General features: G+C 37.6%; 64 protein-coding genes and 3 riboswitches (2 of these 67 cut by a window edge). Of the genes, 23 read left to right on the forward strand and 41 right to left on the reverse strand.

What is annotated here, in order from left to right:
* Positions 1-194, forward strand: partial view of an NAD(P)-dependent oxidoreductase gene (locus MMB69_RS24455; protein ID WP_277448556.1) — the end only. The gene continues 427 nt to the left of window position 1, outside the view; the window shows 194 of its 621 coding nt (coding positions 428-621); its start codon lies beyond the left edge, outside the window; its stop codon occupies positions 192-194.
* Between the two features lie 38 nt (positions 195-232).
* On the opposite strand, the gene MMB69_RS24460 is transcribed toward MMB69_RS24455, so the two are convergent.
* A complete protein-coding gene (locus MMB69_RS24460) occupies positions 233-430 on the reverse strand; it encodes a hypothetical protein (RefSeq protein WP_014461693.1) in 198 nt (65 codons plus the stop codon).
* A 180-nt stretch (positions 431-610) separates the two neighbouring features.
* Here MMB69_RS24460 and gpmA point away from each other — a divergent pair, with 180 nt between their 5' ends.
* Positions 611-1,336: a 2,3-diphosphoglycerate-dependent phosphoglycerate mutase gene (gpmA, locus tag MMB69_RS24465; RefSeq protein ID WP_025752970.1), complete on the forward strand. Its 726-nt coding sequence runs from the start codon at positions 611-613 to the stop codon at positions 1,334-1,336.
* A 31-nt stretch (positions 1,337-1,367) separates the two neighbouring features.
* Here gpmA and thiD read toward each other — a convergent pair whose 3' ends face one another.
* The 9 genes from thiD to MMB69_RS24510 form a co-directional block, all read right to left on the reverse strand.
* Complete coding sequence (gene thiD, locus MMB69_RS24470) at positions 1,368-2,177, reverse strand: bifunctional hydroxymethylpyrimidine kinase/phosphomethylpyrimidine kinase (RefSeq protein ID WP_277448557.1); 810 nt, start codon at positions 2,175-2,177, stop codon at positions 1,368-1,370.
* A 22-nt stretch (positions 2,178-2,199) separates the two neighbouring features.
* Positions 2,200-3,219, reverse strand: coding sequence for a thiazole biosynthesis adenylyltransferase ThiF (locus tag MMB69_RS24475; RefSeq protein WP_060745392.1), 1,020 nt, complete (start codon positions 3,217-3,219; stop codon positions 2,200-2,202).
* Positions 3,216-3,983, reverse strand: a complete 768-nt coding sequence (locus MMB69_RS24480; RefSeq protein WP_013055283.1) for a thiazole synthase — start codon at positions 3,981-3,983, stop codon at positions 3,216-3,218. Before MMB69_RS24480 ends, MMB69_RS24475 begins: the two co-directional genes overlap by 4 nt.
* Positions 3,984-3,988: 5 nt before the next feature.
* On the reverse strand, positions 3,989-4,192 hold the full coding sequence (gene thiS, locus MMB69_RS24485) for a sulfur carrier protein ThiS (protein WP_028410259.1): 204 nt from the start codon (positions 4,190-4,192) through the stop codon (positions 3,989-3,991).
* The gene (gene thiO / locus MMB69_RS24490; RefSeq protein ID WP_277448558.1) at positions 4,189-5,316 is read right to left on the reverse strand and encodes a glycine oxidase ThiO; all 1,128 of its coding nucleotides are present in this window, start codon (positions 5,314-5,316) and stop codon (positions 4,189-4,191) included. Before thiO ends, thiS begins: the two co-directional genes overlap by 4 nt.
* Complete coding sequence (locus MMB69_RS24495; protein WP_221785207.1) at positions 5,300-5,923, reverse strand: thiamine phosphate synthase; 624 nt, start codon at positions 5,921-5,923, stop codon at positions 5,300-5,302. Before MMB69_RS24495 ends, thiO begins: the two co-directional genes overlap by 17 nt.
* Positions 5,924-6,044: 121 nt before the next feature.
* A riboswitch (TPP riboswitch) is annotated at positions 6,045-6,146 on the reverse strand.
* A gap of 158 nt (positions 6,147-6,304) precedes the next feature.
* On the reverse strand, positions 6,305-6,520 hold the full coding sequence (locus tag MMB69_RS24500) for a hypothetical protein (RefSeq protein WP_013055279.1): 216 nt from the start codon (positions 6,518-6,520) through the stop codon (positions 6,305-6,307).
* A 47-nt stretch (positions 6,521-6,567) separates the two neighbouring features.
* Positions 6,568-6,957 (reverse strand): fluoride efflux transporter CrcB, encoded by a 390-nt coding sequence (crcB, locus tag MMB69_RS24505; RefSeq protein ID WP_264408860.1) that lies wholly within the window; start codon positions 6,955-6,957, stop codon positions 6,568-6,570.
* The gene (locus MMB69_RS24510) at positions 6,958-7,356 is read right to left on the reverse strand and encodes a fluoride efflux transporter FluC (RefSeq protein WP_221785208.1); all 399 of its coding nucleotides are present in this window, start codon (positions 7,354-7,356) and stop codon (positions 6,958-6,960) included.
* 341 nt (positions 7,357-7,697) lie between these two features.
* Here MMB69_RS24510 and MMB69_RS24515 point away from each other — a divergent pair, with 341 nt between their 5' ends.
* Genes MMB69_RS24515 through MMB69_RS24525 form a run of 3 tightly spaced genes read left to right on the forward strand, consistent with a single transcriptional unit; the run spans position 7,698 to position 9,972 of the window.
* Positions 7,698-8,519 (forward strand): amino acid ABC transporter substrate-binding protein, encoded by an 822-nt coding sequence (locus tag MMB69_RS24515; protein ID WP_013081647.1) that lies wholly within the window; start codon positions 7,698-7,700, stop codon positions 8,517-8,519.
* Complete coding sequence (locus tag MMB69_RS24520) at positions 8,503-9,207, forward strand: amino acid ABC transporter permease (protein ID WP_013055275.1); 705 nt, start codon at positions 8,503-8,505, stop codon at positions 9,205-9,207. The genes MMB69_RS24515 and MMB69_RS24520 overlap by 17 nt, the downstream gene beginning before the upstream one ends.
* A gap of 30 nt (positions 9,208-9,237) precedes the next feature.
* A complete protein-coding gene (locus MMB69_RS24525) occupies positions 9,238-9,972 on the forward strand; it encodes an amino acid ABC transporter ATP-binding protein (protein ID WP_221785164.1) in 735 nt (244 codons plus the stop codon).
* Positions 9,973-10,005: 33 nt separating this feature from the next.
* Here MMB69_RS24525 and MMB69_RS24530 read toward each other — a convergent pair whose 3' ends face one another.
* Positions 10,006-10,950, reverse strand: coding sequence for a nucleoside hydrolase (locus MMB69_RS24530; RefSeq protein ID WP_221785165.1), 945 nt, complete (start codon positions 10,948-10,950; stop codon positions 10,006-10,008).
* 179 nt (positions 10,951-11,129) lie between these two features.
* On the opposite strand from MMB69_RS24530, the gene MMB69_RS24535 reads away from it, so the two are divergent.
* Positions 11,130-12,125: an NADPH:quinone oxidoreductase family protein gene (locus tag MMB69_RS24535; RefSeq protein WP_221785166.1), complete on the forward strand. Its 996-nt coding sequence runs from the start codon at positions 11,130-11,132 to the stop codon at positions 12,123-12,125.
* Between the two features lie 52 nt (positions 12,126-12,177).
* On the opposite strand, the gene MMB69_RS24540 is transcribed toward MMB69_RS24535, so the two are convergent.
* The 3 genes from MMB69_RS24540 to MMB69_RS24550 all read right to left on the reverse strand — a co-directional run bounded on the left by MMB69_RS24540 (position 12,178) and on the right by MMB69_RS24550 (position 14,541).
* Positions 12,178-12,609, reverse strand: coding sequence for an Rrf2 family transcriptional regulator (locus tag MMB69_RS24540; RefSeq protein ID WP_047931544.1), 432 nt, complete (start codon positions 12,607-12,609; stop codon positions 12,178-12,180).
* Between the two features lie 66 nt (positions 12,610-12,675).
* Positions 12,676-13,005, reverse strand: a complete 330-nt coding sequence (locus tag MMB69_RS24545; protein WP_277448560.1) for an antibiotic biosynthesis monooxygenase family protein — start codon at positions 13,003-13,005, stop codon at positions 12,676-12,678.
* 126 nt (positions 13,006-13,131) lie between these two features.
* Positions 13,132-14,541: a SpoVR family protein gene (locus tag MMB69_RS24550; protein ID WP_013055269.1), complete on the reverse strand. Its 1,410-nt coding sequence runs from the start codon at positions 14,539-14,541 to the stop codon at positions 13,132-13,134.
* A gap of 321 nt (positions 14,542-14,862) precedes the next feature.
* Between MMB69_RS24550 and MMB69_RS24555 the strand changes: the two genes are divergently transcribed.
* Together MMB69_RS24555 and MMB69_RS24560 are read left to right on the forward strand one after the other, a co-directional pair.
* On the forward strand, positions 14,863-15,114 hold the full coding sequence (locus MMB69_RS24555) for a YhdB family protein (protein ID WP_013055267.1): 252 nt from the start codon (positions 14,863-14,865) through the stop codon (positions 15,112-15,114).
* A 210-nt stretch (positions 15,115-15,324) separates the two neighbouring features.
* A complete protein-coding gene (locus tag MMB69_RS24560; RefSeq protein ID WP_221785170.1) occupies positions 15,325-15,933 on the forward strand; it encodes a biotin transporter BioY in 609 nt (202 codons plus the stop codon).
* A 34-nt stretch (positions 15,934-15,967) separates the two neighbouring features.
* On the opposite strand, the gene MMB69_RS24565 is transcribed toward MMB69_RS24560, so the two are convergent.
* The 9 genes from MMB69_RS24565 to MMB69_RS24605 all read right to left on the reverse strand — a co-directional run bounded on the left by MMB69_RS24565 (position 15,968) and on the right by MMB69_RS24605 (position 27,432).
* Positions 15,968-17,722, reverse strand: coding sequence for a phospho-sugar mutase (locus MMB69_RS24565; RefSeq protein WP_221785171.1), 1,755 nt, complete (start codon positions 17,720-17,722; stop codon positions 15,968-15,970).
* 165 nt (positions 17,723-17,887) lie between these two features.
* A complete protein-coding gene (locus tag MMB69_RS24570) occupies positions 17,888-19,567 on the reverse strand; it encodes a glycerol-3-phosphate dehydrogenase/oxidase (RefSeq protein WP_221785172.1) in 1,680 nt (559 codons plus the stop codon).
* A 186-nt stretch (positions 19,568-19,753) separates the two neighbouring features.
* The gene (gene glpK, locus MMB69_RS24575) at positions 19,754-21,244 is read right to left on the reverse strand and encodes a glycerol kinase GlpK (protein WP_195695466.1); all 1,491 of its coding nucleotides are present in this window, start codon (positions 21,242-21,244) and stop codon (positions 19,754-19,756) included.
* A gap of 67 nt (positions 21,245-21,311) precedes the next feature.
* Positions 21,312-22,139, reverse strand: coding sequence for an MIP/aquaporin family protein (locus MMB69_RS24580; protein WP_028412592.1), 828 nt, complete (start codon positions 22,137-22,139; stop codon positions 21,312-21,314).
* A 178-nt stretch (positions 22,140-22,317) separates the two neighbouring features.
* Positions 22,318-22,872, reverse strand: a complete 555-nt coding sequence (locus MMB69_RS24585; RefSeq protein ID WP_028412593.1) for a glycerol-3-phosphate responsive antiterminator — start codon at positions 22,870-22,872, stop codon at positions 22,318-22,320.
* Positions 22,873-22,984: 112 nt separating this feature from the next.
* Positions 22,985-24,523 (reverse strand): carbon-nitrogen hydrolase family protein, encoded by a 1,539-nt coding sequence (locus MMB69_RS24590; RefSeq protein ID WP_013055260.1) that lies wholly within the window; start codon positions 24,521-24,523, stop codon positions 22,985-22,987.
* Positions 24,524-24,881: 358 nt separating this feature from the next.
* Positions 24,882-25,652, reverse strand: coding sequence for a L,D-transpeptidase (locus tag MMB69_RS24595; protein ID WP_098433062.1), 771 nt, complete (start codon positions 25,650-25,652; stop codon positions 24,882-24,884).
* A 190-nt stretch (positions 25,653-25,842) separates the two neighbouring features.
* Positions 25,843-26,637, reverse strand: coding sequence for a SurA N-terminal domain-containing protein (locus MMB69_RS24600; protein WP_025752999.1), 795 nt, complete (start codon positions 26,635-26,637; stop codon positions 25,843-25,845).
* Positions 26,638-27,039: 402 nt separating this feature from the next.
* Positions 27,040-27,432 carry a YhcU family protein gene (locus tag MMB69_RS24605; protein WP_264408857.1) on the reverse strand — a complete coding sequence of 131 codons (393 nt, stop codon included), beginning with the start codon at positions 27,430-27,432 and terminating at the stop codon, positions 27,040-27,042.
* A gap of 155 nt (positions 27,433-27,587) precedes the next feature.
* On the opposite strand from MMB69_RS24605, the gene MMB69_RS24610 reads away from it, so the two are divergent.
* Complete coding sequence (locus tag MMB69_RS24610) at positions 27,588-28,499, forward strand: RluA family pseudouridine synthase (RefSeq protein WP_221785175.1); 912 nt, start codon at positions 27,588-27,590, stop codon at positions 28,497-28,499.
* Positions 28,500-28,524: 25 nt separating this feature from the next.
* Here MMB69_RS24610 and MMB69_RS24615 read toward each other — a convergent pair whose 3' ends face one another.
* The 3 genes from MMB69_RS24615 to MMB69_RS24625 form a co-directional block, all read right to left on the reverse strand.
* On the reverse strand, positions 28,525-28,704 hold the full coding sequence (locus tag MMB69_RS24615; protein ID WP_221785176.1) for a hypothetical protein: 180 nt from the start codon (positions 28,702-28,704) through the stop codon (positions 28,525-28,527).
* Positions 28,705-28,846: 142 nt separating this feature from the next.
* Complete coding sequence (locus tag MMB69_RS24620; RefSeq protein ID WP_277448563.1) at positions 28,847-30,865, reverse strand: methyl-accepting chemotaxis protein; 2,019 nt, start codon at positions 30,863-30,865, stop codon at positions 28,847-28,849.
* A gap of 140 nt (positions 30,866-31,005) precedes the next feature.
* Positions 31,006-31,881 carry a cation diffusion facilitator family transporter gene (locus tag MMB69_RS24625; RefSeq protein ID WP_098332951.1) on the reverse strand — a complete coding sequence of 292 codons (876 nt, stop codon included), beginning with the start codon at positions 31,879-31,881 and terminating at the stop codon, positions 31,006-31,008.
* Between the two features lie 330 nt (positions 31,882-32,211).
* Between MMB69_RS24625 and MMB69_RS24630 the strand changes: the two genes are divergently transcribed.
* The 3 genes from MMB69_RS24630 to MMB69_RS24640 all read left to right on the forward strand — a co-directional run bounded on the left by MMB69_RS24630 (position 32,212) and on the right by MMB69_RS24640 (position 35,951).
* Positions 32,212-33,168, forward strand: a complete 957-nt coding sequence (locus MMB69_RS24630) for an L-lactate dehydrogenase (protein ID WP_013081626.1) — start codon at positions 32,212-32,214, stop codon at positions 33,166-33,168.
* Between the two features lie 62 nt (positions 33,169-33,230).
* Positions 33,231-34,811: a lactate permease LctP family transporter gene (locus MMB69_RS24635; RefSeq protein WP_221785179.1), complete on the forward strand. Its 1,581-nt coding sequence runs from the start codon at positions 33,231-33,233 to the stop codon at positions 34,809-34,811.
* Between the two features lie 609 nt (positions 34,812-35,420).
* Positions 35,421-35,951 (forward strand): IseA DL-endopeptidase inhibitor family protein, encoded by a 531-nt coding sequence (locus MMB69_RS24640; protein WP_013055250.1) that lies wholly within the window; start codon positions 35,421-35,423, stop codon positions 35,949-35,951.
* 248 nt (positions 35,952-36,199) lie between these two features.
* Here the strand turns inward: MMB69_RS24640 and MMB69_RS24645 are convergent, their stop codons facing one another.
* Positions 36,200-36,469, reverse strand: coding sequence for a hypothetical protein (locus MMB69_RS24645; RefSeq protein ID WP_014461729.1), 270 nt, complete (start codon positions 36,467-36,469; stop codon positions 36,200-36,202).
* Between the two features lie 127 nt (positions 36,470-36,596).
* Here MMB69_RS24645 and MMB69_RS24650 point away from each other — a divergent pair, with 127 nt between their 5' ends.
* On the forward strand, positions 36,597-37,739 hold the full coding sequence (locus tag MMB69_RS24650) for an AI-2E family transporter (protein ID WP_013081622.1): 1,143 nt from the start codon (positions 36,597-36,599) through the stop codon (positions 37,737-37,739).
* A 35-nt stretch (positions 37,740-37,774) separates the two neighbouring features.
* On the opposite strand, the gene MMB69_RS24655 is transcribed toward MMB69_RS24650, so the two are convergent.
* Positions 37,775-38,170, reverse strand: a complete 396-nt coding sequence (locus MMB69_RS24655) for an SET domain-containing protein (RefSeq protein ID WP_025753011.1) — start codon at positions 38,168-38,170, stop codon at positions 37,775-37,777.
* Positions 38,171-38,505: 335 nt separating this feature from the next.
* Between MMB69_RS24655 and MMB69_RS24660 the strand changes: the two genes are divergently transcribed.
* Both MMB69_RS24660 and MMB69_RS24665 read left to right on the forward strand, forming a co-directional pair.
* A complete protein-coding gene (locus tag MMB69_RS24660) occupies positions 38,506-39,129 on the forward strand; it encodes an EamA family transporter (protein WP_269871632.1) in 624 nt (207 codons plus the stop codon).
* A gap of 66 nt (positions 39,130-39,195) precedes the next feature.
* Positions 39,196-39,966 carry a TatD family hydrolase gene (locus tag MMB69_RS24665; protein ID WP_221785181.1) on the forward strand — a complete coding sequence of 257 codons (771 nt, stop codon included), beginning with the start codon at positions 39,196-39,198 and terminating at the stop codon, positions 39,964-39,966.
* Between the two features lie 32 nt (positions 39,967-39,998).
* On the opposite strand, the gene MMB69_RS24670 is transcribed toward MMB69_RS24665, so the two are convergent.
* Entirely contained in the window at positions 39,999-40,136 is a 138-nt protein-coding gene (locus tag MMB69_RS24670) for a lmo0937 family membrane protein (RefSeq protein ID WP_013055244.1), read from the reverse strand.
* A 193-nt stretch (positions 40,137-40,329) separates the two neighbouring features.
* On the opposite strand from MMB69_RS24670, the gene MMB69_RS24675 reads away from it, so the two are divergent.
* Both MMB69_RS24675 and MMB69_RS24680 read left to right on the forward strand, forming a co-directional pair.
* Positions 40,330-40,773, forward strand: coding sequence for a YfmQ family protein (locus MMB69_RS24675; RefSeq protein WP_277448565.1), 444 nt, complete (start codon positions 40,330-40,332; stop codon positions 40,771-40,773).
* A 142-nt stretch (positions 40,774-40,915) separates the two neighbouring features.
* Positions 40,916-41,089 carry a hypothetical protein gene (locus MMB69_RS24680; protein ID WP_269871633.1) on the forward strand — a complete coding sequence of 58 codons (174 nt, stop codon included), beginning with the start codon at positions 40,916-40,918 and terminating at the stop codon, positions 41,087-41,089.
* A 255-nt stretch (positions 41,090-41,344) separates the two neighbouring features.
* On the opposite strand, the gene MMB69_RS24685 is transcribed toward MMB69_RS24680, so the two are convergent.
* The 5 genes from MMB69_RS24685 to MMB69_RS24705 form a co-directional block, all read right to left on the reverse strand.
* The gene (locus MMB69_RS24685) at positions 41,345-41,872 is read right to left on the reverse strand and encodes a GNAT family N-acetyltransferase (protein WP_221785182.1); all 528 of its coding nucleotides are present in this window, start codon (positions 41,870-41,872) and stop codon (positions 41,345-41,347) included.
* 69 nt (positions 41,873-41,941) lie between these two features.
* Complete coding sequence (nikA, locus tag MMB69_RS24690; protein WP_221785183.1) at positions 41,942-43,483, reverse strand: nickel ABC transporter substrate-binding protein; 1,542 nt, start codon at positions 43,481-43,483, stop codon at positions 41,942-41,944.
* A 143-nt stretch (positions 43,484-43,626) separates the two neighbouring features.
* A riboswitch (cobalamin riboswitch) is annotated at positions 43,627-43,816 on the reverse strand.
* Between the two features lie 2 nt (positions 43,817-43,818).
* Positions 43,819-44,823, reverse strand: a complete 1,005-nt coding sequence (ftsZ, locus tag MMB69_RS24695) for a cell division protein FtsZ (protein ID WP_013055240.1) — start codon at positions 44,821-44,823, stop codon at positions 43,819-43,821.
* Between the two features lie 359 nt (positions 44,824-45,182).
* The gene (locus MMB69_RS24700) at positions 45,183-45,572 is read right to left on the reverse strand and encodes a tautomerase family protein (RefSeq protein ID WP_013055239.1); all 390 of its coding nucleotides are present in this window, start codon (positions 45,570-45,572) and stop codon (positions 45,183-45,185) included.
* Between the two features lie 167 nt (positions 45,573-45,739).
* Positions 45,740-45,898: a hypothetical protein gene (locus MMB69_RS24705; protein WP_013055238.1), complete on the reverse strand. Its 159-nt coding sequence runs from the start codon at positions 45,896-45,898 to the stop codon at positions 45,740-45,742.
* A 260-nt stretch (positions 45,899-46,158) separates the two neighbouring features.
* On the opposite strand from MMB69_RS24705, the gene MMB69_RS24710 reads away from it, so the two are divergent.
* On the forward strand, positions 46,159-47,112 hold the full coding sequence (locus MMB69_RS24710; protein ID WP_221785184.1) for a TRM11 family SAM-dependent methyltransferase: 954 nt from the start codon (positions 46,159-46,161) through the stop codon (positions 47,110-47,112).
* Positions 47,113-47,149: 37 nt separating this feature from the next.
* Here MMB69_RS24710 and rluF read toward each other — a convergent pair whose 3' ends face one another.
* A complete protein-coding gene (gene rluF / locus MMB69_RS24715) occupies positions 47,150-47,866 on the reverse strand; it encodes a 23S rRNA pseudouridine(2604) synthase RluF (RefSeq protein ID WP_221785185.1) in 717 nt (238 codons plus the stop codon).
* Positions 47,867-48,196: 330 nt separating this feature from the next.
* On the opposite strand from rluF, the gene MMB69_RS24720 reads away from it, so the two are divergent.
* Complete coding sequence (locus MMB69_RS24720) at positions 48,197-48,772, forward strand: TetR/AcrR family transcriptional regulator (RefSeq protein WP_221785186.1); 576 nt, start codon at positions 48,197-48,199, stop codon at positions 48,770-48,772.
* Between the two features lie 21 nt (positions 48,773-48,793).
* Positions 48,794-50,230, forward strand: coding sequence for a DHA2 family efflux MFS transporter permease subunit (locus tag MMB69_RS24725; RefSeq protein WP_221785187.1), 1,437 nt, complete (start codon positions 48,794-48,796; stop codon positions 50,228-50,230).
* Here the strand turns inward: MMB69_RS24725 and MMB69_RS24730 are convergent.
* From MMB69_RS24730 to MMB69_RS24745, 4 genes are all read right to left on the reverse strand, one after another.
* Positions 50,195-50,635: a hypothetical protein gene (locus MMB69_RS24730; protein ID WP_264408852.1), complete on the reverse strand. Its 441-nt coding sequence runs from the start codon at positions 50,633-50,635 to the stop codon at positions 50,195-50,197. The two genes, MMB69_RS24725 and MMB69_RS24730, sit on opposite strands and share 36 nt — an antisense overlap.
* 27 nt (positions 50,636-50,662) lie before the next feature.
* The gene (locus tag MMB69_RS24735) at positions 50,663-50,908 is read right to left on the reverse strand and encodes a hypothetical protein (RefSeq protein WP_221785188.1); all 246 of its coding nucleotides are present in this window, start codon (positions 50,906-50,908) and stop codon (positions 50,663-50,665) included.
* Positions 50,909-50,979: 71 nt separating this feature from the next.
* A complete protein-coding gene (locus tag MMB69_RS24740; RefSeq protein ID WP_264408851.1) occupies positions 50,980-51,429 on the reverse strand; it encodes a hypothetical protein in 450 nt (149 codons plus the stop codon).
* 436 nt (positions 51,430-51,865) lie between these two features.
* Positions 51,866-52,354, reverse strand: a complete 489-nt coding sequence (locus MMB69_RS24745; RefSeq protein WP_221785190.1) for a QueT transporter family protein — start codon at positions 52,352-52,354, stop codon at positions 51,866-51,868.
* A gap of 9 nt (positions 52,355-52,363) precedes the next feature.
* Positions 52,364-52,408, reverse strand: a riboswitch (PreQ1 riboswitch).
* Between the two features lie 196 nt (positions 52,409-52,604).
* On the opposite strand from MMB69_RS24745, the gene MMB69_RS24750 reads away from it, so the two are divergent.
* The 3 genes from MMB69_RS24750 to MMB69_RS24760 all read left to right on the forward strand — a co-directional run bounded on the left by MMB69_RS24750 (position 52,605) and on the right by MMB69_RS24760 (position 54,830).
* On the forward strand, positions 52,605-53,015 hold the full coding sequence (locus tag MMB69_RS24750; protein WP_221785191.1) for an Lrp/AsnC family transcriptional regulator: 411 nt from the start codon (positions 52,605-52,607) through the stop codon (positions 53,013-53,015).
* A 380-nt stretch (positions 53,016-53,395) separates the two neighbouring features.
* Complete coding sequence (locus MMB69_RS24755) at positions 53,396-54,262, forward strand: YitT family protein (protein WP_013055229.1); 867 nt, start codon at positions 53,396-53,398, stop codon at positions 54,260-54,262.
* Positions 54,263-54,611: 349 nt separating this feature from the next.
* Positions 54,612-54,830: a hypothetical protein gene (locus tag MMB69_RS24760; protein WP_277448567.1), complete on the forward strand. Its 219-nt coding sequence runs from the start codon at positions 54,612-54,614 to the stop codon at positions 54,828-54,830.
* A gap of 256 nt (positions 54,831-55,086) precedes the next feature.
* Here the strand turns inward: MMB69_RS24760 and MMB69_RS24765 are convergent, their stop codons facing one another.
* Positions 55,087-55,875 carry a 5-deoxy-glucuronate isomerase gene (locus MMB69_RS24765; RefSeq protein ID WP_264408850.1) on the reverse strand — a complete coding sequence of 263 codons (789 nt, stop codon included), beginning with the start codon at positions 55,873-55,875 and terminating at the stop codon, positions 55,087-55,089.
* 133 nt (positions 55,876-56,008) lie between these two features.
* A protein-coding gene (locus MMB69_RS24770) for a LacI family DNA-binding transcriptional regulator (RefSeq protein WP_221785193.1) crosses the window boundary here: on the reverse strand, positions 56,009-56,738 show its 3' portion. The gene runs 296 nt beyond the window's last position; only the last 730 of its 1,026 coding nucleotides appear in the window; the start codon falls outside the window, past its right edge; it ends in the stop codon at positions 56,009-56,011.

Genomic DNA, 56,738 nt, shown 5'->3' on the forward strand with positions numbered 1-56,738 from the left:
AAAGTGATCTAAACTGGACTGTTATATGCCCAACCTACTTGCCTGACGGTGAAGTAACAGGCACTTATCGAGTGGAAAAAGATATTTTACCAGCTGATGCGGTTAAAATTTCAACGGGAGATACCGCTCACTTTACCTACCATGAGATATGGGCTCAAAAATTCTCCAAATGCCGCGTTGGAATTGCTTATTGAAAAATCAGAAGAACTTTTCGTTTTCAAAACGAGAAGTTCTACATCCAGAAAATACCGATTATAGCTAATCCACCTAGAACAAAACCTCCTATTTGACCAACGAGAGCCGGTGTCAAAACAGGCTTTCCTTTTTCTTTCTCTAATGCGCTAATATCAAGCTTCATCTGATACATTTCTTCTTTTAAATCTTCAATCTGGCCGTGCAACGCTTGAATCTGACGTTCTTGGTCACTCATCGACTATCTTCCCTTCCCTTTTTATTTTTATCATATGCGTAAAAAAGTTAAAGCTTTACTTTTCAGCATCACTTTTTCTAAATGATAAAAACTCCTTTCCCCGGCTTTAGGATAAAAAACTCTTTCCTTCTCATAATAAAAAAGAATAGAGTCCTTAGTCACTGTTGAAAGGAGAACACGATGATAAAACTTGTGTTGATTCGGCACGGACAAAGCGTGTGGAATCTTGAAAATAAATTTACAGGCTGGACGGATGTAGATCTTTCTAAAAATGGATTGCAAGAAGCGCGAGAAGCTGGAAAAGTGCTAAAGAAAAACGAATATACTTTTGATATTGCCTATACTTCTGTTTTAAAACGATCCATTCGCACTCTGTGGATTGTCTTACATCAAATGGACTTCATGTGGATTCCTGTATACAAATCTTGGAGATTGAACGAACGGCACTACGGGGCTCTTCAAGGTTTGAACAAAGAAGAAACCGCAAAAAAATTTGGAGAAGAACAAGTACATTTGTGGAGAAGGTCGATGAACGAACGTCCTCCTGCTTTAAAGACAACAGATATTCGCTATGAGGCTTCCAACCCTAAGTATAAAGAATTAGCTAAGGGACAATTTCCTGTAACGGAAAACTTAGCTGATACAGAAAAGCGGGTTCTAGAATATTGGAACGAAACTATTGCTCCTTCTATTAAAGCTGGCAAAAAGGTTATCATTTCCGCTCACGGTAATACGATTAGAGCTCTGATGCAGTATTTGGATAACATTTCGCCTGATGGCATTGCGAACTTGAATATTCCGACAAGCGTGCCGCTTGTGTATGAGCTTGATGATAATTTAAAACCTATTAGACATTATTATTTAGGCATCGACGGAGAGATTCCTACACATATTCCTTCTTCATAAAAAAACGTGCCTAGATTGTAGGCACGTTTTTTTATATGTTTGAACGAAAGTATTTTCTATACGCCCAGTGATTAGTAGGACCGTGTCCGGAACCAATTTCAAGCGTATGCTTAATCGCATAGTGAACAAAATCCGAGGCGGTTTGAACTGCTTCAACCACGCTTTTGCCTTTCGCTAGTTCAGCCGTGACGCAAGCAGCAAACGTGCATCCCGTTCCGTGTGTATGCTTTGTATTCATCTTTTCATGCGTGATTTCAACGTACGTATGACCATCATACACTATATCAATCATATCTTGATGAGATTGATCATGTCCGCCTTTAATTACCACGTGCTTTACACCCAGCTCATGCATCTGTTTTGCCGCTTCTTTTCTGTCTTCAATCGTGTGAATTTCTTTACCCGTGATGACTTCCGCCTCCGGTATGTTCGGCGTAATGACTTCACAAAGAGGCAACAATTCTTTTAGAGCCTGTACAGCTTCTCTTTGAAGAAGAGATTGACCACCTTTTGCAATCATAACGGGATCAACTACAACATTTTGCAGTCCGTACTGTTTGATTTTACGAGCCACTGCGTAAATAATATCAGCACTGAACAACATACCTGTCTTCACTGCATTGGGAAATAAGTCAGTGGCAATTGAATCTAACTGCATTTCAACTGCTTCTACTTCTAAAGGATAAACTCCTTGAACGCCAACTGTATTTTGTGCAGTCACAGCTGTAATAACAGACATGCCAAAAACGTCACGCTCTTGAAATGTTTTTAAATCTGCTTGAATTCCTGCTCCTCCACCGCTGTCTGATCCAGCAATGGTTAATGCTTTTGGTACTGTCATGCTTGAAACCTCCATCTCTTTCTTACCCAATATACCGATGATAAAGTGACTTTGCTTCTACTATATCGTTTGTTCCATGGACAAAGACTCGTCCATCTTGAAACATCACTAAACGGTAATCATCTACATAAAAAGAAAGCAGATACGGATTTTGTTCAATTTTATATCCTTTTTCTTTTAATCGTTCACCTAAAGACTGCAGCGGCTGCTTAGCTGATTTGCCCGGACGGATTTGTACCGTGTTTCTTCCGCATAGCACAGCTGTTTTCGTTTGATTTTCATATTGTAAAAAGGGATACGTTTGTTCACTGCCGCATGAGCGGCAAGCAGATTTGCGAAACACGTTCACATTGATGCTCGTATACTCATTTTTCCATACGTCAAACGAAACAAGTTCCCTTCTGAGCGCATTCCAGTCTCCGACTAATATTTTTAACACTTCTGTTACTTGATGAGCGACTACCATTTGTACAGCAGGACTAATAATCCCCACTGTATCACATGTTAACCCTCCAAGCGGTACAGACTCAAGCAAACAGGATAAACACGGTGTTTCACTTGGTATGATAGTATAACTAATTCCATAACTTCCTACACATGCTCCGTAAATCCAAGGAATATCATATTTTTGTGATAAATCATTCATTACAAGGCGTGTGTCAAAATTATCGGTCGCATCAATCATAACATCTACCCCCTCAACAAGCTGTTCTAAAACTTGAGGGGTACCGTCTGCTACGTGCGCTTCTACTTTTACATCATGATTAATATCGTGAAGCCTTTTTTTAGCAGCAATTGCTTTTGGAATTCTTTTATCAGCATCTTTTTCACTATATAATTGCTGACGCTGAAGGTTGCTCCACTCTACATAGTCCCGGTCAATGAGCGTTATTTTCTTTACCCCCGCTCGCGCAAGGGCCTCGGCGTTCCCTGTTCCAAGAGCACCTGCTCCTACAATCAGAACATGCTTTTCTTGAATTAGCTGCTGTCCGCCTTTTCCAATAGGTTGAAACAGTTCTTGGCGGGAATAACGATTAATCAACCGATACTCATCCCTTCTGTTGGACTGCTTGCCGTGGCATATTGTTTCTTTTCAATACGTCCTGCTTCAAATGCTGCTCTTCCTGCCTCAATCGCTAGCTTCATAGCACGAGCCATTTTCACAGGATCTTTTGCTCCTGAAACAGCTGTATTTAATAACACACCATCTGCTCCTAGCTCCATAGCTTGAGCTGCGTCTGAAGCCGTTCCAATACCTGCATCTACAATTACTGGAACAGTTGATTGTTCAATGATAAAACGCATGTTCAACGGATTGATAATACCTTGACCTGAACCGATAGGCGAAGCTCCTGGCATAATGGCATGTACGCCTAACTCCTCTAAACGACGCGCAAGTAAAACATCATCTGATGTGTAAGGTAAAACGGTAAAGCCCTCTTTTAACAGTTCTTCACTAGCTTTTAATGTTTCAACTGGATCAGGAAGAAGCGTCTTATCACATCCAATTACTTCTACTTTCACCATGTCACAAAGTCCAGAAGCCTTTGCTAATTTAGCAATACGTACGGCCTCTTCTGCATTTTTTGCTCCAGCAGTGTTAGGCAAAAGAGTGAAACGCTTCACATCAAGCGCTTCTAGTAAATTAGGCTGATTTTGATCAAAAATATCCATTCGTCTAACAGCAAATGTTAAAATTTCTGTTTCCGACTCTTCTACCGCTTGACGCTGAGTCGTAAAGTCCGGAAATTTTCCTGTTCCTAATAATAAACGTGAATTAAATGTATATTGTCCAATTTTTAACATACTCTTCATCCTCCTCCTACAAATGAAACGACTTCTAACGCATCTCCATCTTTTAAACTTGCATCACTATGTTCTTCTTTTTGTAAAATATTCTTGTTTAGCTCAACAATTACCACTCGTTCGTGCAGGTTCTGAGCCTGCAACAAGTGCTGAACCGTTTCAATTTCATCTCCAACAGTAACGGTCTTACCATTAATGATTAGATTCAATGAACTCCCTCCATTACTCTAGTTAGCTGAAATGATGTAAAAAATGAATGATTCGGCTTTTTCCCTAACAAAGCATCAGCCATAATTTTTCCAGTTGCAGCACTTAATAAAATACCGTTTCGGTAGTGGCCAAACGCCATGTGTAGATTCCCTATTTCAGGATGCTCTCCTAAATAAGGCCAGCCATCATTTGTTTGTGGACGAAGACCTGCCCATGCTTTTTCAAATGTGGCTTCTTTAATAGCCGGCAGAAGCGCAGAAGCTTTATTCAGCAAAAATTGAATACCTTGTGCAGAAACCGTCTTGGTAAAGTCATGCTTTAGCTTAGTTGCCCCTATTACGATTCTTCCACCAGTCTTTGGCACTAAGTAAAAACCTTCATCTAAAAAAATCGTTTTAGAAAGCAGCGGCTTATGACTTTGCAGAGCAATACACTCCCCTTTTACAGGAAACACCTGACCTAAATGTTCAGAAGAAATAAAGCGTTTAGCCCATGAGCCTGCTGCAATAACTACTTTTTCTCCATAAAAAGAGCCTTTGGACGTCTGTATACCTTTTACTGTTTCATTTTCCATAATAAGAGAATGAACGTCACAGTATTCAAATACATCTGCTCCGTGATACAAGGCTCCATGAGCAAGAGCTTGCGTTAACTTAGCTGGAGCTAGCTGGCCGTCCCCCGGTATTGTAATGGCTCCGTATATGTCTGGAGAGAGCCCGGGTTCTAACAAACGCGCTTCTTTTACATCGATCCATCTTACATGTTCATCCCACCGGTGGTGCTGAGCGGCTTTTTTCTTTAATACGTGTGCATCTTCTTCTGTTACAGCGACTTTTAATAAGCCTTTTTGAATGAGCTCTACGTCGATGGCCGTTTTTTCTTTTAGTTCCTTCACCAGCTCAGGAAACATGCTTCGGCTCTTAATAGCAAGGTCTAAAAGAGGACCTTCTTCATCAATTTCAGCTTGGGCACCTAAAATACCAGCGGCTGCACTTGAAGCTTCACAACCAATTTGATTGCGCTCAAGAATGGCCACTGATGCTCCTTGTTTTGACAAATGATAAGCGATAGAAGAGCTGATTATGCCTCCTCCGACTAACAGTACATCATAATGCTGCTTCATTTTCTCCACCTCCAGATGTCCATATATGAGAATATTGTTTAATCGCTTCAAGGGGATTTTGCGCAAGCATGGCACCAGACATCACAGCTATACCGTGTGCTCCTGTTTGCAGTACCTCTTTGGCATTTCCAGGTGTAATCCCACCAATCGCAATAACTGGTATCTCCACAGCGTCTACTACTTCTTTTAGCGCTGCTATCCCTCGACTTTTTAATCCTTTTTTTGAATGAGTTGAATAAATATGTCCGTATAGAATATAATGAGCGCCATCTTTTTCAGCTTCTAGAGCTTCTTCCACAGAGTGAACTGATTTTCCGACAATAAGAGAAGGAAATGCGTCTCTAACACACGAAACATCTAAACTATGATAGGCAAGCTGTACGCCTTTTGCTTTTAAAGCATGCGCTACATCAACTCGGTCATTTACAATAATTTTAGAGAGACAAAATGGCAGGCTTTCTAGCAAACATTGAATCTGCTTTGCCGTTTTCTTTTTTTCTCTAATATGAATGGCACCCGCAAAAGGCTCAATAGCCGTTAAAATGTCTCGAACCTCTTCAATTGGCTGCTTATCTGTTGTAATGACATGAAATTTAGGAATATCCATATGATCGAAACCTTTCCGTTCAGAATAAAGAGAAATTTCAATCACTTCATCTTGTGTAGAGGGCTTTATTACATACAAAAAACCACTCTACAACGTAGAGTGGTTAGCATGTATCGTTATGTAAACATGATCGCCACTTCCCTACGCTGGTACAAACCAGATCAGGTTCAAAGGGTCCGAAATACATTCGTCTCAGCTTCAAAAAGCTCCCCTAGTGATTGCTATTTATTGATTTTGTTTTTGCACTTAAAATTATAACACAACTAGATGTAAATACAATATCTCTTTATGCTCTTACGGCTCTCTTCCTTTTATAGATATATCTTTTAAGCTTCTTTACTAAGAGACCCAGCGCACCACATCATTCTGCTTTTTATATGGTTAGTAATCGGTATAGTCGTCAAATTCTTCTTTGTCTTTTTCCTTTTTCCGATCCCATATAAACAGCAGGAGTAACATAATAAAAGTTAGAATATAAAAACCGTAAAAAATAAATGCCGCCACAACATTTATAAATAAAAATAAAAAACCGATGATCTGACCTGCAACAGCTACAATCAACAAAATGTATTTCCAAACTTCTGCTTTTCTATCCATTCTCTACTTCTCCGTCTTTTTGTTTTTCCCTACTAGAAACGTTCTCTTTACTTAAATAAAAACGTTCCTGCCAGTAAACCGACTGTAAATAAACCAACTGTTCCAAATGCTGAAATCCCCACGTACGCCAACATTTTCCGATAAGATTTTTCTCGAATTAACTGTACGGTTTCCACACTAAACGTTGAAAAAGTGGTAAAGGCACCAAAAAAACCAATGCCAATCATTAAAAATATTGAATCATCATAAGCATGACTAGGAACCTTTCCATAATAACTACCGAAAAAAAGACCAAGGCCAAACGCACCGAGCAAGTTTACAAATAGCATTGATACTGGAAAAGGAGGGTTTGAAACTGTTTTTGTAACTTTTAAACCCAAAAGATAACGGCATATTCCTCCAGCTGCTCCGCCAAGTGCCAAGCTCACTATGCTCATCTACTTCACCTCATGTACTTTCACTAAATTTTTCCCTGCCTCTTCACCGCATAGATAGCCTGCTAAGGCAAGAAGGATTCCACCTACTAAAGAGACAATGACATAAATGGCTCCCCAAAATAAATGGTGCTGTGTGAGGGAAATGACGTCTCCTGCAAACGTTGAATACGTTGTAAAACCGCCGCACACGCCAACTCCTAGCCCAAGCTTTATCCATTCTTTTGGCTTTTTCCACACAAAAAATCCTGTTAATAGGCCTAGTATGAAGCTTCCTAATAGGTTTTCGATTACCGTTCCTATTGGATAGCCCGTATATAATAAGGAAAGATTCAGCAAATAACGTGCATATGTACCAGCGATAGCACCAAAAGCAATTGAGATTAAGTTTATAGCTTTCATCATATCGCTCCGTTTCATAAATTCTTCTTTAAGTGTACCATAAGGAATTTATTTCTACCTTAACATTTAACTATATGTTTATTGCACCAAAAGTCATGAAAAAATGAAAGAGAAAATCGTCGCATGAAACTTCCTTTTTCCTCCTCGAATCTCCCTTAAAAATCCACTTAATCCAAATTTTAAAATCTTTCTGTATCCTTATGACAAACCGTGTATAGAAGGTATATTTCCCTTATTTTAAGTCACATTAATCGTATAAGTTTTTTTTGTTGACTTTTGCTGTGTTCTTGTTTAGTATCACAGAGTATCATTTCCTATCAGAATACTAGGGGGTTTAGAAAATGAAGAAATTTGCTGCACTTTTGTCGCTACTATTAGCTTTCACAGTTGTGCTTGCCGCATGCGGTTCTAGCTCAAAAAATGAAGCAAACAATGGGGACAATAAATCTTCACAAGAAGATTTATATAATAAAGTGAAAAAAGATGGCGTATTAACAATTGGAACTGAAGGTACATACCCTCCGTTCACTTTTCATGATGACAAACAAAAGCTAACTGGGTTTGATGTAGAATTGGCTCAAGAAGTAGCTAAACGTCTTGGCGTAAAAGCTGAGTTCAAAGAAACACAGTGGGATGGCATGTTTGCTGGATTAGATGCTAAACGATTTGACATGATTGCTAATGAAGTTGGTATTCGTGAAGATCGTCAAAAGAAATACGATTTCTCTGATCCATACATCCAGTCAGGCGCTGTATTAATTGTTCGTAAAGACGAAAAAGATATCAAATCATTTAAAGATTTAAAAGGAAAAAAATCAGCGCAGTCATTAACAAGTAACTATAAAGACATGGCTCAATCTTATGGTGCAAACATTACGAGTGCTGAAGGTTTTGCTCAAGCAGTAGAACTAATGAGCGCAAACCGTGTTGATGCTACAATCAACGATAAATTATCGTTCCTTGACTATAAGAAAAAGCACCCTAACGCACCTATCAAAATCGCGGATGAAAAATCCGATGGTGCTGCAAGCGGCTTTATGTTTAGAAAAGACAGCGGTAAGTTAGTGGATGAAGTAAACAAAGCATTGAAAGATATGAAAAAAGACGGAACATACGCAAAAATTTCTAAGAAATGGTTTGGCGAAGATGTTTCTCCTAAATAATATTTTTCCTGATGGAGAGCGATTGAATCAATTGATTTCAATCGCTCAATCATCTCTCTTACCAATGCTAAAGGGAGCTATTCAATATTCTATTCCACTAACATTAATCACGTTTGTACTCGGTATCATTTTAGCTGTCTTAACAGCCTTGGCTCGTTTATCATCTATAAAAGTTTTAAATATAATTGCGCGCATCTATGTATCGATTATTCGAGGTACACCGCTGCTTGTGCAATTATTTATTATTTTCTACGGCTTACCCAATTTAGATATAACAATTGACCCATTTATCTCTGCTATTATTGGATTTTCATTAAGTGTAGGTGCGTATGCATCTGAAATTATTCGAGCAGCGATTCAATCTATTCCTAAAGGACAGTGGGAAGCTGGCTACTCACTTGGTATGACCTATTCCCAAGCGTTAAGACGGATTATTTTACCGCAAGCAGCACGTGTATCGATTCCGCCATTATCTAACTCTTTTATTAGCCTTATTAAAGATACGTCACTTGCATCGCTTATTCTTGTTTCTGAGATGTTCCGTAAAGCTCAAGAAATTGCTTCGACTAACTATGAATTTTTACTTCTTTATAGTGAAGCAGCGCTCTTGTACTGGATTATGTGTACAATCTTATCCATTATCCAAGGACGCATTGAAATAAGACTAGATCGTTACGTATCTAAATAACCGTTTCGAGTAGCTAAAGGAGTTTTTCATATGATTAATATCAAAAATTTGCATAAATCATTCGGTGATTTGCAAGTATTAAAAGGGATTGATTTGGAAGTTGAACAGGGCAAGGTAATTGTATTAATCGGTCCTTCTGGATCGGGTAAAACTACTTTTTTACGTTGCTTAAATCTTTTAGAAATCCCAACAGACGGCACGATTGAACTTGATAAAAAAAGCATGAATTTTACCAAGCCTGTTCGCAAAAAAGACATTACCTCATTTCGAAGTCTAACAGGTATGGTCTTTCAAAACTATAACTTGTTTCCTCATAAAAATGCGCTTGAAAATGTTATGGAAGGGCCTGTAATTGTAAAAGGTGTTCCTACTCAAGAAGCAGAAAAAAGAGGGAAAGAATTATTAACACGAGTTGGCTTAGGAGATAAGCTTGACTTTTATCCTTTCCAGCTGTCTGGCGGACAACAACAGCGTGTTGGCATCGCCAGAGCAATGGCGATGGACCCAAAAGTTATGCTGTTTGATGAGCCTACTTCAGCTCTTGATCCTGAGCTTGTAGGAGACGTTCTTCAAGCCATGAAAGACTTGGCAAAAGAAGGAATGACGATGGTGGTGGTAACTCACGAAATGCGCTTTGCCCGTGAAGTAGCGGATGAAGTTATTTTTATGGATCAAGGTGTCATTATGGAAAGAGGGACACCGGATCAAATATTTTCAAATCCTCAACAAGAGCGGACACGTCAATTCTTGAATATGATTCATTAAAAAGGTTGCACACTTTCATGTGCAACCTTTTCTTTATTTGGCTACTGCTTTTTTCATCAAATCTGTAATGTACGTAAAGAATGCTTCAGCTGTGACGTCATATACGACATCTACAGGTCGTCCCTCTTCGGAAATTTCTGTTCTTCCTTGGCTCGGTGTTTCTGTATGCACAATACTCGAAACGGTTTTTACCTTCACAAGTGTTGAATTCCCTGTAAATGCTGTTGTGAGTACATCCCACAAATAATATGTTGAATTGGTTTCAACGTGTACAAGCGGCGGGCAAGCCGCATAGCACTGCCCTACAAAGTCTACTCCTTCATATCTTCGAAGTGAAGCCCACATTTGACGAATAGCGGGCGTTAAGGGAACTTGATTCGTGCTTTCTAAAGCAACCATCTCAACTTTAATTTTGCTTTTCCATACTTTCGCTACTGCTTCTGGATCCCAAAAAGCATTCCACTCCGCCGTTCCATCATGTTCAGGTTCCTGCACATTTCCTACTTCTTGAAATGTACCGCCCATCCACACTAATTTATCAATTTTCTCTTCTATTTCCGGCGCTTTTTCAAGTGCTCTTGCTAAATCAGTTAACGGTCCTGTAAATAATAAAGTCGTTTTCCCGGCTGTGTGCTGCAATGTTTCAATTAAATGATCGTGAGCAGGCAGCTGACTTATTTTTGTTTGCACTTTCCCTTTTTCATTTAAAATCGGCAGCGCATCCACATAAAACGTATGCATGCGCCATTCTTTTGGAAATGGGTTCATACCTCGTGAAGTAGATTTGGCTACCTCGATATCATAAATTCCAAAACGATCAATAATTTTTTGGCTTGCGCTGATGCCCGGTTCTAGGTATCCGTCAGCAGGAATAACAGATACACCCGTTACCTTTACATCATCCATTTGCAGCAGTAAAAAAAGCGATACTAAATCATCAATGCCTGCATCATGGTTAAAATATATGTTTGTACTCATTTCTCTTCTCCTCTTTTCTATGTATTGCTAACTAATAGCTATACCGCTATTTTATAATGAAATGACTCGTTTCGTAATCAAAGTATTATGAACTTCTTTTACTATTTTCTATAATGGGTATAGAAATAAGGTAATCTATGTATAGACATATACATCTCAGTATAGAAAGGAGAAATAAAATGGAGCAATCATTTTCAGCATTAATAGTAGATAAAAAAAGTGAAGAGCAAGTGGAGGCGTCCGTCCAAGAACTGACGCTAAACGATTTGCCAGAAGGCGATGTACTTATTCGCGTTCATTATTCAGGGGTGAATTATAAAGATAGCTTAGCCAGCATCGCAAACGGCAATATTGTGACAAGCTACCCATTTGTCCCAGGAATCGACCTAGCAGGAGTTGTTGTATCTTCTGACAGCCCTGATTTTAAAGAAGGTGATCGTGTCATTGCAACAAGCTATGACATTGGCGTATCACACTTTGGAGGCTATAGTGAGTATGCGCGCATACGCAGCGAATGGATTGTCCCTCTTCCTCAAAATTTAACGTTAAAAGAAGCAATGATTATCGGAACAGCTGGCTTTACAGCTGCTTTATCTGTGCATCGCTTAGAGGAAAACCATGCTAGTCCATCTAATGGCTCTGTGCTTGTAACAGGCGCTACGGGAGGTGTAGGAAGCTTTGCGGTTGCCATTCTTTCAAAATTAGGCTACACAGTGGAAGCAAGTACGGGAAAAAGCTCGGAAGCAGCTTATTTGAAAGAGCTTGGCGCTTCCTCTATTGTAGCGCGTGAAGATGTTTATAACGGCAAATTAAAAGCATTAGGCAAGCAAAAATGGGCCGCTGCGGTGGATCCCGTGGGCGGAGAGCCTCTAGCTTCTGTTCTCAGTCAAATTCAGTACGGAGGCTCTGTAGCTGTCAGCGGGCTAACAGCTGGAGGCAAAGTGCCAACAACCGTCTTTCCCTTCATTTTAAGAGGGATTAATTTATTAGGTATCGATTCTGTTTATTGTCCAATGCCTACTCGAAAAGAGATTTGGAATAGACTCGCTAATGACTTTAAGCCTGAAAGCTTCGAACCTTTCATTCAGCAGGAAATTTCACTACAACAGCTCCCTGAGGTACTTCCGACTTTATTAAAAGGACAAGCTCGAGGACGAACAATTGTGAAGCTATAAAAAAACGGAGAAACCTAGGTTTCTCCGTTTTTTTACGAACAGAAGCATGTTATTACGCATCTATTTTTACTATTAAATCTGTCACTAATTCTTTCATCGTCACATCGGCTAAGACTTGTTCCATAGCATCTTGAGAACGTTTTAAAATCAATTCAAGAACACTTTGAATATTGGCTCCTACAGGACACTCCACATTCGGATTTTCATGCATTTGAAACAATTCTCCTTCTTCCACTGCCGCCACCGCTCGATAAACGTCTAACAACGTTATCTCTTCTAAATCTTTCAATAGATACGCTCCGCCAGCCCCGGCTTTTACACCCACGAGTCCAGCTTTCTTTAACATCCCAATTACTCGTCTTATAACAACAGGATTTGTATTTACACTACTAGCAATCCACTCTGAAGTACTAGGGTGACTGCTATCTACTTTAATTAAAGATAGTATGTGAACGGCCACGGTGAATCGACTGCTAATTTTCATTGCTCTCACTCCTATTTTGTTGTAATCATTATAGTTACAACATTTATGAAAGTCAAGCATGCTTTTTTAGCAAAGAATGTCCTCTTCTACCGCCTCATAAAAACGCAGCGTTTTCTTGATTTCCATAGCTTCAGAAAATGCTTTCGTTTTCTTTTTATTCGCTTCTTTATGTTCGTTCACATGTTCTTCTCTTGAGATCCACGCTTGAAAGAACTGCTTATCTTCCCACTTGGATACAAAGACATATTCAACTTTATCTGTGGAATCTTTTTTCCAGCATTCGAACGATAAATTTCCTTTGGCTGCCTCAATTTCTGTTTTGTTTTTCTTAGCTTTTTGCTTGAGCTGTTCTTCAAATTTCTTTTCTGTTTCAAAACTTGCGTTTACAACAAACATCTTATCTTCCTTTCTAAATGAAAATAATTCTCATTTAATTATCGCATACTCATTTTATTTTTTCAATTTATACGGATAACAAGTTACAGAAGTACAAAAAGACCGCTGTTTAAGCGGTCTTCTTTTTTACAAATGTTTTCTATGCACTGTTTTTCCATCATACGTAAAGGCGATTGGCTTGCCTTCCATTACCGTTTCTAGATGAACGGGGCGGCCCCAAAGCTGATGAACGTACGGTACCACTTTTTCTAAGTATTTGACATCTAATTCGATTCCTTCATACCAGTGTTTTAAATAGAGCTCTCCATTTTTTAAATAGTCTCCATTGGTTACTGTGATGTAAGGAAATCCGCCGTTTACGCGCATATTAACAAGCTGATCTCTAACTTCTGTCCACTCTTTGTCGACGATTTTATAGTCTTTTCCTTGTTTTTGGAATAAGTACATATCCTCCCGCATGACTAAATCTTTTGTTAAGTAATTGCGGATAAAGGAAATATCTGATTCAACTTCACGTACCTCAAACATCTTCTCTCTTCCTGATCCGGGCTCGACGCCCCTGCGAATCATATCTTCTGTTGGATTATTGTAGCGTTCTTCAATGTCTTCAAAGATTTTTAATCCTAAATAATATGGATTGATTCCCGTCTTAGACGGCTGCACAACCCCTGCATTTAGCTTGGCGAATTCTATCGCTTCATCACTCGTTAAGTCCATTTCTCGAATAATGCGCTGATGCCAGAAAGAAGCCCAGCCTTCATTCATAATTTTTGTTTCAAGCTGCGGCCAGAAATAAAGCATTTCTTCTCGCATCATCGTTAAAATATCCCGCTGCCAGTCCTCTAAATAAGGACTGTATTCTTCGATAAATAATAAGATGTCTTTTTCAGGCTGAGGCGGAAATTTTTTAAAAGATTTTGGAGGTTTTGGTTTTTTCTTTTCCTTATAATCCAAATTCCATAAATCATCGTAAGGAGAAATGATTTCTTCTTCCGATGATTCTACATCATCTATGCTCCAAGAAAGCTTGGCACGCATAAGAGACGGATCAATATGTTCCTGAATCGATAGGACAGCATCCAAAAACTTTTCTACTTCACGCTTACCGTGCTTTACTTCGTATTCTTTAATTCGATCAGCGGTCGCTGCCATACTTTCTACCATATCCCGTTTAGTGTTGGCAAAACGGCTGTTATTTTTAAAGAAGTCACAGTGGGCTAACACGTGAGCTACAATTAATTTATTTTGAATAAGCGCATTGGAATCCAATAAAAATGCATAACAAGGATCTGAATTGATAACTAATTCATAAATTTTACTCAATCCCAGATCGTAGTGTAATTTCATTTTGTAAAATTGTTTTCCAAAGCTCCAATGTGAAAAACGAGTTGGCATCCCATATGCACCAAACGTATAAATAATATCTGCCGGGCAAATTTCATAGCGCATCGGATAAAAATCTAAGCCGAAACCGCTAGCTATTTCCGTAATTTCATCAATCGCACGGTATAATTGCTTATAATCTGCTTCTTTCACGACAGCTCCCCCTTTCACTCCTTACTTCAATCTATGTACAAACATGTCAATTCATGTGTTTTCATCAAAAAGAAGCTTTATTTTTTCAAGAAAAGGGGATTTTTACTTAGTTGTCTTAAATAATGGATGTAATATAACTGTTACGCTGCATCATTCTTTGCTCTTCTTATCATTTATCCGGTGCTGTACGTTTATTCTTCTTGCATAATGACTACAACCTCTTTTAATTATGCACTGGTCTTTTGCCCAACATTTACAGCGTAAGAATTCCTGCAAATATCATACACTAATTTCAACTCCTCAAAAGGAGGAACGTTATTAATGGATGTAATTGATTATGATCGAGCTTTATATTACACACACCGTTCCCAATGGGATAACTTATTAATTTTAATGGTTCGAACAGACGACGATTTTCTTTCAAAAAAGATTGAACATTTTTTGCACGCCTACAATTTTGAACGAAACTACCGCATCATTCAAGAAGAGCTCTATTCTTTACTACGCTACATTGATCATGCAACGGAATATTCGGAGCACAACCCGGAGCTTCTGGAAGAATCATTGTACTAGTATTTTTGATACACACACTTGGACAAAGAAGGGATGAATTCCCTTCTTTATTTTTTTATGTTGCACTAAAAATATGCATACTTTATTTCAAAAAGCATCAAATAATATATGTAAACATATTTATTTTTACCGTTGACATAAAAGTGAATTCGACGTACAATCTTCAGTACATACGCTAAGATATTTCAGTACATACTGGGAGGAACATATATGAGTACTAAAAGGTTTCGCACATTAGATTTAACATTAGCCGGTATGTTTGCAGCTCTTATGGCTATTGGTGCAAATATTACTTCTTGGGCACCTTTTTTACAAGTAGGCGGCGTGCCTCTTTCGCTTCAGCCTTTTTTTGTTATATTAGCAGGACTTTTACTTGGGAGTCGAATGGGTTCTATTTCAATGATTGTATACGTATTAATTGGCATTGCCGGCGCTCCGGTATTTGCTCAATTTAAAGCAGGAATTAGTATTTTATTTGGAAGCACCGGCGGCTTTTTGCTTTCTTATATTGTCGCTGCATTTATCACAGGAAAAATTATGGAAATGCGCGGCAAGCCGACTTTTTCTATCTTTTTAATTTCATCGCTAGTTGGTATTGCAGTTATTTATTTAATTGGTACTACGTATATGTATGTAGCGGTTAATTACTGGCTTGAAGCTCCTGCAATGACATATGCAGCCGCTTGGAAGATTATGTCATGGTTTGCGGTAAAGGATCTTATTTTTACTGTTCTTGGGGCTATGCTTGCTCCGAGAATTTATAAAGCCCTACGATCTTCTTCGTACTTGTCAAATACGCAATCAAATAAAGTATCATAAAAGAAGCCTGCTCAAGTTTGAGCAGGCTTTACTTTTATACCGTTTTCACTTTATCTAATACACGTTCTACTTCACCCATTACAGCTGTTTGTACAGCTTCTAAATGGGCAATGCTCGTCGCTTCATCTTCTGACACGACGCCAAAATAGAACTTCACCTTTGGCTCTGTACCAGACGGACGAAGGCAGAACCAAGAACCGTCTTCTAAGATATATTTTAATACATTTGATTTTGGTAATGTAATTTCTTCTACTTTTCCTGCTTTAATATGCTGACGCTCACTTAATGTATAATCCTCTACAACCGAAACATTTAATCCTGCAATATTCGTAGGAGGCTCATTTCTAAATGTAGCTAAAATATGCTTAATTTGCTCAGATCCTTCTTTTCCTTTAAGCGTTAAAGATTTCAGACCTTCACGATAGAAACCATATTTAGTGAACACTTGCTGAAGTGCTTCATATAGCGTCATGCCCTGCTTTTTATAATAAGCACAAGCTTCTACTGCTAGAATGGCTGCTTGTACAGCATCTTTGTCACGAGCAAAGTCACCAATTAAATAGCCGTAGCTTTCTTCATAACCGAATTGGAATGTATACTCGCCCGTTTGCTCATATTGCTTAATTTTTTCACCGATAAATTTAAAACCTGTTAGAGTGTCAACAACTTGCAGTCCAAATGAACGAGCAATTTGTGCGCCGATTTCTGACGTTACAATCGTTTTTAACACAACGCCATTAGCAGGCAGCACGCCTTTTTCTTTCTTTTGAGAAAGCAAATAGTGAAGCAATAAAGCACCCGTTTGGTTTCCTGTTAATAACGCATATTCGCCGCTTGGATCTTTGACAGCAATTCCCAAACGGTCTGCATCTGGATCCGTTGCGATTAAGATATCTGCATCAATTTCTTTTCCTTTACGAACAGCATATTCAAATGCAGCCGGTTCTTCAGGATTCGGAGATTTAACCGTCGAGAAATTTGGATCAGGAAGTTCTTGTTCTTCAATAACCGTGACATTTTCGTAACCGATGGATTGAAGCGCGTTGCGAACTGGCTTATTAGCTGTACCATGTAGAGGTGTAAAAACCACTTTTAAGTCTTTACCTGTTTCAGAAGCTAGCTCTGGATTAATTAAAATCGTTTTTAGTTTCTCATTGTATGCTTCGTCAATCGCTGAACCAATCATTTCAATAAGACCTTTTTCTTTTAGCTCCGCTTCAGATTGAACAGCTAATGTAAGTTCATTTTCCACAGCATTTACAAAGCCAACTAGTTCATCAGCTTCTTTTGGCGGCAGCTGACCACCGTCTGGACCATATACTTTGTATCCATTATATTCAGGAGGATTGTGGCTTGCTGTAATAACAATACCTCCAAATGCGTTTAACTCACGCACTGCAAATGAAAGTTCAGGTGTTGGTCTTAGCTCTTCAAATACATATGTTTTAATTCCGTGACTTGCTAATGTTTTTGCTGCTTCCATTGCAAATTCAGGGGATTTGTGGCGAGAATCATATGCAATGACTACTCCTTGGTTAATAGCTTCTTCGCCAGCTTGTTTAATGTACTCAGCAAAGCCTTCAGAAGCTTTTCGGATTGTATACGTATTCATACGGTTTGTACCCGCTCCAATTTCCCCACGCATTCCGCCTGTTCCAAATTCCAATGTTTTGTAAAAACTATCTTCTAATTGTTTTTCATCACCTTTGATTGCGTCTAAATTTTGACGTAATTCAGGATCTAAATTTGGATGATTAACCCAAGATGTATACGTTTCTTTCCAACTCATAAAAAAAAGCCCCCTTATATAAATGTAAATATGTATGAAAAGAGAAAAACGAGTAATCGTCTTTCTCTTTTTTTAACAGTCATATTATATTTCTTCGTCAAAATTTGACTTCCTGCTATTATATTATGGCTGTATTGACAAATTTTGAGGTACTTTTTTATTTTATCATGAAATACCTGTCATACGGTTAACTTTTTCATCTACTGGTACAACTGCGTCATGAAGGTGCTGTTCTAATTCATCCGTATAAGCTTTTGTTTGCTCAGGCGTCCACTTTAACTCTTCGGCCATATGAGCAATCACTTGTTTTTTCCAGCTTCTTACCCAGTTGATATCAAAGAATAAAGCGCCCGTACGTCGAATGAAGAAGTCCACTGGTTTTGAAACCATTTCTTCTTCGATGCCATATTGAATTTGCAGAAATACACTAGCTGGAAGGTCGCTGTTTTTTAGCTGATCCGGACGTTCAATCATGTAGCGGTATACTTTATCTACGTTTGAGCCATAGCGTTTTACAAGCTTTTCAGCAGCGTCACGTGATAACCCTAGTTTGATGCCTTCTTTGACTTTTTGCTCTACAAACGTTGGGAATCCACCTGAACCTCCTACATTACCTCCAGAAATCGGTAAATGTTTAGTTTGACAGCTTTCAAATTCGCGTCCTTCTGCTTTAAAATCTTCAGCTACGCGATTTACGACAATTTCAGCCATTTTACGGTACCCAGTTAATTTCCCTCCAGCGATCGTAATTAAACCTGATTCCGATGTCCAGATTTCATCTTTACGCGAGATTTCAGAAGGGTCTTTTCCTTGTTCGTGAATAAGTGGACGAACACCAGCCCAGCTTGATTCCACATCGTCTACTGTAATATCAACCGTTGGGAACATATAGTTAATCGCATCAATAACATATTGACGGTCTTTTACAGTCATACGCGGATGTCTAGCGTCTTCTTTATAGACCGTGTCTGTTGTGCCCACATATGTTTTTCCATCACGCGGAATTGCAAACACCATACGTCCATCAGGTGTATCAAAATAAATGGCTTGTTTTAACGGAAAGCGCTCTTGATCAATAACTAAGTGAATTCCTTTTGTTAATTGAAGCTGCTTGCCTTTTTTTGAATTATCTTTTTCACGCAGCGTGTCCACCCATGGACCTGCAGCGTTGACGATTTTTTTCGCATAGATATTATATTCTTTATTCGTAAGCTGATCACGAACAACAGCCCCTACTACTTTTCCTTTATCATAAATGAAGTTTTCCACTTTTGTGTAATTGACTAAATCTGCTCCTTTTGCGGCAGCTTCTTTAGCTACTTCAATTGTTAAACGTGCATCATCTGTTTTATATTCAACGTAGTAACCGCCGCCTTTTAAGTCTTTAGATTTCACCAATGGCTCGCGGCTAAGCGTTTCTTGTGCACTAAACATTTTGCGGCGCTCTGAGCGTTTTACACCAGCTAAGAAATCATATACGCGCAGTCCGATTGAAGTTGAGAATTTACCGAATGTTCCACCCGTATGGAAAGGTAACAGCATCCACTCCGGAGTCGTTACATGAGGGCCATTTTCATATACAATGGCACGTTCTTTACCAACTTCGGCTACCATTTTAACTTCAAACTGTTTTAAATAGCGTAGACCGCCGTGAACAAGCTTCGTTGAACGACTAGATGTTCCTGCTGCGAAATCCTGCATTTCAACTAATGCCGTTTTCATGCCTCGATGAGTTGCGTCAAGGGCAATCCCTGAACCAGTAATTCCCCCACCAATTACTAGTAAATCATATTGATTTTGTGTCATGTCTACCAATTTATTCGAACGTGTTTGACTTGAAAACATACGTCATTCCCCTTTCATTTTTCAAAGATATCAAAATTTTCCAATATACAAAAAGAGAGACCACAAATCACATATATAGTATGCCTACATATGGATCTGTGGTCTCTCCGATTCTCCAACCAATTTATTAACTTGAGTAAATTATATCATACATGCACTTTTAATTAAAGGATTTTCATCAAATAATTACTTAAAAGCCATTGTTGCATGCACGGCTTTTTTCCAGCCGCTATATAATTCTTCACGCTTTTCTTCTTCCATATTTGGTTCGAAAGATTTTTCCATATTCCACTGCTGCGCAATTTCATCGCAATCTTTCCAGTAGCCAACCGCTAGACCCGCTAAATATGCTGCCCCAAGAGCCGTTGTTTCATTCACTTGAGGACGCTCAACCGGAACGTCTAACACATCACTTTGGAACTGCATTAAGAAATTATTCTTAACTGCTCCTCCGTCTACACGCAATGTTTTTAATGTAATTCCGGAGTCCGCTTCCATCGCGCTTAATACGTCTCTTGTTTGATAAGCTAGTGATTCAAGCGTTGCACGAATGAAGTGTTCTTTTTTTGTACCGCGAGTCAATCCAAACATCGCTCCACGTACATCGCTATCCCAATATGGCGTTCCAAGTCCTACGAAAGCTGGCACAATATATACGCCGTCTGTAGACTCTACTCGTGTTGCATAGTTTTCAGTTTCAGCCGCATTTTTAAACATTCTTAAACCGTCGCGAAGCCACTGAATAGCAGATCCTGCTACAAAAATACTGCCTTCAAGCGCATATTCTACCTTACCGTTAATCCCCCATGCTAATGTAGTTAACAAACCGTGATCGGACTTAACTGCTTTTTCACCCGTATTCATTAACATGAAGCAACCTGTTCCATACGTGTTCTTCGCCATTCCTTTTTCATAGCACGCTTGTCCAAATAAAGCGGCCTGCTGATCTCCTGCTGCTCCCGCAATTGGAATACTCTGACCGAAGAAGTGATAATCTACTGTATGAGCGTATACTTCAGAAGAAGGCTTTACTTCTGGAAGCATAGATTTCGGTACTCCTAAAATATCTAGCAGTTCATCATCCCATTTTAAATCGTAGATATTGAACATAAGCGTACGGGATGCGTTTGAGTAATCCGTTACATGCGCTTTTCCACCTGATAACTTCCAAATTAACCATGTATCGATTGTTCCGAATAACAATTCACCGTTTTCCGCTTTTTCTCGTGCACCTTCTACGTTATCTAAAATCCACTTTACTTTTGTTCCCGAGAAGTATGCATCAATTAATAATCCCGTTTTGTCGCGGAACGTATCGTTTAATCCTTTTGCTTTTAACTCTTCACAAATGCCAGACGTTTGTCGAGACTGCCATACGATTGCATTGTATACTGGCTTTCCTGTTGCTTTTTCCCATACTACTGCTGTTTCACGCTGATTGGTAATTCCAATTCCTTCAATTTGATCAGCATGAACACCTGACTCAGATAGACAAGATGCAATAACAGCAAGGATAGAACCCCAAATTTCACTAGCATTATGCTCTACCCAACCTGGTTTTGGGAAGTACTGCGTAAACTCTTTTTGAGCTACATGTACAACTTCACCTTTTTTATTAAATAACATTGCTCGTGAGCTTGTTGTTCCTTGGTCTAAAGATAAAATAAATTTTTCCATATCAATATCCCCTATTCTCTGTATAGTGTCGTTTCTTTATTGTACATAGTTAGATGGTAAAGCGCATTCATTTTTTTGGTACTACTGCTGATTGAATTTGTGCTGCCTTTTGTTTAGAAACAGCGTAGATAACAGCTAAAACAATCACCGCAATGCTTAAGACAATCCATAAGCTGCTAGACATTTTATTTAAGAATGCCGCTTGATAAAATACTGCGCCAATTGATCCGCCTAATAAAGGACCCACTACTGGCACCCAAGCGTATTTCCAGTTCGAGCTGCCTTTGCCAGGTATCGGCAAGATAGCATGAGCAATACGAGGTCCTAAATCACGAGCAGGGTTGATGGCATAGCCTGTTGTTCCTCCTAATGATAAACCAATACTTACGATTAAAAATCCTACTACTAAAGGATTTAATCCATCTGTAAATTTATTTGCTCCAATTGCTAAGATTCCTACAACTAATACAAACGTTCCAATTGCCTCACTTAAAACGTTTGCAAATGGGTTAGCAATTGCTGGTCCCGTTGCGAATACGCCTAATTTTGTACCAGCATCTTTTGTTTCTTTCCAGTGTGGAAGATAGTGTAAATAAACAACTGTTGCACCAAGAATGGCTCCAATAAACTGAGCTAAAATGTACATCGGTACTTGTGACCACGGAAAATCACCTGTAATAGCAAGCGCTACGGTTAACGCTGGATTTAAGTGTGCCCCACTCATATTACCAACCGCATATGCTGCCATCGCTACCGCCATTCCCCATCCCATTGTGATAACGATCCATCCTGAATTAGCAGCAAACGATTTTTTTAAATTGACGCCCGCACATACACCAGCGCCAAGGATAATTAAAATCATTGTTCCAATTATTTCTCCTAAGAATGCTTGCATATAAATAACCTCCCCTTTGTATGAAAACGATTAAAATAACAAGAAAATAAGAAAATCCACCATACATCCCCCTAATAAAATCATTAAAAGGCTATACCGTGGATCTCCTATTCTCCCTCACATCTATTAACTTATCTAGAAGTTTACTAGATGATGAAAGCGTTGTCAAACAGTTTTTTTAAGTTGAAATACTCCACAGTTCTCTATTTGATGTTGTAACAGCAGAAGCCCCGGCTTCTAAAGCATTATGAACTTCTTCTGCCGTTCGTATTAAACCTCCAGCTAACACAGGAATGCCCGTTTCAGCTTTAACTTCTTGGATTAAAGTGGGCACAATTCCAGGAAGAAGCTCAATATAATCCGGTTTTACTTTCTTCATTAACTCATAGCTTTTCTTCAAAGCCGTGCTGTCTAATAAAAAGACCCGTTGAATGGCATAAATCCCTCTTTGTTTAGCTTTTAAAATAACGTTTGTTCTTGTCGAAATAATTCCCGCCGGCTTAAACTCCTGACACAAAAAATCAACCGCATATTCATCGTGCTTTAAGCCATGAATTAAGTCTAAATGAATGATTAGCTTTTTTTCATGCTTATGGACTTCTTTCATGATTCCTTTTAGCATGCCCACTTGATTGTCTAAAAGAACTCCGTACTCATAATTACTTGCTAAAAACTTTTCCAATTGCTTCATATCTCGAACAGCGGGTAATACCGATTGTCCATGAAAACTCATGTTTTCCCCTCTTTTCCATGGTTAGTCCACAAAATTCATTGTAATAGTTTTTATTATGGCAAAAGTTGAAATAAAAAACACCATGCATTTGCATGATGTTTTAGAAACTGAGTTATTTTTTATATTTGATATTGTAAACGTCATGGCGTCGGTCTTTTAATTGACGAACCGTTCCTGATTGACGCTGGCGGCGAAGAATTTCTAAATCTACATCTCCAATAACCACCATTTCAATATTAGGATTACATTCTCCTACAATACCGTCTCGTGCAAATTCAAAGTCAGACGGTGCAAAAATAGCAGACTGAGCATACTGAATATCCATGTTTTCTGTTTCAGGCAGGTTTCCAACTGTACCTGCGATAACCGTATAAATTTGGTTTTCGATCGCGCGCGCCTGAGAACAGTATCTTACGCGCAGATAGCCTTGACGGTCTTCCGTACAGAATGGTGTAAAGATAATATTTGCACCTTTATCGGTAGCAATGCGAGCAAGCTCCGGAAATTCGATGTCATAGCAAATTTGGATGGCAATTTTACCGCAATCTGTATCAAATACTTCAACTTTATCTCCTGGGCTAATTCCCCACCATTTTCTTTCATTAGGTGTAATATGCACTTTATACTGCTTTTCAATTGTTCCATCTCGGCGGAATAAATACGCAATATTAAAGATATCTCCATTATCTTCTTCGACGAAGTGGGATCCTCCAATAATATTTACGTTATATTTAACCGCTAAGTTAGTGAATAGTTCAATGTACTCTTCCGTATATTCTGCTACGCGCTGAACCGCTTTGCTTGGAATCTTTTCATTCAAGAAAGACATTAGCTGAGTTGTGAAAATTTCCGGGAATACGCAGAAGTCGGCTTTTGCGTCATAAGCAACATCTGTATAATATTCTACCTGCGTTGCAAACTCTTCAAATGAATTGATCTGTTTCATCATATACTGAACAACACAAATACGCACTGGGAATGACGTTTTAAAATGGCGTTTTGAACGGCGAACGTAATCTACATTGTTCCATTCCATCAGCGTTGCATACTTATTAGAAGCTAGATCATCAGGAAGATAACCAGGGTTTATACGCATAAGCGTAAATCCGTTCATTAGCTGAAAAGATAGGACTGGATCATAAATTTTATGATGAATAACTTGCTCTACATATTCTCTAGGCGACATTTCAGCTGAATGCTTATGGTAATTAGGAATTCTTCCTCCGATGATGATACTTTTCAGGTTCAATTCACGTGCTAAATCTTTACGCGCTTCATACAAGCGGCGTCCTATTTTCATGCCGCGATACTTTGGATGAACCATTACTTCAATTCCATACAGATTGTAGCCTTCCGGATTATGATTTGTAATGTATCCTTCGTCTGTAATATCGTCCCACGTATGCTGATCATCGTACTCATCAAAGTTCACAATCAAGCTTGAACAAGATCCGATAATTTCCCCGTCGTACTCTGCACATATTTGTCCTTCTGGAAAAATGGCCAGGTGACTTTCAAGCTGTTCTTTTTTCCACGGATCCATTCCCGGGAATGATAGCTTTTGAAGTGCTAAAATTTCATCTATATCGTCCGGTTTGATGTTACGAATAATCATTTTTTTCTCGAATTTTGATAAATCTATTGTAGACATACGCTAAAACAACCCTTTCTCTCTCTTCATTAGGCAATTAGTTTCCCTGTTTTTTATTATAATAAACATTATTAAAAATTCAAAAAATGAGGTTAAAACATAACAAAATAAATCCAATCTAAAGACGAACAAATGAATGCATTGGCTCGTATGAATAGCTTGTGACAACGCTGTTGATTTCCGTCCAAAACTTCGCTTTCCACGGGAGTCTTCGCCTTGCTCTCCCATCAACTGCTAGAAGAAACAAAACAGATTAAACCTACGTTCACCATAATAAAAAAACGAACCACCAATCAAACATGTTGATCAATGGCTCGTTTTTCACTTAGCTAAAATACTTTTGTCCCAGCCTCATTTTCTATTTGCAAATATCTAATTTTATGGATGTTTTTTTATTAGGATAATTTTCAATAAATCCTGGTCCTAAAGAGACTTTAATGCCATTTATTTTATATACATTATAGCGTTCACCGCGATTTAACGTACGAATCTTTACCCATTTTCCTTTTTCTTCTTTTAACAAAACCATCGGTGATTGAATCGTTACAAAACCAATTTGGCCTTTTGAGAGCTTTTTCGTTTTACAAAGATTCTGGGCGACTGGAGCACTGCTTACTTTGTATTTGTTTTTAACAGCGATTGAATCAAAACTTTGAGAATGAAATTGACCAATAACTACTTTTGTACCGGTTTGAACGCGGTCAAACAGCCAGCGTACCTCTTCATCATACATACGAATGCACCCTGAACTTGCGTAAGTCCCGATAGAACTTGGATTATTATTTCCATGAATAGCATACGTCGTTCCATATGTTCCGCGCGCATTTAATCCTAGCCAGCGATCACCTAGCGGATTCCTAGGATCTCCTCCCCGAATGTTGTCTTTATAATAAGGCCGGTTTTTAATTTTATTCACAATGCTGAAGGTACCCTCTGGTGTATAACTCATCTGCCTCCCTGTCGCAACTTTGAACGTCCTTACTAATTTTCCTCCATCATAAAAAGCAAGGGTGTTAGTAGATTTGTTAATAATAATAAGTTGATTTGACGCCGCAGACGCATTGCCTGTCAGACCCATCCCCGCGAGTAAAAAAATAAGCCCAACAAAAAAAACAGCCACCTTTTTCATTTATTGACTCCCCCAATTTCTCTTATATCTATATAAGAAAAGTATAGGATGAAAGGCAAACCATCAGAACACTTTTTACCTTATAAGTCAAAATACAATAAAATCTTTCACGCACCCCTTTTTACTGACAAGAAGCAATAAATGTACATAACAAAAAAAACGGCCCTTTAAAGGGCCGTTTCATTTGTATTTAAAGCTTCACTTCAACTTTTGCATTTTTCTTAAGTTCTTCAACTTTTTTCTCCAATGCTTCTTGTTTCTTTTGTTGTTCAAGCTGCTGCTTAATTTGTGGCTTTACGTCTTCAAGCTTTGGCATTTGAGATTGTTCTTTACCGCCGCTTGCTTGACTTTGGCTTTGTTTTGCAAATTGATCGTAATAATCTTGAATTTCTTTATCTGTTACTTCTGGTGTTTGGATGTCTTTATCTACGTACTGCTGATATTTAATGCTGTCAGCCAGCTCAGACTTTAATTGTGATTGAGTTAGTCCTGCATCTTTTAAAGCCGCTTTAAACTGTTTATCTGTTTTGAACTGCTTTTTCGTTTCTTTTAACTTTTTATTTACTTCTTCATCAGTTGCTTTATAGCCTTTGTTTTCAGCTTCTTGCAATAGCAGTGTTTGACCTACTAAATTGTCAATTGTTTGCTGCTTTACTTGTTTAGCTGCTTCTTTAGATGTTGGGTCTTGTCCCATTTGTTGGTACTGATTTTGTGATGTAGCCAAGGCTGCATTATATTCTTCACCAGAAACTTTTTTACCGTTTACAACCGCTACGGTTTTCTTCTCATCTACTTTTTGTTTATCTAATTTCTTCTGCATTTCTTTTGCTTGCTTTTCCTGCTTTTCCTGAGCCTCTTTTTGCTTCTCAGTTTGTGCAGTTTTCTGATCATCACTTTTTGATTGCTTTGCATCATCGTTTGAACCGCATGCTGTTAAAGCTGCAGCAATTAACCCAATGAGCAATGTATACATCAGTTTTTTCATGATTAATCTCCTTTCATAATCCCAAACGATTATTAGCTATTCGAAAAAATCATCTAGGGGGCATTGTATATGATATAGGCGTAAAAAGAAACCATTTAGGCTAATTTTAAACATATGTAATAAGATTGAAACGTTTTGTAATCTTATAAAAGATAAATGCTCTTCTTTATACGGCCTGTCTAATCATAACATTATTTAGTATGATTTACATAATTTACAGTACGTTATACATCTGTATTTTTTCAATTTATTTGTTATAAGAAAAGCAATAGTATTTGATTTCATGCTTCTATAAAAACTTTATACGAATTTAACGATATCACAAGTTCTTTTTTTATCCAATTGAAAGCCAAAATTCATTAAAAAAAGAAAAAAGCATGGAATAATCATGCTTTTTTCTTTTCAATTTATGTATGAATTATAAAACGATTCATACGAATACGTAATCAAATTGTTTTCTTTTGCAAAACAATTAATGGAAACAGGAAATAAGAACCCGTATTTTTTTAAAATTGCAATATTTTTTTCGAATTGCTCGCAGTCGCTTTCTTCAATCGGCCGATGTTGAATCGCTTCAATCACGGCAATTATTGTCTGAAGGCTACTAATGACTTGCAATGCTTCATCGAGTAGGCCATTATATAAATGGTCTGTACAATAATCTGGATTTAATAATTCATCAGGATTAAGCTTATCTACAGATACATACCGAGGTAACAAGTCATAGCGAAGCTGTTCAGTCAACTCTTCTATGTAATTCTCCATTTCTGGCGGAGCTGCTTGGGCAATTTTCATGGTTACCCCCCCTTTTTTCTCTTAACTTATGTCTCTCTATTTAGCATAACATAAACATAAAACGAGAACTTCAGGTAGTTATTTCCTCCTAATTATTTACAAGTTCTTTTAAAAGATTAAAGGATATTTACTAGTATGTAAGGAAGGGATTAAATATGAGTATACACGGCCAATGGCTAGAAGATAAAATCGCAAAAAATGATGCAGGGCAAACAATTGAAGATTATTTAAAAACGAAATGGCGTATTCCTAAAAAAACGTTGCATCAGTTTCGGATGAATAAAAATGTGCTTGTAAACGGTGAGCCTTTACCATGGAGAAACACTCTTAAGGAACATGATAAAATGTCACTCCCTTTTTTTGAAGCAGAGCCTAATGAAATAACACCTTACAATGTTGATATAGAGATTTTGTTTGAAGATGAGCATGTACTAATCGTAAACAAACCAATAAATCTAGATACTCATCCTTCATCAGAGCAAGACCAAAAAACTCTTTTAAATGCTGTAGCTGCTTATTTTCAAAAAATAGGCCTCAAAACAAAGCCTAGACACGTTCACCGTTTGGACAGCGATACATCAGGTGCTATCTTATTCACGAAGCATTTTGTAGCAAGCTCTGTGTTTGATCAGCTGCTGGCTGAACGTAAAATTAATCGGACTTATATTGCGCTCGTCCAAGGAATCATAAAAAAAGAGGACGGAATCATCAATGAACCCATTGGACGTGATCGTCATCACGCTACAAGAAGAAGAGTATCTAGAACGGGACAAGCTGCCAAAACACGTTATCAGGTGTTAAAACGCAATACGACAAAAAACGAAACGCTTATTGAACTTTCGCTCGAAACTGGACGCACTCACCAAATTCGTGTTCATATGAGTCACATTGGCCACCCGTTACTTGGTGATACTCTTTATGGAGGAAAGAGATTAAAAGATCAGCAGCAAGCTTTACATGCCATTAAGCTTTCTTTTATACATCCGTTTACACATCAGCGCGTGTCAGCTGTTGCACCTCCAACTCAGCAAGTCTTTGTGCCTTACAGCAAGTTGCTTTCCTATTAAACATAAAAGAGAGGTTAACACACAACTAGCTAAAGGCAAACAATATAGAAGAAATACGCTGAACCGCTTGAGACACCGCTGCTGATTTCCGTGCAAGACTTCGCTTTCCGCGAGCGGCCGGTGAGCCTCCTCGTCGCTTATGCTCCTGCGGGGTCTCACCTGTTCCGCTTTTCCCGCAGGAGTCTTCGTCTTGCCCTCCCATCACCAGCTAGAAGCAGCCACCTACATGAAACTTGCGTCCACCATATCAATAAAAAAATCCGAACGAGTTAAATTCTTTATCAAGAATCTCAATTCATCGTTCGGATTTTCTTTTAACTAAAATACTTTTGTCCTAGCCTTTTTTTCTATTGAATTTTAAACTGACGAATCAAGTTCGCCAATTCTTCACTAATCTCTTGCAGATGTTCAGCTGATTGAGAAACAGTAGAAATAGCTCTAATTTGTTCTTCTGTAGAAGCGGTAATTTCTTCAGTTCCCGCTGCTGATTGCTGTGCAATAGCCGCTATGCTTTGAATGGCCGCTACCACGTCTTCCTTATGCTCATCGATACTGTCCATGCTGCTTGTCACATGTTCGACAGCCGCCGCCACTTGTTCAATCGTAGTTGCAATTTCATGAAAAGCGCGTTCTGTATCTCCTACCACAAAGTCTTGAGACTTTGAAAGCTCTTCTGTACGGTTGCATTCTTCACGCGCAGCAGCGACTTCACCTTGAATCGCTGCAATCGTATGGCGAACTTGTTCAGTGGCCTGAGAGGACTGTTCAGCAAGTTTTCGCACTTCTTCAGCTACTACCGCAAATCCTTTGCCATGTTCTCCTGCACGAGCTGCTTCAATACTAGCATTTAATGCAAGTAAATTTGTCTGATCTGAAATACTATTAATCGTGAAAATAATAGATTCAATTTTTTTCATCTTATTTGTTAACTCTTCCATTACAGCTTGAACAGCGTGAATCGTTTGAGACGATTCAGTGGTTTGGTTGCGAAGGAGCTGCATCTGTTTTAAACCTTTTTCATTGATGCTTACAGCTTCAATCGTCATTTTATTAATCTGTGCATTTTGTTCAATGACTTCTTCAATTTGCGAAGATAAACTCATCGTTTTATGATTAGTAGAGTCAGCGTCAGAAGCTTGCTGCGTGGCACCGCTGGCAATCTCATGGATAGCCCGGCCGATTTCCTCACTGGATGCAGTTGCTTCTTCGGATACGGCACTCAAGTCTTCAACAGACGTTTTTACTGTCTCAACAGACGTCTGAACCGTGCCAATCAATGTTTTCATTTTGGCTACCATATCATTAAATAAATGAGTAAGCTCACCAATTTCATCTTTTGACTTCGTCTTCACCTGAACCGTTAAATCGCCAGCTGTTACTTTGGCTACTTCATTTTTCAAACGGCGAATCGGATTAGTAATAATTCTTGAGAAAAAGATGGTTAACACCACTGATAATAAGATGCCAATTAACGCAATCCAGACAATAACAGTCAGTAAATGATGAGCGCTTGAGAGCATTTCATTATAAATAAAGGCATTTCCTATCTTCCAATTCGTCCCTTCGAGAGTATCATATGCCATCACTCTCTCTTCACCTTGAAAGGTATACTTCATGAAATCTCTATTCCGGTCTGCTTCGTACATTTTTTTCATAAATGGCTGATTCATTAAATTTTTCCCAGCTTCTGTTGGATGAACGAGCGCTGTGCCATTTTGATCAAATAAAAATGCATACCCCCCGTGATTTACTTCTGCTTTACCTACAATGTTTTTTAATGCATCTAAGTCTAAATCAGTAGCTATAACGCCCAGCACATTTTTAGTATCTGGATCTAAAATAGCCTTTGCAATTGTCACGACCGTCTTTTTGGTTGCTGCATCTTCATATGGATCCGTATAAATAACCTCATTAGGTGATTCTACTGCTTGTTTGTACCACACCCTTGAAGTCGGATCATAGTTTGAACCAAACTCTTGTTGAGGAACAGAATACATTCCTTTATTTTTAGTGCCTATGTATTCAAGTGCTAGGTTTGGATACTTTTCTTTAAACTGTGTAAACTCTTTTTGAACTGTGTTCCATGTAAAATACGGATTTTTCTCTTGGTTTGTTTGACCTCCTTCCTGCTTAACAAAATTAACAATTACATCGTTTTCACTATACGTCAGCAAAGAACGACTATACATGTCTAAGTACGTATGAATCGTTTCTTTTAACTCTTTCACTTGACTTTGAGACTGAACTTCTACATCTTTTTCTATTTGCGTTTTGGTAAATTGATAAACAGCCCCTGAAACAACTAATAATAAAATAGCTATAAAAATACTAAAAAATACTACGAGCTTTGCACTTAACCTCTTCATTCCCTCACCCTTCTACAAAAATCTTTATATTACTAATAACGGCTTTTCATTTTCATTTTTGAAGAAGTTTTTGTGATTTATTTCAAATTCCCGCAAAATAAAACCAGCGCATCCTTTCATAACGAAAGAACGTGCTGGTTTTATTTTTGCTTTTCGTATGCATCAGGTTCAATATGAACAAGCGTATCTTTAATTTGATGCTCATCGTTCATCATATGTTCAATTTGATCAGCAATTTCATGGCTTTTGATAACATTTAAATGGGGATCTACTTTAACAGTTACATCAATTACGACTTGATTACCAAGCTTGCGCGCTTTCACATCTTCTACTTCTTTTACACCTTCTACAAGCTCGATGCTTTCTTTGTAGTGCCCTAACTTTTCTTCATCAAATCCGTCCGTTAAGGAATGAGCCGCTTCTTTAAAAATCTCGATGGCTGTTTTACAAATAATAATTCCCACAGCAAAAGCAGCTACCACGTCCAGCCAGGGCAAGCCGAATTGTGAGCCGAAAATTCCCACAACAGCCCCTATACTCACAAGTGCATCAGACAAATTATCTTTAGCAACCGCATATAAAGACTGGCTATCAAGTTTTTTAGCAAGCTTAATATTATATCGGTAGACACCACCCATAACAGCAGCCGCTCCAAGACCTACCCAAGCAGCCAGTAAATTAGGCGCTTCAGATTTGTCCATAAATAATGACTGACCCGCATCGACCAATACTTCTAGTCCGATGACCATCATGATAAAAGAAGCAATAAGTGAAGAGATATGTTCCGCTCTGGAATGTCCATAGGGATGATCATTATCGCGAGGTTTTTTAGAAATCTTTAAGCCGATTAAGACGGCAATTGATGCAATAATATCTGTAACATTATTAAGACCGTCGGCTTTTAATGCAGAGGAAGCGGTGATACCCGCGATAATAAGTTTACATGCCGATAAAAAGATATATGATAAGATACTAACCCAAGCGCCTTTTTGGGCTTGCTCATAGTAGTTCTCCATCCCTTCAACTCCTTTATTAAAAATAAGCAAACTTAGTGTAACAAATGGATTTCGTGTGGGTCTATAGAAACATTATTGGCTGTTAACATACAAATAGAGAATGTTAAACTCTTTAGCTTTCTGCAAAACAAGTTGCCTTTACTCAACACTTTAAACGTTTAAGATCTTTCTAAATGTGGCACTTCATGTAGAAGAACCTTTTTTTAAATCACCCTGTAAAATTGTTTACTATTTTTTAAGGTGTGATTTTTATCACAGCCGAGGGTATTTATTCTTGTTACACTAATATTGTGAAAAACATCACAAAATAAAATTCAAAGGATGATACAAATGAAAACACAATTTACACCAAAAACACGAAAAGTTGCCGTTATCGGAACTGGTTTTGTTGGCTCAAGCTACGCTTTTTCAATGGTGAATCAAGGTATTGCCAATGAATTAGTGTTAATCGATATGAACAAAGAAAAAGCAGAAGGCGAAGCACGCGATATCAATCATGGAATGCCATTTGCCACACCGATGAAAATCTGGGCTGGAGATTATAAAGACTGTGCTGACGCTGATTTAGTAGTTATTACAGCGGGCGCTAATCAAGCTCCAGGGGAAACACGCTTAGATCTAGTTGAAAAAAATGTTAAAATTTTTGAATGCATTGTAAAAGATATTATGAACAGCGGATTTGACGGCATCATTTTAGTGGCAACAAATCCAGTTGATATTCTCGCACACGTTACACAAAAAGTATCAGGATTACCAAACGAACGGGTAATTGGTTCAGGAACGATTCTTGACACAGCTCGCTTCCGCTACTTGTTAAGCGACTATTTCGAAGTAGATTCTCGCAACGTCCACGCTTATATTATGGGGGAACATGGAGATACGGAATTTCCTGTTTGGAGCCACGCGCAAATTGGCGGTGTGAAGCTTGAACATTTTATCAATACTGCCGCTATTGAAAAAGAACCGGATATGCAGCATCTATTCGAACAAACCCGCGATGCGGCTTACCATATTATTAATCGAAAAGGAGCGACTTATTACGGAATTGCAATGGGGCTTGTACGCATTACCAAGGCTATTTTAGATGATGAGAACTCTATTTTAACGGTATCTGCTTTATTAGAAGGGCAATACGGTATTTCTGATGTGTATATCGGCGTGCCAGCTATCATTAATAAAAACGGCGTGCGTCAAATTATTGAATTGAATTTAACTCCTCACGAACAGCAGCAGCTAGAGCACTCTGCTAGCATTCTTAAGCAAACTCGCGACAGAGCTTTTGTATAACATCTAAAGATTTTTGCGGGGGACTCCCCCGCTCCCTTGTTTTAAATATGTAGTAGAGGTGTATGAATATGACGTGGACTCAGGTATATAATCCGTTAGATAATATTTGGCTTTCTGCACTAATTGCACTCATCCCCATTATCTTTTTCTTTATTGCTTTAACTCTTTTGAAATTAAAAGGACATATTGCTGCCGGTATTACGGTGCTTCTTTCTATGATTATTGCTATTTATTTTTATGATATGCCTGCCTCAATGGTTTTAGGAGCCACAGGCTATGGGTTTCTGTATGCACTTTGGCCCATCAGCTATATTATTATCGGAGCGGTGTTCTTATACAAGCTAACTGTCAAAAGCGGACAGTTTACTACCATCAGACAATCTATTATTTCAATAACCGATGACCCCCGCTTGCAAATGCTGCTTGTTGCTTTTTCCTTTAATGCTTTTTTAGAAGGGGCAGCGGGATTTGGAGCTCCGATTGCCATTACAGCAGCGCTTCTAGTTGGACTTGGGTTCAAGCCGTTAAAAGCAGCAGCGCTATGTTTAATTGCTAATACAGCTTCAGGAGCGTTTGGCGCCATGGGGATTCCTGTAATTGTCGCAGGACAAGTATCTGGCATAGATCCAAAAGAAATTGCTCATTTTCTTGGCACGCAGCTTCCGATTATTTCTTTTCTTATCCCTTTTTTACTTGTCTTTATTATGGATGGGATAAAAGGATTAAAAGACGTATGGAAAGCAACGAGCATCACAGCCGTTTCCTATGCACTGACACAGTATTTAACTGTTACATACATCGGCCCTGAACTTCCAAATATCACATCTTCTATTGTGAGTTTGCTTGCTCTTGCTTTTTATATTAAACGAATAAGCCCGGCAGCAGCTAAAGGCTTCAGCCTGTCACCAAAACAGATTTTAAAGGCTTGGTCTCCTTTTATTCTCTTAACGATACTCGTTACGGCTTGGAGCATTTCTTTTGTCAAAACGATGCTTGAACATATGAACCTGCTTATTAACGTCCCATTTTTACACAATCACGTAATTAAAGCAGCGCCTTTAGTAAAAAATCCTACGCCTTACGCTGCTATCTTAAAAATAGACGTATTTGCAGCAACAGGTACAGCAATTCTTATCGCTTGTGTCCTTTCAGTTTTCTTGCTTAACGTATCACCAAAAGTGGCATGGACCACTCTTTTAGAAACCGTAAAAGAATTATCAAAACCTATTATTACTATTATGATGGTCATTGCTTTTGCTTTTATTTCAAATTATTCAGGACAGTCTTCTACACTTGGATTGGCGCTCGCTACATCAGCTGCTTATTTTCCATTTTTATCTCCATTTCTTGGCTGGATTGGCGTATTTCTAACTGGGTCTGTCGTATCAAATAATGCGCTGTTCGGCAACTTGCAGCTAACTACAGCTCAGCAAATTAATGTCTTGCCAGTTATTCTCGTAGCGGCCAATACTGCCGGCGGCGTGATGGCTAAAATGCTTTCTCCTCAATCAATTGCCGTCGCTGCCGGAGCAGTGGGACTGGCTGGAAAAGAAAGTGAACTGTTTAAATACACGCTCAAATACAGCATGGGATTTTTGATACTAGGAGGATTTGTTACCTTTTTATTGGCTTGGTGGTTATGATAAAAAAGCGCTAAAAAACTGTTATTACCTTGTTTCTTTCATTTAAACAAACGTTTGATTATATAAAAAAGTCCCCAGTTAGCGCTTGGGACTTTTTTTATTCTGAATTTCTCCTCTTTGAGGGGGCATCTCCTGAAGATCTCTGTACTTCATACCTGCTATTCCACTTTTTTCACTATGTGTAATGCCTTTCATCATTTCGCCTCCGCTTAATCTACCCTACTAAAAAGCTGAAAATGGCAAAAGAAATATGCCTAAAAAAGAAAAAAACAGTTTTCACATTCACTTTTTCACCGTTTTATCTTTATTTTTCTGTATCGTAAAGGTATTAAGTTTCTTTTATTACAGTTTTGTTACAAACAATCCTTTTGTAACAAAAAGATTAAAAAGCAGAAAGGAACGCCTAAAAACGTTGATAAATCAGCATTTAACTGGTAATTCCCTTACTATATCTATTTTAGAAACTAGCAAAAAACTAAAAAAATTTAAGAAAAAAAGACAAAACACTTTCTTTTATTACAGATTTATTGTAATATAAATGTAACAAAAGAAATATAAAACACATAATTGTTACATAAATAAGGTTAATTAACTAGGAGTGAGTTAGAAATGAAAAAAATTGGACTAGTTTTATCATCAATCGCTATTTTCTTTACACTAAGCACTGGAGTTACAGCACAAACAACATCTACAACACTAACGGATGCAAATGCTGTCAAAATTGCAGCTAGTGCCAGCAATCATTTCTGGAGTGCTCTGCACGGTTATAAAAACAAACCATGTACAGAACGTACATTTGAATATAAAGGAACTGAGTACGTGTATCTTTGCCCTGAATTTGATACAAAAGCTGAGCTATCAAGCTACTTATCTGAGACATTTACAAATAGTGCAGTAGAAAAAGGATTAACAAATTACGGCTATATCACATATAATGGCAAACTTGCACATCCAATCGGCGACGGATTCAGCATGTTAGAGTGGTCAAAAGCAAAAACAAAGCTTGTGTATCAAACAGCAACAGTTCGCTCTTATGAATTCACAGTTCCAACTGTAGATGGCGGCAGCGTAAAACGAACTGTCACATTCTATAAATCTAATTCTCAGTGGAAAGTAAATAAATTTGACGCTGTTCAATAATAAAAAAAGCAGGCCTGCTTGAGCAGACCTGCTTTTTTCTTTTTGATCGATAGCATAAATAAAACTTCTACTTACAGCGCTCTAATAGCTGTAAATAGAAGTTGAGATCACAAGTTTAAGTAAATCAAATTTTGTCGAATCCTGTAGAAACAGTGATAAGTTACGTTTTATATTACAGGCTAAATTGCTTATTGTCAACATAATTCAGCAAAAAGATAGGGCAATATATTCAGAGCATAATAAAGACATTAACTTGGATTTTGTTCATGTTCCTCTGGGTTATCATGTACAGGATGCGCGCCTGGAAATAATCTTTGCGCTTTTTCATGAAGATTTTTGTTTTCATAATTAAATGCGCTATACGTTCGCTGCCCTTCTTCCCATGAAGTAGATTTCCCCAGTTTTTGATTAACAGGAGAGCCGAAAGGACCGTCTGGAAATTCTTCAGCGGTTATATACTCATGGCTTTTTTCTACTGTAGAGAAATCATCATACGATGGTTGTTTGTCTTCTTTCAATGATTTCACCCCTTCTTTCTAGAAGATTTTCTACTAGTATGCACACTTCTTTGTAAAAAACCCTCTTAAATTAGTCTAAATCAGGGTATGATAACTATACATTTATTTTTAAAAGGAGTTGAACAGCTTGGAACCTAGACCTCAGAAAGGAACTTTTTTCCGAGAAAAAATCTTAAATAATAAATTTGTTGTATATACAATTATTATTTTTATTCTCAGCATGACTATTTTTTCATTATCAAAAATCGGATTTATTTTAATTCCTATCTCTATTTTTATTAAAACAATTGCACTGCCGATTATCCTAGCAGGAATTTGCTTTTATTTATTTAATCCGCTTGTTGACTTTTTAGAACGAAAAGGTGTAAAACGAATTATTTCCATTCTTGTTTTATACATAGTGATTATCGGCGCATTAGCCATTATTATTTCATCGGTTATTCCGCCTCTAAAAAATCAAGTTGACCGTCTTATTGATAATATCCCAGAGCTGACGCATGACGTTCAGCATGCGGTGACGAACCTTTCGAATAACCGATATGTCGAACAAGGTCTTCAGTCGGCTAACACGGACCTAGATAAGATTTCCAAAGATGCATCAAAACACTTGAGTAAATATGTTTCTGGATTTTCAAGCGGTATTGTAAACTTTGTCGGCACCATTACAGAAATTATATTATCGGTTGCCGTTTTACCCTTTATTCTTTTTTACTTATTAAAAGATGGGAAAAACTTACCTAATTATATTGTAAAACTGCTTCCAAACCGATCTCGTTCTGAAGCTAAATTCATTTTAGCCGACATGAACCACGCATTAAGCGCATATATTCGCGGGCAAATTTTTGTTGCGATTTGTATAGGTGTACTGCTTTTCATTGGCTATCTGATTATTGGGTTAGATTATGCATTACTTCTAGCGATTATCGCCATGGTAACCAACGTTGTGCCTTACCTTGGTCCTATTATCGCCATTATCCCAGCCATTATTATTGCGTTTATTACCTCTCCTTTCATGCTTGTAAAACTAGCCATTGTCTGGGCAGTTGTTCAATTGCTTGAAGGTAAAGTAATATCTCCGCAAATTATGGGAAGAAGCCTAGACATTCACCCGATTACAGTCATTTTTGTCATTCTAACCGCCGGAAACTTATTCGGAATCATCGGTATCATTTTAGCCGTCCCTGGATATGCCGTTTTAAAAGTTATTATTACGCATATTTACCAATTTATCCGTTTGAATTCTACTATGTATCCAGATAAAAAAGCATAATAAAAAGCCCATCGAAAATCGATGGGCTTAACTTTTTACTTTTGCTCTTCTTCATCTTCACGATCAAACCAAAGGAGCTCTTGATCATCTTCATCTCCATTATAGTTGATGAGAATTTCTTCTCCTGCTTGGATATCCGTATATGCATAAAAATCAAAGGTATGATTGTCAAAATTAATTTCATACGTAGCATTGGGTGTATACGAGTGATTAAACAGCATACCGTATCCCAAAAGAATAGCCGTATGATTCACTCCATATTCAAAAGCATAATCCGCTAGTGTTGTTTTCTCAATAAAATCATGCTCTTTATTAGGATAAGCGATAACAGGGGCTTCGTGAATAAGCGTTCCTTTTTTAATATCTTGCTTAGCAAATACACCTCTGTTAAATTCTCCGTCGCTTATCGCAGACGCTTTTATTTCGATCATATTCGTCACCTATATATTCTTTCCTCTAAGATTTTTTTCTTCCTTAAGCTTGACAGTTTCTAATGGGGAAATCAACTGTTTTTCATAACCACTTGAATATAAGCTGAAAGAGCGCTTATCATGCACACTTGTGTAAGCACTTACCTTGTTAGAAATACGCAATTTGATTTTATTTTAGACATGGAAAAGCAATGACCTTGCGCATAGCGCTTTTTTGAGCCATTCAACATGTGAAAAATCGTTTTTCTCTGTGATATAATCGTTTATGCTGCTTTTTTATGTTAATCTATGACTCTTATTACCAAATTTATCTCATGTTAGAAGGAAAGTTTTAAATGAACTTAAATCATGACAAAGATGGTGTAACGTATGCAGTCCTTTCTTATCTAATGTGGGGGTTCACGCCAATTTATTGGAAGCTGGTTCACCACGTAGCACCAGGAGAGATTTTAGCTCAGCGCGTTTTTTGGTCTTTTATTTTTATGCTTATTCTTTTATTGATAACAAAGAACTGGCGTACATACATTACGTTTGTAAAAGAAATAATGAAGAAACCATCCTTATTCTGGTCCCTTTTTACTGCGTCTGTACTTATTAGTGCAAATTGGGGCATTTTTATGTGGGCTGTCATTGATGGAAAAATAGTAGAAGCGAGCCTTGGACAATATATTAATCCCCTAACAAGTCTTTTATTAATCGGAAGTGGAATGGTCACAGCTCTACCACTCTTATTATTCACAAAAAGTGCTAAAAAAGTATCATTATCAATGCTTGGTATTCTTCAATATATTTCACCAACCTTATCTCTGCTAGCAGGAGTAATTCTATACCATGAATCGCTAACAAAAGCTCATGTTATTGCTTTTAATTTTATTTGGTTAGCTCTTATTATTTATACGTTTTCATCTATTGCTAAATGGGAGAACAAAAAACACATAAAAAATAAGATAGAAGCCTAACAGAAGCATACATTTTCTTACGTATTATTTCTAAACAAATTGGGCTGAAAGGAGCGAGCGATATTTATGAAACAAATCATTGACTCTCATATTCACCTCGATCAATATGAACCGAAAAGCTGGAAAGAAATAATAGAGAAGGATCCTTCGTTAAAAGCGCTTATTTCTGTATCTTCCACATTACACTCTTGCCAACTTAATCAAAAAATTAGCCAATTGTATTCCTGCGTGAAACCCGCCTACGGATTTCATCCTGAACAAATGCTGCCTTCTTCAAATGAATTAGCGGAACTGTTTGCCTGGATTGATCAAAACAATGAAGAAATGATAGCTGTTGGGGAGGTTGGTCTACCTTATTACTTAAGTCAGACATACACTCTTTCTCTAGAGCCCTATTTGGAGCTGCTTGAAGCTTTTATTGTTCATTCAAAAAAATGGGGTAAACCGTTAATTCTTCATGCTGTATATGAAGACGCTGAGATCGTATGCGACTTATTAGAAAAACATTCTGTGTCTAAAGCTCACTTCCACTGGTTCAAAGGAGCTAAAAAAACCGTTGAACGAATGAAAAACAACGGCTACTATATTTCAGTTACACCCGATATTGTATATAAGCCTAAAATCCAAGCGCTTGTCATGGAATACCCTCTTGACTACTTGATGGTGGAAACAGATGGTCCGTGGCCATTTGAAGGACCTTTTCAAAACCACACAACGGTTCCATCAATGATACATCAGTCCGTTCAGGAAATAGCACGTCTCAAAGGAGTTTCTGTAACGGAGACATATGATTTTTTATATCAAAATACGTCTTGTTTTTATAGTCTCTCCATATAAAAGGCCTTTCCCTAAGGAAAGGCCTTTTATATCTAAATTCGTTTCACAAGTTTTACGATTAGCACAATCACTGCAATGACAAGAAGAATGTGAATGATGCCGCCGCCAATATGAAAAACTAATCCTAATAACCAAAAAATAAATAAAAGTCCAATAATCGTCCACAACATAATTTTTTCTCCTTTTTTATATGTAGTATTTGTTATAATTTTATATTTCCCTAAATGTGCATAAATAAACGCATTTCATATACATCTTTTCACTGAGGAAGGTTCACATAATGTACAAAAAGCACTCATGTTCTCTGTGATAAAATAGGTATGTAATCTTATTTCATTTAAACTATAGCGGAGATGATTAACTATGACGTGGATTGTATTACTTTCCATCATTCTTGTAAGTGCACTCAAAATATTAATAACGTGTCTTCCAACTCCAGTGGTCAAATGGCTTATGACTAAATTTCAATTACACCCAATACTTGATGATCAAAACGTTACTGTCACAGTTGATGGGAAACATCTAGAAGGCAAAGATAAAATGCAAGTGATTGATTATTTTAATAAAGCAACATTTTTAAAACAATATTATGTCCATGAAGGAAATAAGGACTATTATAAACACCTAGAAGACAGTGAAACTCCACTGGTTATCGATACGAAAAAAGGAAAAAACGATGTTCGATTATGCGTATACAGTTATCATGATCACGTCGATGTCGTAAAACAGTATAAAAAGAAAATTATTGCTTACAGCCTGCTGTCTGATCACCTTCAAAAGCAGTCCATAACAGCTGACCTAGCTTAAACCAGTCGCCTACAAGGCGGCTTTTTTAGTTTTTAGTTTTAGGTTGAAGCTACCTTATTTAAAAATACCAAACTTTAACATTAATTCTAATGCTATAATATAAATTAATAGAATTTTCTAACTTTTTAAGAGGTGATGGATAATGCTTTCTTTGTTAGGGTTTGGAATGATTGCGACTTTTCTTTCTTTTCAAATGGGCCTTTGGGACAACTATTGTCATGACGATTACAGCCATTTCAAAGAATGCTATTTCCTTTTAGAATACTACCATAAAAAGGAAGCCGACTACCATAAGGCAGTCGGCTCACACATGTAGGATATTGATTTAACACTAACAAAGTACAACACAACACTAGTAATTATATAATATATTTCATTATTTTGAAAGCGATTTCATATATATTTTTAAAAATATTTTGTTATTTGTTTTTCATAGAAAAAAACCACGCTTCAGCCAATTCGAAACGTGGTTCTTTTCTGTAAGGACTTGCCCTACAGGCTATAAATGTAAGTACGCTTATTATAGCATGAGCTCTTATCTAGATTCTATGGTAATTACTGTATAATATCGTTACATTACGACTGGTTGTATTTTTCTGTCCATGTGCAGCGTATTCCATGGCTCTTCCTGTTCAGCAAGCCTTTCGATAAAACCTTGTGAAGTCCAAAATGGGATAGCCCCCGGTAAAAAAGGATGAGTATGCAGATACAACGTGTCATAAAAATGATTTTGAGCAAATTGTTCCACTGCTTTTAACAGCTGCTGTCCAATGCCTAGACGCCGGTACGCTGGATCGACATAGCATTTTACAATCTCAGCTGCAGTTTTATGTTCATATTGCTTTTTTAATGCATGAAACCTTCCATCGTAAGCGTATAAACCAATTGTTCCAATTACTTGTTGATTTTCCGTAACAGCTGCAAAAAAAGCAGCGTCTTTCGCTTGAACGTAATGTTCATTAAAATGAAGCAAATCCACAGGAAGCTGATTTTTTTCCAGCATAGGAAATAGCTCATTCCGCATATTCATGACAAACTGAACCACTTTCGCATCCTTTTCTGTTACTTCTTTAATTTGATACATTTGTACTTCTTGCACGTTTACTGTCACATCCTTTTATCTATCATTGTATACTTTCTCGTTTTCCTATAGGAACAACAATATTGACTACGGCGTTACGTCTAAATGCTGAGTCAGCATATAATACTCACTTGGATTTGTTGTCCAATTTTTCACTTGTTGATTATAAGCAACAACAATGTTTGGATGTACAATCGATGATGTCAGCATTTTTCTATTAATCAAAGCGGTTGCTTGCTTGGCTAGCTGATTTCGTTTTGCGTCATCTACGGTTGAATTTAACTGTTCTATCATTTTTGTTAGCGTATCGTCATTAATCCGACTGGCATTTAAACCACCGCCCGGCAAATAGTTCGTGCTTAAATAATAGCTGGCATCCCCTCTAGGTGCTGTGATAAGGCTGTACAATGCTAAATCCCAATCATCTTTTGCCATTACATATTCATCGCTATCTTCAACTAGGTGAATCTTAATAGTAATTCCTAACTCTTTCGCATTAGACTGTATAAGCTGAGCAATTAAAGGCAGTTCTGGCAGAGAGCTGTATGTGACAAGAGAGAGCGATAGTGACTTTCCATTTTTGATTGCTTTGTCATTTTTGATTTGATAGCCTGCTTTCTCTAAATATTTTCTAGCAGATGTCATACCTCTTTGCTCGTTAGCAGTATTATCAGCAAAAGGAAATTGAGGTAAAAATGGACCTCGAGCCGCTGCCGCTTGATTGTTCATTATGCTACTGACAATTTCTTTTCGGTTCAATAAAGTATCGATAGCTTTTCTTACATTTTCGTCTTTTAATGAGTCATTGGTTTGATTATAAAGCAATAAATGAGTACGCACACTAGGTACTCCACTTACTTTGAAAGACGAATTCGCTTGTAAAGTGCTCAAGCTTTCTAAAGGCGGCCGATAAATAATATCCGCTGTCCCGGACTGAAGAGCCGCAACTCGCGCATTAGCATCTTCGTTAAATGCAAAGATCGCATTTTTCAATTTCACTTTTCCATTCCAATAATGTTCATATCTTTCTAACTTCACTTGATTTCCTTGATCGAAAGTCAAAACGTGAAATGGTCCTGTACCAATGGGCTTCTTAGCTATATTAGAAACATCAACATCTATAATAGCTGTGTTTGGATGCACTAACTCAGAAGGAAATTTAGGCATTGGTTCTTTTAATGTAATTGTCAGCGCATGACTGTTCGCTTTCATTTCTTTAATATTTAAAGCGTTTTTCATCGCATAGCTTTGATCTATCGTTCTTTGAAGAGAAGACTTAACGGCATTTGCATCCAGCGCTTTTCCATTTTGAAACGTGATGTTCTTTCTTATCATAAATGTCCATGTAAGGCCGTTATCTTTCGTTTCCCACTTTTCAGCAAGCCAAGGCTTTATTTTTAAATCGTCGCTGATTTTAACGAGCGTCTCCCCTACTCCCGCACGAACTGCTGTATAATTATCGTCCCTATGAGGATCAAGCGTTGCAGATGTAAAATTAAATAAAAACGTCACACTTTTATCCGTTTTCTTTCTTTCTTTTATACTTACGCTCTCTTCATTAGGAGCGCAAGCAGTGAGGCAAAGTAACACGAGAAATATCATAGATACGAGTTTTTTATTATTTATCATTGATTTTTCCACCTTCTATTTTAATACACAAAAAAGCACTTCTAAAAAGAAGTGCTTGTCTTCACAACAAATTCAGATAAACGTATCCCTTGTTTATCTTATTTTTGATTCTGCCAAAACACCTCCCTATCCTCGTAGGTTATTGTGTGCTGAGATTTATGGCAGGTCTCCTGGCTTCAAGTCATTGCCTTATACCGCCTTCCCGTCTCTAAATAGACAGTGGCTTTTTGACATAAGGCTCCTTGTTACAGTGGCGGGACCGCTCCGGATTTGCACCGGATTCCCTTTTAAGGCAATTGAAAAACAATTGCTACCATAAAAGCTGGTTATTTAATTTAGTAGCGTGCTCTTGAAACTCTAGAAGTAGAAGCTGATGGTGAAACATCTTCATCATCAAATCCAGTGGCAATAACGGTTACCATCATTTCGTCCTTTAAATCTTCATTAATCACAGATCCAAAAATCATATTTAAGTCCTGATCAGAAGCGGACGTGACAATATCTGCTGCTTCCTGTACTTCGTAAAGACTCAAGCTGCTGCCGCTCGTAATGTTCAACAGCACGCCTCGTGCTCCATCAATCGATGCATCTAGCAGCGGACTAGAAATCGCTTTTTTCGCTGCTTCAATTGCCCGGTCTGATCCGGAAGCTCGTCCGATACCCATAAGCGCAAATCCTTGATTAGACATGATTGTTTTTACATCAGCAAAGTCAAGGTTAATCAGCCCCGGCACAGCGATTAAATCTGAAATACCTTGAATACCTTGGCGAAGAACATTATCTGCTTCACGGAATGCTTCAAGCATAGGCGTCTTTTTATCGACAATTTCAAGCAAGCGGTCGTTTGGAATCACAATAAGGGTATCTACCGATTCATTCATCGCAGTAATACCGCCTACTGCTTGCTTCGTACGTTTATTTCCTTCAAACTTGAACGGGCGAGTGACTACTCCAATTGTTAAAGCATTTAGTTCACGGGCAATTTGGGCAATAACCGGAGCTGCTCCAGTACCAGTTCCTCCGCCCATGCCAGCTGTTACGAATACCATATCTGCGCCTTGCAGTACTTCTTGAATTTGTTCTCTGCTTTCTTCGGCTGCTTCTCTTCCCACTTCTGGATTAGCTCCTGCACCTAATCCTCGCGTTAAGGCCGCACCAATCTGCATTTTCACATCTGCTTTAGATAAGTTAAGCGCCTGAGCATCCGTATTAACGGCGATAAATTCTACTCCTTGTACACCGTGTTCAATCATACGGTTAACGGTGTTATTTCCTCCACCGCCGACCCCAATTACTTTAATTCGCACCAGTGGCGATACATCTGCATCAAATCCAAACATTCTAAGTTCCTCCTCAATGATCAAAATTACTTTCTCTTATTATCCGAAAAAACACGTGAAGAACCTTTTACTCCTATGTTTAACGCGTAACTGTTCTTTTGTTTTACAGATTTTATACACTTCTCTTTTAACCTTTAAATCTTTACATCTTTATGTAAATTTATTGTTGTTCTAAAATTAGTACGCCGAACTCTTTTATGGTTTTTCCACTCAAAATGGCATATAAGCTTATTGTATCATTCATTTGACAGATGTCTGTATTTAATTTTGAGTAAGATGTGACTAAGAGAATAATATTTTTATAGACAAAATGAGAAAAAGCCCTTAGAAATAAGGGCTTCTCTAGATAATAAACCGTTTTATAATTTCCCAGTTAAGAATTGAGCTTCTCCCATGCCAAAGCTCCAGTCAGCATTACCATTTTCAACAATCGAAATCATAATGTCGTTTGGCTGAATGCCGCAGCTCTCTCCAAGCTCTTTTACAATTAATCTGTAAAGAGCTTGCTTTTGCTCTTCTGTTCGCTGTTTGCTTGTTACGCTTATAATAACCAAATCCTTGCTTCTCTCAAAGCCAAGACCTGTATCTTCAATAATCATTTCATGAGCAGGATGCTGATGTACAATTTGATAACGATCGCGTTCTGGCACGCCAAAGGCTTCTAGCATCGCTCGGTGAGCAGCGTCTAGTAATGTTTTTAACTCTTTTTCATCTCTTCCTTCTATTACATCAAATCTAAGTAATGGCATACTAAGTAACCTCCAGCTTTTTGTCTAATGTACTATTGCTTCATCATATCACAACTATCATTTGTTAAAAAAAGATATGCTATTCACAATGTGCTCTCTAGTGAAAGAGACCTCAAACGCTTCAATAAAAGCTGAACCTAATAAAAAGAAATGAGCAGCATAACGGCTCATTTCATTAGTACAAAAACATTTATAATAAGAGCTAAAATACATACAGATACAATGGCAATGAGTACGTTCATCACAAGGTTTTGCGAGGATGTTTTGGCTTGTTTTTTCATATCAGCCCGACTCATCTGTTGCTTTTCATGATCACTTTTAGACATCACGTAGCCTCTCCTATTCATCAAAATGTCAGCAGTGTGTAAATGATTTTTGAGAAACCTTGATCCAGTTCTTTTGTATAAACAGCAGCACATGCAGGTTATCACCAGTTATTTTAGCATGTTTTGTCAAATAAGTGGACTATGTAGCGCTTCAATTTAGTATTCACGGCCAAATATATTTAAATTCGTTGCTTTTCTCTTCTTTTCTCGCTATTGTTTGAGAAGAAGGATAATTAGATACGATAAAGGATGATACGATATTGAATAACCATACGCAGCTGCCTCAGTATATCTACACATACGCATGCAGCGAAGAGGAACTCTCACTATGCCAATTAGAGAGACGCTCTCTTTTTGAAATTGAAACTGAGAAACCTATCATAAAAAGTGCCGTTAAACTTGATCCAAGCAGAAGCCCTTTTATCAAAGAGCGATTAGATATTATGTATGAATCAGATGACCTTGCAGATATTTGTAAGCAAGTAGAAGATATTGACCTTGGAGACAAAACATTTAAACTCATTTTCATGAAAATTAATGACTTGGAAAAAGATCAAAAAATAAGTTATAAAGGTCAGCGTGCTATTGAACGTGATGTGGGTTGGCATTTTGTAGCAGAAGCAGACTTGCATAACCCTGACCATTTGTTTGGCATTGTTCCATTTGAAGGACGCTGGTATTTTGGGAAATATCAAAAAAGCGAAGCTGTATGGCTGCATCATTTGAAAAAACCGCGTGAATACTCTACAGCACTCAGTACCCGCCTTGCAAGAGCTGTAGCTAACATTGCCGTTCCAAACCCTGAAGGAATCAAAGCGATTGATCCATGCTGTGGTATTGGTACAGTCCTCGTAGAAGCTCTTTCAATGGGCATTGATATTGTAGGACGTGATATCAACCCACTTGTGACCGACGGATCTCGTGAAAATATTGCGCATTTCGGCTTAAAGGGTGATGTCAAAACCGGACCGATTTCGGATGTTACCACTCACTATGATGTAGCGATCATCGACATGCCTTACAATCTCTACACCCACGCGACGCCTGAAGATCAGCTTTCTATTTTAAAACACGCTCGCCGCTTTGCGGATAAAGTAGTCGTGATTACAGTAGATACGATTGACCATATGATTCATGAAGCTGGCTTTTCTATTTCAGATCGCTGCGTAGCGCGCAAAAGCGTATTTTCTAGACAAGTAGTTGTATGCGAATAAAAAAAGACACCAGTCTAACAGGCTGGTGTCTTTTGATTTACCACTCTTTAGGTTCATAGTCTAATTCTTTGAATAGCTGCGTACGCTCTTTTTTCGTTAAATCTCTCCACTGTCCAACCGGTAAGTTGTTTAAATGGATATTCATAATACGAGTACGCTGAAGGCGGTATACTTCATACCCGAGCACTTCACACATACGGCGAATTTGACGATTTAAGCCCTGTGTTAAAATAATTTGAAACTCGTACTTAGACAGCTGTGTCACTTTACAAGGAAGCGTTTGTGTACCTAAAATTTTCACTCCCTCAGACATGTTTTTAATAAACTCCGGTGTAATTGGCTTATCTACTGCAACAATATATTCTTTTTCATGCTTGTTTTCTGCACGTAAAATTTCGTTAATAATATCGCCGTCATTTGTAAGTAAAATTAAGCCGTCTGAATCCTTATCTAGTCGTCCGACATGATGAATACGCAAAGGGTGATTGACTAAGTCAATGATGTTTCCCTTTACTTTTTTTTCACTCGTACTTGTAATGCCGACTGGTTTATTAAGTGCAATATATACATTATTTCGAGCAATCCGAAGCTGTTGGCCGCTTACTCGAATATCATCGCCAGGCTTAACTTGATCTCCGATTTTTGCAACCTTTCCATTAACGGTTACTCTTCCTTCACTAATTAACTTATCTGCCCCGCGTCTTGATGCTTTGCCAGATTCGCTAATAAATTTATTCAGTCTCAGGTGAATCACAACCTTACATTTAAAAATTTTAAAATTTGTATCTTCTATTAGAAACCGATATGTGTCAATTTCTATACCGTCCCTATCGTAACATGCTATACGCTTCTCGTCTTCTTTTAATTTCATTACTTAATCATATTTTTTTAACAGTAATAGAAGTATAGGTCCAAAATACTTTGTAACCTTATTCTTAACATTTCAATCAATGCTTACACCTGTGAATCTTGCATCAATCTTCACTTATATACAAGACCTCAACGTCTAGATTGACTGATCAGTATAGAGTTGCTACCATTATACTGACCGATCAAATAGTAATTATATTAGGGAGCTGTTTTGATGGAACCAACCAATTCAAAAGAAAAGATTTTAAGCGCAGCTGCTAAACTTTTTCGCAAAAAAGGCTATCACGCCACCAGTCTAAGTCAAATTACAAAAGAAAGCAGCGCTCCGAGAGGATCTATTTATTATTATTTCCCGGATGGAAAACAACAATTAGCAAAAGAAGCTATTCAAAAAACGGGGGAAAGAGTCAAAGCTTATATCGAAAAATCCCTCGCTTCTCATGAAGATGCCGCGTCAGCTATTCAATATCATATAAAACTAATGGCCGATCGAATGTTTGAACAAGTGGAAAATGAAGCAGATATCTCCCTCGCTGCTATGTCAAGTGAAGTATGGTCATCAAACGAAACGCTTCGTATGGCCTGTGAAGCCGTGTATAACGAGTGGGAGCAAGTTTATGCAGATAAGGTAGTTTGTTCAGGTTATGAACAAGAGGAAGCAAGACAGCTAGGTTCAGCTATACAGTCTTGGATTGAAGGGGCTTATACTCTTTCATTAACTAAAAATAGTACAGTTCCTATGCAAATTGCTGCTGACCAAATTGGCAAGCTGTTTGCAAACAAAAATTAATGTAGTAAAAGGAGGTCGATTATGACACAAACAAAAGAAAAAATGAGTACACGAAGTAAGCTTATCCTTTTCATTTTGATTCTAGGAAATTTCTTATGCTTAATTAGTGAAACGGTAATGAACGTAGCCTTGCCAAGTATCATTTCAGATTTTTACGTTAAAACGAGCTCAGCTCAATGGTTAACTACAGGGTATATGCTTGTGATTGGCATATCCGTCCCGGTGTCTGCTTTTTTAATTCAACGATTTACGTTAAGACAGCTGTTTGTGACGGCTATGAGCTTTTACTTAATTGGGTCCTTCATCGGCTTTATTACTCCATGGTTTTCTCTGCTTTTTGTGGGACGTATGATTCAAGCATTAGGAACAGGCATTGTTTTACCACTTGTAATGAGCACAATGTTAACACTCGTACCTGTTAGCAAACGCGGCACCGTAATGGGGATTTTTAGCGTAGCTATTTTATTCGCACCCGCGATAGGACCGGTTCTTTCAGGATTAATTATTCAATATTATTCGTGGCGAATTATATTTCTAGGTCTTTTGATTGCGGCGGCGCTTATTTTCCTATTTGCTCTCTTTAAACTCGGGAACGTTTCTGAAACATCTAGACCAACAATTCATATCCCATCTGTGATTCTTTCTACAATTGGATTTGGAGGAGTTGTTTATGGATTTAGCGCAGCTGGTGAAGAGACAGGATGGAGTAATCCTATTGTATGGCTCACGCTCATCATTGGCGTCGTAGCGCTTGCTTTATTTGTCAGACAGCAAACAAAGCTTAATTCTCCCATGATTAATATGAAGCCTTTTAGATCGTCTGTGTTTTCAAGATCAATTTTCTTAATGTTTCTTATTATGATGATTCAGTTTTCAATGATGTTAATTTTGCCGCTTTATTTCCAAACGGCTGCCGGACTGTCTCCTTTGCAAACAGGTTTTCTTATGCTTCCAGGAGGAGTAACGCTGGCTCTAACAGCTATGGTCGGAGGACGTTTGTTTGATAAAATTGGATTTAAACCGCTGCTTTTAACAGGCTTAATCCTTTTAACATTTATTTTAAGTTTGTTCACTACCATTTCCAGTGAAACAACTACGATGACCGCAGCTATTTTATACGCTGCCTTTACAATTGGCGTAGGTTTAAGCATAGGACCCGTGATGACGCTTGCTTTAAATCAAGTACCTAAACCTCTTCACGCTCACGGTTCAGCCATTTCAAATACGATTAACCAAGTTTCAGGCGCAATTGGACCCGCTTTGTATACAAGTATTATGACCATGGCTTCTCAGCACTTTATTCAACAATCAAATGAAACGAATAAAACGCTGTTACAAATAAAAAGTATGACAAGCGGAGTTCATACCGTCTATTATGTAGCCATCGCTTTCGCCGTCGTTTCGTTCCTTCTCGCTCTTACGTTAAAGAAAAAAGATCAGCAGCTCGAAACGCAATAAATAAGAAACTGATAAAAGCTGCTCATAATTTGAGCAGCTCTTGTTACATGCAGAATTTATATCACAAATGTAAAAGCAATCATAGATACTATGAAAACAAGGATAATAACACCTCTCTTTTTTTTCTGTTTTCCATGCTTCAATAGCGCCCACGATACCACCAATAGCTAAAATAAAAGTACCTATAATGTGCAGAGGCAGCAGAGATAATACTCTACCTAAACTCGCCATCACTCCTCCAATCAATATAAATCCTGTTGTTGCAATAGATTTTAAAGATATTAAGTCTCGTATCGCTTCTTTTTTTTCAATTTTACTCAGTTTAAAGTACTCTATTATACTAAAAACAGCGGGTGTTCCCCATAAAATAAAGAAGCTAATTAATCTATCCGTGTCTACACTCACTGTTCATTCACCGCCTTTGTCAATCCCTTATGCACTTTTCCTAACCCGTTTTTTAGAAATAAAAAAAGCGGCTGTAGCTGCTAAAACGGGAATTACAAAAGCAAAGCTAGGTGAATGACTGCCAAACATTACTTTACTTGATAAACCTTCAATTGAACTCCACATATCCGCGCTTTCTGGAACATGCAAAAGCGTAAGAATCATGCCTGATAGCAGTTGAAAGCTACCTAGCAACACAATGAAGCTAATGATAAATAGTCCATATCTCTTCAATGAAATCTCCCCCTTGGTTTATATACGATTTCACACCTTTCAAGTTCCACTATTTAACAAAAAACTTTCTATTACTCTTGCTTCAAGGATCCTCCAAAAGAAAATTGATGGTAGTCATCAAGCTTATTCCAATATCCTATGCACTTTACGTCAGGCTCATCAATAGCTAACGCTTCTTTATTAATTCCTTTATAAGGAAGAAATACAGTTAACTGCACTTTTTGTTTTGGCTTAATATTTAATTTATTACCTTCTGCTAATACCTTAAATTTATTTTCAGAATAACCGTTTTTCATTTTTAAAGGATAGGATAAAAAGACATTGTTTTGTTTGATGGTCAAATCGCTCTTGTTTACTAATTCCATTTCATATGAAATCCCTTGCTTCATCTTTTGTTCTTTGATGACGTTAATATGGATCTTTTCTAGCTCTTTTAAAGGAACGTTGCCTTCTTCTTTTGAACATCCGGAAAACACGATGGCTAACGCTAATAAAATAAGAACTCCTAACTTTCTGCTCAAAAAATAATCCCCTCTCTAGTAACAAAAATTACCTTACAATTATAACTCAAATTAGTAATTTAATGGTAAAAATACACAATTAAAAAAGCAAACCTTTTCGGTCTGCTTTTTTAATTGCTACGCATAGGTAATGTGTTGTTGTGCGAAAAACTTTTCGATAAGGAGTTTGCCAACTATATGTATATCGTAACAAAAGAAAAAAGAACGCGCTGTGAGATTTGTCACTTCTTCTTTCAAAATAATCTAATCGAATACTCGCTATTTCCTTACGCAAAAAGAGCAGAACGCAAACGCGACCTGCTCTTTTCACATGCTAGATATGGGTAATTTGTCCATGCGTGAAAAGCTCTTCAATAATAAGGGGTTTATCACTACACTTATAGAATAACAAAGAAAAAAAGATGGGGCTGTGAGATTTATCACAGCCCCATCTTTTTTATCCAACTAGCTTATTAAATTGTACACGTTTATTAATTGCTGCCATAATTGGTGCTCCAACAAGCATAACAACAAACTCACCAACAGCTGTTGTTAGCCATGTAAAGAAAAATGGTAACTCAAATGCTAGGTGCAGTTCAAACGCAATAATAAACATCGTAAACGTAAACACAAGTGTATTAATAAGCATACGAGCCCACATATTTTTAATGTAGCGCATAGAAAAAATGGTAATGAGTAATGATAGTACAGATTGTCCTACCCCAAACACCAGATCATAAGCGACCATTGGTGAAAAAAACAAATTCGTCAGAAATACCCCTAGTACAATGCCGTACACGTACTTTTTATTAAATACAATCAAATGATTGAACATTTCCGATATACGAAATTGGATATTGGTGAAGCCAAACGGCTGAATTAACATGCTGACAGCAATATACATAGCAGCTAAAAGACCGTTGACGCAAAGTGTTCTTATATTCATCTTACTATTCTCTCCTTAGTTTTTTAACGTGGGATGGTTACGAACCACGTAAACACTCAAAGAATCATACAGCAAGCTTAAGCTTTCGTCAATCTAGCTGTTTGCAAACTACTGCCGCTTTCTATATCTTGAACATTGACTGCCCTTTTTTCTTACTTTTCTTTAGTATAAAATAGAAGACGTATCCGTATACATAGGTGACATAAAGTAGTTAACCCTTTTGATTTGAAATACGAAAGGATTTGTAGTGATGTTAGATAATACAGATAAGCGCATACTAGAAGAGCTATCAAAAAATGGACGTATGAAGATGAAAGAATTAGGAGAAAAAGTGCATTTAACCGGACAAGCCGCTTCTGCTAGAGTATTAAAGTTAGAAGATGAAGGCATTATCAAAGGCTATACAATTAACATTGATGAACGAAAACTTGGCTACACCGTCCATGCATTTTTAAATATCTATACGCAGAGCATTCATCACCACCCCTACCTTACATTTTTAGAAAGTCAGCAGAAGTACGTCATCAACAACTTTAAAATCAGCGGCGATGGCTGCTACTTACTAGAATGCAAATTTCATTCAAATGAAGAATTAAATGATTTTTTGACAGAGCTAAATCAGCATGTGAATTACAAACTTTCAATTGTCATTAACAAATAATTTTTTTAAAAAATAAAGGTATATTAATTTATGAAAATGGCAATTCTAATAACGTATTCCCCCTATTCCAATAAATTTGAAAATCCTTTGCATCGTCGCAAAGGATTCTTTTTTATGTAGGAAACCGCCTTCTATTTTTTGAAAAGTTGAACATCTCTCATAGCGTTGACATAGCGGTCAGAGGTTTATATAATCGGTGACATCGAAGCATGGAAAAGCCGGATCAAGACCCATACACGTATCGTAATTCTTCGTCTTAGAAGTTGATCAGTTTTATAACTAGACAATTTCTAAGACGTTTTTTATTTTATCATTTGTGAAACACTAGTAAAAACAAGATTTCACATGAAAATATCCTAATAATCAGGGAGGTTTGCATATTGAAAACAATCTATAAAGACATCATCTTAATTATTGTTGGAGCACTTTTAGTTGCTGCATCCATTGATTTTTTCGTCATTCCAAATAAATTAGGTGACGGAAGTACAGTTGGTATTGCTCTTGTTTTATATTATTTATTTCATATCCCTACAAGTATCAGCACATTTCTTGTAAACCTTATATTTATTGCCTTAGCCTATAAATTTCTAACCAAAAAAACGATTCTTTATACGATTCTAGGAGCCGTCATGACGTCCGTTTTCCTCGGTCTAGTCAGCTATATTCCTTTTCACGTTCACGACATGATTTTAGGAATTGTATTCGGGGCTTTACTAATGGGAACAGGACTTGCTCTCATTTTTATCGCGGATGGATCTACCGGTGGAACAACGCTTTTAGCTTATTTATTAAACTATACAAAAGGTTATAATATTTCTAAAAGCATGTTCTATATGGACAGCGTCATTATTTTAGCCTCGGTTTTTGCTATTGGCGTCAACAACACACTCTATACTTTTATATTCGTCTATCTTTGTGCTAAAATCGTCGATGTTGTTATCGAAGGTTTCCACAACAAAAAAGCTATGACGATTATGTCTGATCAGTACAAAGACATAGCACAAGTTATTACCAGTGAATTTGGAAATGCAGCCACCATCTTTTACGGATATGGCTACTACGCCAACAAAGATAAACGCATTATTTACGTTGTTATTAAAAAGAACGAGCTATTAAAAATTAAAAAGAAAATCCAGCAAATTGACCCGAATTCTTTTATTGTCATCCACGAAGTAAAAGAAGTTGTCGGCGGGAAATTTGGATTTATCGGCAATTCGCCTCATGAAACAAAAGCCGCTGCTAAATAAAAAAATCCACCTCTTGGTGGATTTTTTTATGAAAAAACCGTTAAGAAAAACGAAAAGATACCTGCTAAAAAGTAAACAGACCCTAACGCAACTGCTCCTGTAACGACCGTAAATACACTTAATCCGATAGCCACCTTCATTTTCATCCACATCCCTTTTTAGATTAGTAGTATAAGTATGTCCAAGGATAGGAGATTTATAACTATGCCATCCTATTTATTTCATATATCGATGCAACAATTGTCTATTCAATGTGTTCTAAAACCACCCCTGACGACATAATGTATAGGAAGGATTTCATATACACATCTTTGTATCACACATATCATATGAAATTAGGTGAGATAAAATGGTGGCTGTCCACTTTTTTGAAAACAGAAAGCTTCTATTAAGCCAGCTGAGGGAAAACATCCCTTCTACGGGTGATGATTTAAAGATTAAAGGACGAAAAGGAACCGTCGTGCTTGTGAATGACATCGATAAAAAAAATGTTCACGTGGAAGTTGCTTTAGAAAAAGTAGTGAAAAAGAACTTAGCGTTAGATAACGCTAAAAAGAAAAGGAGATAAGCGGTTTACGCTTATCTCCTTTTCCTTTTAATTTATATACGAATCGTCTGTATCTTTTTGCTTCAGTTGCCAAAAAAAAGAGACTCCTAAAAAGGAATCTGCAGCAAAGAGCGATATCATCGCCTGAATATTAATACAAGCTATATTTTAACATATAAAAACATATTTTACAAAAATAAACTATTATTTTACGCATAATTATTTTTTATTCGATGTTTTTCAACATTTGAAACTCATTTTGTATAAAGATCTTTATTTATTTTTCAGGCCAAATTTTTGCATCTGGCTCTAATAACCACTTATGCTCTTCTTCCATAATACGGTCTGTCCACGGATTATTGTCGAGATGGCGAATCATCCAGCAGAAGTACATCGCATAGCCGGGAGCCGTTGCTTGAGGATGATCCAATTCGCCAGGAATTGTAATAAAACTATTATCAACTACACGGTACGCATCTTCTCCAACCATTGCGCAGCCAAATCCTTGGGGCTTGTCAAAACGATAGTAATACACTTCGGGCTGGTCATGATGATGAGGCGGATAACTCGACCATCTTCCTGGATAAGAAATAACTTCTCCAATAACAAGGTTAGAGTAAGGAGCGTTATTGTAATCAAAAATTGTTCGAATTACACGCTGAGCAGTACCTTCCCATACTCCTTCACCAGCCACTGTGTTTTGACAATCTTCAGGCGTATATAATTTTGATGAAAACTCTTTTTCATTATCCGTTTTTTGAATTAGCACTTCACTATCGGCAAGCCCGGTAATTTTAACCTCCACATTTTTTGAAACGTGCAAACACCAAGGCTCTTCTTCAAATAGGGACTGGCGCTGAATTTCTTTCGAATGGCCTTCCCACTCTAGCTTTACCTTTCCTTCTAGTAAAAGAATAGCCGTTTCACTGCTACTGTCTAGTAAAGTTTCCTCTTTTCCTTGGGACATTTTATAAATCCCAATATCCATCAGCATATCTTTGTGCTGACCGGTCATTTCTGTAAGTACGTTGTATCCTTTATTTAACTCACCTAATTTACCTAACATGCTTAAATTCCTCCTTTATGTAGTAGCACAATAAGAATTACTAATTACTCATTTTTTCTTCATAGACTCTCCAAATTCTTTTGAATATGTGACTATGAGGATTTTTTATTAACGGCAATATTCTTGATTGTGTTCAATTATTTGTAGATGCTGTGGCTTCCCTTCGTAACGGAGCCGTTGATTTCCGAACAATCAATTTTGGCTCAAGAAGCAAATGTTCTTTATGCATCGCTGGATATTTCATTTCTCTAACCAGCAAATCCACTACGTTTACAGCCATTTCTTTTGTCGGCTGTGCTACTGTCGTCAACATGGGCGTGATGGTAGTAGAAAGAACCGTATTATCAAAGCCAATCACTGATAAGTCTTGCGGCACATCAATTTTGAGTTCCTTTGCGGCTTGCATAACGCCGATAGCCAGTAAATCGTTACAAGCAAAAATAGCCGTCACTTTCTCCTTCATTAAAAAAATTTGCTTAGCACTTTCATATCCTTTTTGAATACTTGCTTCGGTCGTAATAACGTGCTGAGGCGGCACGATGATTCCATTTTCTTGCATAGCGTCTCGAAAAGCATCTAAACGGGCGTGATTGCTTTTTGCATTTTCTGTAATAATCGCAATTTTTTCATGATGCAAAGACAGCAAATAATCAGTCGCTAAATAGCTCCCTTTGTAGTCATCCACTGTCACTGTATTAACGGATATGTGAGGAATTTCTGAAGCAATAACGCTAATCGGTATATCTTGCTTAAGCATATTTTTTAAAAGATTAGCATTGCGAAAAGCAGAAGCTACAATTAAACCGTCGATTCTCTGACGTATTAACAGCGATAGATACTTTTTCTCTTTTTCCGCATCGTTA

This window comes from Priestia sp. P5 (genome assembly GCF_029522155.1).
Lineage (GTDB): Bacteria > Bacillota > Bacilli > Bacillales > Bacillaceae_H > Priestia > Priestia megaterium_E.

Excerpts from the sequence above, each read along its gene's own strand:
- MMB69_RS24725 (WP_221785187.1), top strand. The coding sequence starts at position 48,794 with ATGACACAAACAAAAGAAAAAATGAGTACACGAAGTAAGCTTATCCTT.
- MMB69_RS24540 (WP_047931544.1), bottom strand. The coding sequence starts at position 12,609 with ATGAAAATTAGCAGTCGATTCACCGTGGCCGTTCACATACTATCTTTA.
- MMB69_RS24600 (WP_025752999.1), bottom strand. The coding sequence starts at position 26,637 with ATGAAAAAACTGATGTATACATTGCTCATTGGGTTAATTGCTGCAGCT.
- MMB69_RS24605 (WP_264408857.1), bottom strand. The coding sequence starts at position 27,432 with ATGAAAATTGCCCAAGCAGCTCCGCCAGAAATGGAGAATTACATAGAA.
- MMB69_RS24590 (WP_013055260.1), bottom strand. The coding sequence starts at position 24,523 with ATGTCTACAATAGATTTATCAAAATTCGAGAAAAAAATGATTATTCGT.
- MMB69_RS24655 (WP_025753011.1), bottom strand. The coding sequence starts at position 38,170 with ATGATCGAAATAAAAGCGTCTGCGATAAGCGACGGAGAATTTAACAGA.
- MMB69_RS24625 (WP_098332951.1), bottom strand. The coding sequence starts at position 31,881 with ATGGAGAACTACTATGAGCAAGCCCAAAAAGGCGCTTGGGTTAGTATC.
- MMB69_RS24745 (WP_221785190.1), bottom strand. The coding sequence starts at position 52,354 with ATGAATATAAGAACACTTTGCGTCAACGGTCTTTTAGCTGCTATGTAT.
- MMB69_RS24610 (WP_221785175.1), top strand. The coding sequence starts at position 27,588 with ATGAGTATACACGGCCAATGGCTAGAAGATAAAATCGCAAAAAATGAT.
- MMB69_RS24585 (WP_028412593.1), bottom strand. The coding sequence starts at position 22,872 with ATGAGTTTTCATGGACAATCGGTATTACCCGCTGTTCGAGATATGAAG.
- MMB69_RS24555 (WP_013055267.1), top strand. The coding sequence starts at position 14,863 with ATGGATGTAATTGATTATGATCGAGCTTTATATTACACACACCGTTCC.
- MMB69_RS24700 (WP_013055239.1), bottom strand. The coding sequence starts at position 45,572 with ATGCCATTACTTAGATTTGATGTAATAGAAGGAAGAGATGAAAAAGAG.
- MMB69_RS24580 (WP_028412592.1), bottom strand. The coding sequence starts at position 22,139 with ATGCAAGCATTCTTAGGAGAAATAATTGGAACAATGATTTTAATTATC.
- MMB69_RS24665 (WP_221785181.1), top strand. The coding sequence starts at position 39,196 with ATGAAACAAATCATTGACTCTCATATTCACCTCGATCAATATGAACCG.
- MMB69_RS24630 (WP_013081626.1), top strand. The coding sequence starts at position 32,212 with ATGAAAACACAATTTACACCAAAAACACGAAAAGTTGCCGTTATCGGA.
- MMB69_RS24675 (WP_277448565.1), top strand. The coding sequence starts at position 40,330 with ATGACGTGGATTGTATTACTTTCCATCATTCTTGTAAGTGCACTCAAA.
- glpK (WP_195695466.1), bottom strand. The coding sequence starts at position 21,244 with ATGGAAAAATTTATTTTATCTTTAGACCAAGGAACAACAAGCTCACGA.
- MMB69_RS24570 (WP_221785172.1), bottom strand. The coding sequence starts at position 19,567 with ATGTTTTCAAGTCAAACACGTTCGAATAAATTGGTAGACATGACACAA.
- MMB69_RS24760 (WP_277448567.1), top strand. The coding sequence starts at position 54,612 with ATGGTGGCTGTCCACTTTTTTGAAAACAGAAAGCTTCTATTAAGCCAG.
- MMB69_RS24670 (WP_013055244.1), bottom strand. The coding sequence starts at position 40,136 with ATGTTGTGGACGATTATTGGACTTTTATTTATTTTTTGGTTATTAGGA.
- MMB69_RS24535 (WP_221785166.1), top strand. The coding sequence starts at position 11,130 with ATGGAGCAATCATTTTCAGCATTAATAGTAGATAAAAAAAGTGAAGAG.
- ftsZ (WP_013055240.1), bottom strand. The coding sequence starts at position 44,823 with ATGTTTGGATTTGATGCAGATGTATCGCCACTGGTGCGAATTAAAGTA.
- MMB69_RS24660 (WP_269871632.1), top strand. The coding sequence starts at position 38,506 with ATGAACTTAAATCATGACAAAGATGGTGTAACGTATGCAGTCCTTTCT.
- MMB69_RS24500 (WP_013055279.1), bottom strand. The coding sequence starts at position 6,520 with ATGGATAGAAAAGCAGAAGTTTGGAAATACATTTTGTTGATTGTAGCT.
- MMB69_RS24750 (WP_221785191.1), top strand. The coding sequence starts at position 52,605 with ATGTTAGATAATACAGATAAGCGCATACTAGAAGAGCTATCAAAAAAT.
- MMB69_RS24765 (WP_264408850.1), bottom strand. The coding sequence starts at position 55,875 with ATGTTAGGTAAATTAGGTGAGTTAAATAAAGGATACAACGTACTTACA.
- MMB69_RS24480 (WP_013055283.1), bottom strand. The coding sequence starts at position 3,983 with ATGTTAAAAATTGGACAATATACATTTAATTCACGTTTATTATTAGGA.
- thiD (WP_277448557.1), bottom strand. The coding sequence starts at position 2,177 with ATGACAGTACCAAAAGCATTAACCATTGCTGGATCAGACAGCGGTGGA.
- MMB69_RS24525 (WP_221785164.1), top strand. The coding sequence starts at position 9,238 with ATGATTAATATCAAAAATTTGCATAAATCATTCGGTGATTTGCAAGTA.
- MMB69_RS24635 (WP_221785179.1), top strand. The coding sequence starts at position 33,231 with ATGAATATGACGTGGACTCAGGTATATAATCCGTTAGATAATATTTGG.
- MMB69_RS24560 (WP_221785170.1), top strand. The coding sequence starts at position 15,325 with ATGAGTACTAAAAGGTTTCGCACATTAGATTTAACATTAGCCGGTATG.
- thiO (WP_277448558.1), bottom strand. The coding sequence starts at position 5,316 with ATGAAGCAGCATTATGATGTACTGTTAGTCGGAGGAGGCATAATCAGC.
- MMB69_RS24720 (WP_221785186.1), top strand. The coding sequence starts at position 48,197 with ATGGAACCAACCAATTCAAAAGAAAAGATTTTAAGCGCAGCTGCTAAA.
- MMB69_RS24620 (WP_277448563.1), bottom strand. The coding sequence starts at position 30,865 with ATGAAGAGGTTAAGTGCAAAGCTCGTAGTATTTTTTAGTATTTTTATA.
- MMB69_RS24545 (WP_277448560.1), bottom strand. The coding sequence starts at position 13,005 with ATGTTTGTTGTAAACGCAAGTTTTGAAACAGAAAAGAAATTTGAAGAA.
- MMB69_RS24705 (WP_013055238.1), bottom strand. The coding sequence starts at position 45,898 with ATGTCTAAAAGTGATCATGAAAAGCAACAGATGAGTCGGGCTGATATG.
- MMB69_RS24515 (WP_013081647.1), top strand. The coding sequence starts at position 7,698 with ATGAAGAAATTTGCTGCACTTTTGTCGCTACTATTAGCTTTCACAGTT.
- MMB69_RS24495 (WP_221785207.1), bottom strand. The coding sequence starts at position 5,923 with ATGGATATTCCTAAATTTCATGTCATTACAACAGATAAGCAGCCAATT.
- crcB (WP_264408860.1), bottom strand. The coding sequence starts at position 6,957 with ATGAGCATAGTGAGCTTGGCACTTGGCGGAGCAGCTGGAGGAATATGC.
- MMB69_RS24520 (WP_013055275.1), top strand. The coding sequence starts at position 8,503 with ATGTTTCTCCTAAATAATATTTTTCCTGATGGAGAGCGATTGAATCAA.
- MMB69_RS24510 (WP_221785208.1), bottom strand. The coding sequence starts at position 7,356 with ATGAAAGCTATAAACTTAATCTCAATTGCTTTTGGTGCTATCGCTGGT.
- MMB69_RS24565 (WP_221785171.1), bottom strand. The coding sequence starts at position 17,722 with ATGAGTTGGAAAGAAACGTATACATCTTGGGTTAATCATCCAAATTTA.
- MMB69_RS24640 (WP_013055250.1), top strand. The coding sequence starts at position 35,421 with ATGAAAAAAATTGGACTAGTTTTATCATCAATCGCTATTTTCTTTACA.
- gpmA (WP_025752970.1), top strand. The coding sequence starts at position 611 with ATGATAAAACTTGTGTTGATTCGGCACGGACAAAGCGTGTGGAATCTT.
- MMB69_RS24460 (WP_014461693.1), bottom strand. The coding sequence starts at position 430 with ATGAGTGACCAAGAACGTCAGATTCAAGCGTTGCACGGCCAGATTGAA.
- MMB69_RS24595 (WP_098433062.1), bottom strand. The coding sequence starts at position 25,652 with ATGAAAAAGGTGGCTGTTTTTTTTGTTGGGCTTATTTTTTTACTCGCG.
- MMB69_RS24530 (WP_221785165.1), bottom strand. The coding sequence starts at position 10,950 with ATGAGTACAAACATATATTTTAACCATGATGCAGGCATTGATGATTTA.
- MMB69_RS24680 (WP_269871633.1), top strand. The coding sequence starts at position 40,916 with ATGCTTTCTTTGTTAGGGTTTGGAATGATTGCGACTTTTCTTTCTTTT.
- nikA (WP_221785183.1), bottom strand. The coding sequence starts at position 43,483 with ATGATAAATAATAAAAAACTCGTATCTATGATATTTCTCGTGTTACTT.